The sequence below is a fragment of the Pseudomonas sp. SbOxS1 genome (assembly GCF_013416725.1).
GTDB lineage: Bacteria > Pseudomonadota > Gammaproteobacteria > Pseudomonadales > Pseudomonadaceae > Aquipseudomonas.
The window spans coordinates 1-57022 of record NZ_JAAVXC010000038.1 but is presented as its reverse complement, the minus strand read 5'-3'; the positions used below and the strand labels follow the sequence as shown (position 1 = coordinate 57022).

The 57022-nt window shown below is 61.0% G+C and carries 53 protein-coding genes (1 of these 53 cut by a window edge); 25 read left to right on the top strand and 28 right to left on the bottom strand.

Going from position 1 to position 57022, the window contains the following annotated elements; translation table 11 throughout:
• The 4 genes from mauD to HFK74_RS28095 form a co-directional block, all read left to right on the top strand.
• A protein-coding gene (gene mauD, locus HFK74_RS28110; protein ID WP_008062109.1) for a methylamine dehydrogenase accessory protein MauD crosses the window boundary here: on the top strand, positions 1 to 566 show its 3' portion. 61 nt of this gene lie to the left of the window's left edge; 566 of the gene's 627 nt are visible here — the last part of the coding sequence; its start codon lies off the left edge, out of view; it ends in the stop codon at positions 564 to 566.
• Between the two features lie 18 nt (positions 567 to 584).
• Positions 585 to 1106, top strand: a complete 522-nt coding sequence (locus HFK74_RS28105) for a methylamine dehydrogenase light chain (protein WP_008062110.1) — start codon at positions 585 to 587, stop codon at positions 1104 to 1106.
• Between the two features lie 149 nt (positions 1107 to 1255).
• Complete coding sequence (locus tag HFK74_RS28100; protein ID WP_180206357.1) at positions 1256 to 1777, top strand: cytochrome C; 522 nt, start codon at positions 1256 to 1258, stop codon at positions 1775 to 1777.
• 329 nt (positions 1778 to 2106) lie between these two features.
• Positions 2107 to 3531, top strand: coding sequence for an undecaprenyl-phosphate glucose phosphotransferase (locus HFK74_RS28095; protein ID WP_180206356.1), 1425 nt, complete (start codon positions 2107 to 2109; stop codon positions 3529 to 3531).
• Positions 3532 to 3619: 88 nt separating this feature from the next.
• On the opposite strand, the gene HFK74_RS28090 is transcribed toward HFK74_RS28095, so the two are convergent.
• From HFK74_RS28090 to HFK74_RS28035, 12 genes are all read right to left on the bottom strand, one after another.
• Complete coding sequence (locus HFK74_RS28090; protein WP_180206355.1) at positions 3620 to 4732, bottom strand: glycosyltransferase 61 family protein; 1113 nt, start codon at positions 4730 to 4732, stop codon at positions 3620 to 3622.
• A gap of 72 nt (positions 4733 to 4804) precedes the next feature.
• A complete protein-coding gene (locus tag HFK74_RS28085; RefSeq protein ID WP_180206354.1) occupies positions 4805 to 5947 on the bottom strand; it encodes a hypothetical protein in 1143 nt (380 codons plus the stop codon).
• Positions 5948 to 6186: 239 nt separating this feature from the next.
• Positions 6187 to 6930, bottom strand: a complete 744-nt coding sequence (locus HFK74_RS28080) for a WecB/TagA/CpsF family glycosyltransferase (RefSeq protein WP_180206353.1) — start codon at positions 6928 to 6930, stop codon at positions 6187 to 6189.
• A complete protein-coding gene (locus tag HFK74_RS28075) occupies positions 6930 to 8117 on the bottom strand; it encodes a glycosyltransferase family 2 protein (protein ID WP_180206352.1) in 1188 nt (395 codons plus the stop codon). The genes HFK74_RS28080 and HFK74_RS28075 overlap by 1 nt, the downstream gene beginning before the upstream one ends.
• The gene (locus HFK74_RS28070; protein ID WP_180206351.1) at positions 8114 to 9316 is read right to left on the bottom strand and encodes a glycosyltransferase family 4 protein; all 1203 of its coding nucleotides are present in this window, start codon (positions 9314 to 9316) and stop codon (positions 8114 to 8116) included. The genes HFK74_RS28075 and HFK74_RS28070 overlap by 4 nt, the downstream gene beginning before the upstream one ends.
• 71 nt (positions 9317 to 9387) lie before the next feature.
• Positions 9388 to 10311 (bottom strand): DUF535 family protein, encoded by a 924-nt coding sequence (locus HFK74_RS28065; RefSeq protein WP_180206350.1) that lies wholly within the window; start codon positions 10309 to 10311, stop codon positions 9388 to 9390.
• Positions 10312 to 10318: 7 nt separating this feature from the next.
• Complete coding sequence (locus HFK74_RS28060; RefSeq protein ID WP_180206368.1) at positions 10319 to 11296, bottom strand: glycosyltransferase; 978 nt, start codon at positions 11294 to 11296, stop codon at positions 10319 to 10321.
• A gap of 5 nt (positions 11297 to 11301) precedes the next feature.
• Positions 11302 to 11826: a serine O-acetyltransferase gene (locus HFK74_RS28055; RefSeq protein WP_008062132.1), complete on the bottom strand. Its 525-nt coding sequence runs from the start codon at positions 11824 to 11826 to the stop codon at positions 11302 to 11304.
• 8 nt (positions 11827 to 11834) lie between these two features.
• Positions 11835 to 12791 (bottom strand): glycosyltransferase family 2 protein, encoded by a 957-nt coding sequence (locus HFK74_RS28050; RefSeq protein WP_180206349.1) that lies wholly within the window; start codon positions 12789 to 12791, stop codon positions 11835 to 11837.
• Positions 12784 to 13401: an acyltransferase gene (locus HFK74_RS28045; protein ID WP_180206348.1), complete on the bottom strand. Its 618-nt coding sequence runs from the start codon at positions 13399 to 13401 to the stop codon at positions 12784 to 12786. The genes HFK74_RS28050 and HFK74_RS28045 overlap by 8 nt, the downstream gene beginning before the upstream one ends.
• A gap of 111 nt (positions 13402 to 13512) precedes the next feature.
• The gene (locus HFK74_RS28040; protein WP_180206347.1) at positions 13513 to 14979 is read right to left on the bottom strand and encodes a GMC oxidoreductase; all 1467 of its coding nucleotides are present in this window, start codon (positions 14977 to 14979) and stop codon (positions 13513 to 13515) included.
• Between the two features lie 261 nt (positions 14980 to 15240).
• Entirely contained in the window at positions 15241 to 16632 is a 1392-nt protein-coding gene (locus HFK74_RS28035) for an oligosaccharide flippase family protein (RefSeq protein ID WP_180206346.1), read from the bottom strand.
• A 103-nt stretch (positions 16633 to 16735) separates the two neighbouring features.
• Here HFK74_RS28035 and HFK74_RS28030 point away from each other — a divergent pair, with 103 nt between their 5' ends.
• From HFK74_RS28030 to galE, 3 genes are all read left to right on the top strand, one after another.
• Positions 16736 to 18262 carry an O-antigen ligase gene (locus HFK74_RS28030; protein WP_180206345.1) on the top strand — a complete coding sequence of 509 codons (1527 nt, stop codon included), beginning with the start codon at positions 16736 to 16738 and terminating at the stop codon, positions 18260 to 18262.
• 5 nt (positions 18263 to 18267) lie between these two features.
• Complete coding sequence (locus HFK74_RS28025) at positions 18268 to 20889, top strand: cellulase family glycosylhydrolase (RefSeq protein WP_180206344.1); 2622 nt, start codon at positions 18268 to 18270, stop codon at positions 20887 to 20889.
• A gap of 93 nt (positions 20890 to 20982) precedes the next feature.
• On the top strand, positions 20983 to 21960 hold the full coding sequence (galE, locus tag HFK74_RS28020) for a UDP-glucose 4-epimerase GalE (protein WP_180206343.1): 978 nt from the start codon (positions 20983 to 20985) through the stop codon (positions 21958 to 21960).
• Between the two features lie 172 nt (positions 21961 to 22132).
• On the opposite strand, the gene HFK74_RS28015 is transcribed toward galE, so the two are convergent.
• Positions 22133 to 23539 (bottom strand): cytosine permease, encoded by a 1407-nt coding sequence (locus HFK74_RS28015; protein WP_180206342.1) that lies wholly within the window; start codon positions 23537 to 23539, stop codon positions 22133 to 22135.
• Positions 23540 to 23862: 323 nt separating this feature from the next.
• Between HFK74_RS28015 and HFK74_RS28010 the strand changes: the two genes are divergently transcribed.
• From HFK74_RS28010 to HFK74_RS27990, 5 genes are all read left to right on the top strand, one after another.
• Complete coding sequence (locus tag HFK74_RS28010) at positions 23863 to 24348, top strand: flavin reductase family protein (RefSeq protein ID WP_008061453.1); 486 nt, start codon at positions 23863 to 23865, stop codon at positions 24346 to 24348.
• Between the two features lie 107 nt (positions 24349 to 24455).
• Positions 24456 to 25499 carry an LLM class flavin-dependent oxidoreductase gene (locus HFK74_RS28005; protein WP_180206341.1) on the top strand — a complete coding sequence of 348 codons (1044 nt, stop codon included), beginning with the start codon at positions 24456 to 24458 and terminating at the stop codon, positions 25497 to 25499.
• A 225-nt stretch (positions 25500 to 25724) separates the two neighbouring features.
• On the top strand, positions 25725 to 25877 hold the full coding sequence (locus tag HFK74_RS28000) for a hypothetical protein (protein WP_180206340.1): 153 nt from the start codon (positions 25725 to 25727) through the stop codon (positions 25875 to 25877).
• Positions 25878 to 25969: 92 nt separating this feature from the next.
• Entirely contained in the window at positions 25970 to 26647 is a 678-nt protein-coding gene (locus HFK74_RS27995; protein ID WP_180206339.1) for an isochorismatase family cysteine hydrolase, read from the top strand.
• Positions 26648 to 26652: 5 nt separating this feature from the next.
• On the top strand, positions 26653 to 28014 hold the full coding sequence (locus tag HFK74_RS27990; RefSeq protein ID WP_180206338.1) for a cytosine permease: 1362 nt from the start codon (positions 26653 to 26655) through the stop codon (positions 28012 to 28014).
• A 67-nt stretch (positions 28015 to 28081) separates the two neighbouring features.
• Here HFK74_RS27990 and HFK74_RS27985 read toward each other — a convergent pair whose 3' ends face one another.
• Genes HFK74_RS27985 through HFK74_RS27975 form a run of 3 tightly spaced genes read right to left on the bottom strand, consistent with a single transcriptional unit; the run spans position 28082 to position 30584 of the window.
• Positions 28082 to 28798 carry a PAS domain-containing protein gene (locus tag HFK74_RS27985; RefSeq protein ID WP_180206337.1) on the bottom strand — a complete coding sequence of 239 codons (717 nt, stop codon included), beginning with the start codon at positions 28796 to 28798 and terminating at the stop codon, positions 28082 to 28084.
• Positions 28799 to 29470 (bottom strand): response regulator, encoded by a 672-nt coding sequence (locus tag HFK74_RS27980; protein ID WP_180206336.1) that lies wholly within the window; start codon positions 29468 to 29470, stop codon positions 28799 to 28801.
• On the bottom strand, positions 29439 to 30584 hold the full coding sequence (locus HFK74_RS27975) for an ATP-binding protein (RefSeq protein ID WP_180206335.1): 1146 nt from the start codon (positions 30582 to 30584) through the stop codon (positions 29439 to 29441). The genes HFK74_RS27980 and HFK74_RS27975 overlap by 32 nt, the downstream gene beginning before the upstream one ends.
• A 224-nt stretch (positions 30585 to 30808) precedes the next feature.
• Here HFK74_RS27975 and HFK74_RS27970 point away from each other — a divergent pair, with 224 nt between their 5' ends.
• The 9 genes from HFK74_RS27970 (at position 30809) to HFK74_RS27930 (ending at position 41937) form a co-directional block, all read left to right on the top strand.
• Entirely contained in the window at positions 30809 to 31321 is a 513-nt protein-coding gene (locus HFK74_RS27970) for a dimethylamine monooxygenase subunit DmmA family protein (RefSeq protein ID WP_180206334.1), read from the top strand.
• On the top strand, positions 31318 to 32235 hold the full coding sequence (locus HFK74_RS27965; RefSeq protein WP_180206333.1) for a PDR/VanB family oxidoreductase: 918 nt from the start codon (positions 31318 to 31320) through the stop codon (positions 32233 to 32235). Before HFK74_RS27970 ends, HFK74_RS27965 begins: the two co-directional genes overlap by 4 nt.
• Positions 32236 to 32244: 9 nt before the next feature.
• Complete coding sequence (locus tag HFK74_RS27960) at positions 32245 to 33261, top strand: DUF3445 domain-containing protein (RefSeq protein ID WP_180206332.1); 1017 nt, start codon at positions 32245 to 32247, stop codon at positions 33259 to 33261.
• A 34-nt stretch (positions 33262 to 33295) separates the two neighbouring features.
• Complete coding sequence (locus HFK74_RS27955; protein WP_180206331.1) at positions 33296 to 34426, top strand: aminomethyltransferase family protein; 1131 nt, start codon at positions 33296 to 33298, stop codon at positions 34424 to 34426.
• 27 nt (positions 34427 to 34453) lie between these two features.
• Complete coding sequence (purU, locus tag HFK74_RS27950) at positions 34454 to 35320, top strand: formyltetrahydrofolate deformylase (protein WP_180206330.1); 867 nt, start codon at positions 34454 to 34456, stop codon at positions 35318 to 35320.
• Between the two features lie 44 nt (positions 35321 to 35364).
• Positions 35365 to 36732 (top strand): NAD(P)-binding domain-containing protein, encoded by a 1368-nt coding sequence (locus HFK74_RS27945; protein ID WP_180206329.1) that lies wholly within the window; start codon positions 35365 to 35367, stop codon positions 36730 to 36732.
• Positions 36733 to 36746: 14 nt separating this feature from the next.
• Positions 36747 to 39089 carry a DUF1989 domain-containing protein gene (locus tag HFK74_RS27940; RefSeq protein ID WP_180206328.1) on the top strand — a complete coding sequence of 781 codons (2343 nt, stop codon included), beginning with the start codon at positions 36747 to 36749 and terminating at the stop codon, positions 39087 to 39089.
• Between the two features lie 165 nt (positions 39090 to 39254).
• On the top strand, positions 39255 to 40934 hold the full coding sequence (locus tag HFK74_RS27935; protein ID WP_180206327.1) for an APC family permease: 1680 nt from the start codon (positions 39255 to 39257) through the stop codon (positions 40932 to 40934).
• A gap of 52 nt (positions 40935 to 40986) precedes the next feature.
• The gene (locus tag HFK74_RS27930; RefSeq protein WP_180206326.1) at positions 40987 to 41937 is read left to right on the top strand and encodes a bifunctional 5,10-methylenetetrahydrofolate dehydrogenase/5,10-methenyltetrahydrofolate cyclohydrolase; all 951 of its coding nucleotides are present in this window, start codon (positions 40987 to 40989) and stop codon (positions 41935 to 41937) included.
• 109 nt (positions 41938 to 42046) lie between these two features.
• Here the strand turns inward: HFK74_RS27930 and HFK74_RS27925 are convergent, their stop codons facing one another.
• From HFK74_RS27925 to glnT, 5 genes are all read right to left on the bottom strand, one after another.
• Positions 42047 to 43372, bottom strand: a complete 1326-nt coding sequence (locus HFK74_RS27925) for an ammonium transporter (RefSeq protein WP_180206325.1) — start codon at positions 43370 to 43372, stop codon at positions 42047 to 42049.
• A gap of 283 nt (positions 43373 to 43655) precedes the next feature.
• Positions 43656 to 44978 (bottom strand): FMN-binding glutamate synthase family protein, encoded by a 1323-nt coding sequence (locus tag HFK74_RS27920; protein ID WP_180206324.1) that lies wholly within the window; start codon positions 44976 to 44978, stop codon positions 43656 to 43658.
• 20 nt (positions 44979 to 44998) lie between these two features.
• Positions 44999 to 45682, bottom strand: coding sequence for a protein glxC (locus HFK74_RS27915; RefSeq protein ID WP_180206323.1), 684 nt, complete (start codon positions 45680 to 45682; stop codon positions 44999 to 45001).
• Between the two features lie 11 nt (positions 45683 to 45693).
• Positions 45694 to 46599, bottom strand: coding sequence for a glutamine amidotransferase family protein (locus HFK74_RS27910; protein WP_180206322.1), 906 nt, complete (start codon positions 46597 to 46599; stop codon positions 45694 to 45696).
• Between the two features lie 75 nt (positions 46600 to 46674).
• Positions 46675 to 48009, bottom strand: coding sequence for a type III glutamate--ammonia ligase (gene glnT / locus HFK74_RS27905; protein WP_180206321.1), 1335 nt, complete (start codon positions 48007 to 48009; stop codon positions 46675 to 46677).
• Positions 48010 to 48282: 273 nt separating this feature from the next.
• Between glnT and HFK74_RS27900 the strand changes: the two genes are divergently transcribed.
• A complete protein-coding gene (locus tag HFK74_RS27900; RefSeq protein ID WP_008061438.1) occupies positions 48283 to 48882 on the top strand; it encodes a helix-turn-helix domain-containing protein in 600 nt (199 codons plus the stop codon).
• A gap of 634 nt (positions 48883 to 49516) precedes the next feature.
• Here HFK74_RS27900 and HFK74_RS27895 read toward each other — a convergent pair.
• Positions 49517 to 50719 carry an NAD(P)/FAD-dependent oxidoreductase gene (locus HFK74_RS27895; protein WP_180206320.1) on the bottom strand — a complete coding sequence of 401 codons (1203 nt, stop codon included), beginning with the start codon at positions 50717 to 50719 and terminating at the stop codon, positions 49517 to 49519.
• 300 nt (positions 50720 to 51019) lie between these two features.
• Between HFK74_RS27895 and HFK74_RS27890 the strand changes: the two genes are divergently transcribed.
• Complete coding sequence (locus HFK74_RS27890; RefSeq protein ID WP_180206319.1) at positions 51020 to 51577, top strand: Rrf2 family transcriptional regulator; 558 nt, start codon at positions 51020 to 51022, stop codon at positions 51575 to 51577.
• A gap of 9 nt (positions 51578 to 51586) precedes the next feature.
• Here HFK74_RS27890 and HFK74_RS27885 read toward each other — a convergent pair whose 3' ends face one another.
• Complete coding sequence (locus tag HFK74_RS27885) at positions 51587 to 51925, bottom strand: hypothetical protein (protein ID WP_180206318.1); 339 nt, start codon at positions 51923 to 51925, stop codon at positions 51587 to 51589.
• Positions 51926 to 51998: 73 nt separating this feature from the next.
• On the bottom strand, positions 51999 to 52217 hold the full coding sequence (locus HFK74_RS27880; RefSeq protein ID WP_180206317.1) for a hypothetical protein: 219 nt from the start codon (positions 52215 to 52217) through the stop codon (positions 51999 to 52001).
• A 169-nt stretch (positions 52218 to 52386) separates the two neighbouring features.
• On the opposite strand from HFK74_RS27880, the gene HFK74_RS27875 reads away from it, so the two are divergent.
• Complete coding sequence (locus tag HFK74_RS27875; protein ID WP_180206316.1) at positions 52387 to 52626, top strand: hypothetical protein; 240 nt, start codon at positions 52387 to 52389, stop codon at positions 52624 to 52626.
• A gap of 13 nt (positions 52627 to 52639) precedes the next feature.
• Entirely contained in the window at positions 52640 to 52990 is a 351-nt protein-coding gene (gene osmE / locus HFK74_RS27870) for an osmotically-inducible lipoprotein OsmE (RefSeq protein WP_180206315.1), read from the top strand.
• Here osmE and HFK74_RS27865 read toward each other — a convergent pair.
• The 4 genes from HFK74_RS27865 to HFK74_RS27850 form a co-directional block, all read right to left on the bottom strand.
• Entirely contained in the window at positions 52984 to 54009 is a 1026-nt protein-coding gene (locus tag HFK74_RS27865) for an ABC transporter substrate-binding protein (protein ID WP_180206314.1), read from the bottom strand. The genes osmE and HFK74_RS27865 overlap by 7 nt on opposite strands.
• A complete protein-coding gene (locus tag HFK74_RS27860; protein WP_180206313.1) occupies positions 54006 to 54548 on the bottom strand; it encodes a sigma-70 family RNA polymerase sigma factor in 543 nt (180 codons plus the stop codon). The genes HFK74_RS27865 and HFK74_RS27860 overlap by 4 nt, the downstream gene beginning before the upstream one ends.
• Before the next feature lie 117 nt (positions 54549 to 54665).
• The gene (locus tag HFK74_RS27855; protein WP_180206312.1) at positions 54666 to 55457 is read right to left on the bottom strand and encodes a phosphate/phosphite/phosphonate ABC transporter substrate-binding protein; all 792 of its coding nucleotides are present in this window, start codon (positions 55455 to 55457) and stop codon (positions 54666 to 54668) included.
• A gap of 49 nt (positions 55458 to 55506) precedes the next feature.
• A complete protein-coding gene (locus HFK74_RS27850) occupies positions 55507 to 56448 on the bottom strand; it encodes a fatty acid desaturase (RefSeq protein WP_180206311.1) in 942 nt (313 codons plus the stop codon).
• Positions 56449 to 57022 lie beyond the last annotated feature (574 nt).

Below are 57022 nucleotides of genomic sequence, written 5' to 3'. Positions count from 1 at the left end.
TCGTCATGGGCCTGGTCCGTCAGATTGGCGTGCTGCACGGCCGTCTGGCCCCGGCCGGCGCGCTGATGATGGACAAAGGCGTGGCGGTCAACGAAGCCGCACCGCAAGTGACCGCTGCCGACCGTAATGGTCGCCCGGTGAACTTCGGTTATGCCGGCGAGAAATCGCAACTGCTGTTCTTCCTCTCGCCGACCTGCCCGATCTGCAAGTCGCTGCTGCCGGCGATCAAATCCATCGCCAAGGAACAGGCCAGCACGCTGGACGTGGTGTTCGTCAGCGACGGCGACATGGACGCCCAGCAAGCGCTGATCCGCGAACACAAACTGGAAGACGCCACCTACGTGGTCGGGCCGGAAGTGGGCATGACCTACCAGATCGGCAAGCTGCCGTACGCCGCGCTGATCGACAAGTCCGGCACCCTGCGCGCCAAGGGCCTGGTCAATTCCCGCGAGCACCTGGACAGCCTGTTCGAAGTCGAGCACCTCAAGCACGCCACGCTGCAGCAGTACCTCAATGCTCAGCCCCACGACCACGCTCACGATCATAGCCACGGCCATAGCCACTGATAAGGCAGGGAGACCTTCATGAAACTGCTGGATCTGTTGTTCGAGCGCTCCTCGCGCCGTGTTGCCGACACGACTTCGCGCCGCAAACTACTGGCCCGCATGGGCTCGCTGATCGTGGCCGGTGCCGCCCTGCCCGTGCTGCTGCCACTGGACCGTACCAGCAAGGCGCTGGCCGCCACTGACCCGAAAGCCGGTGACCCGGGTGATCCAAACAGCTGCGACTACTGGCGCTACTGCTCCATCGACGGCTTTCTGTGCAGCTGCTGCGGCGGTTCGGTGACGTCCTGCCCGCCAGGCACCGAGGCCTCGCAAGTGACCTGGATCGGCACCTGCCGCAATCCGGCCGACGGCAAGGACTACATCATTTCGTACAACGACTGCTGCGGTAAGCAAAGCTGCGCCCAGTGCGCCTGCACCCGTAACGACAGTGAAGAACCGGCCTACCGCCCGTTCAACAACAACGATGTGAACTGGTGCCTGGCCGCCAAATCGCACATCTATCACTGCACCGTTTCGATCATCCGTGGCGTGGCGGTCTGACACGCACCACCGCCGGTTGCCCTGGCACCGGCATTGGTCCCTTGTAGGAGCTGGCTTGCCAGCGAAGGCGTCCTTGAGCATTGCGTTGTTCTTTCGGGCGCCTTCGCTGGCAAGCCAGCTCCTACAGGTCCCCTTTAAGGAGACATCTCATGCGCAAGCTGCTGGTCCTCGGTCTCGTCTGCACCCTGAGCACCCCACTCGCCCATGCCCGGGCCATCCCGGACCCGACGCAGCGTCACGCGCCGGGCAACGAGGAACTGCAAAAGCCCATCGCCCAGGCTGGCTACAGCGTGGGCGTGAACTATCAGTTGCAATGCGCCGGTTGCCATCTGGGCAACGGCATGGGCTCGGCGGCCAATGACACGCCGCGAATGACCGGGTTTGTCGGTAACTTCCTGAAAGTCCCGGGCGGTCGCGAATTCCTGGTGCGCGTGCCGGGCATGTCGCAATCGGCGTTGAACAACGCGCAACTGGCTGACCTGCTCAACTGGCTGATGCGCGAGGACGGCATGGCCGGCAAAAGCCGACCCGCCGATTACCAGCCCTACAGCGCAGACGAAGTGGCGGCACTGCGTGCCAAAACCATGCTCAACCTGCCTGGTACCCGCGCCGAACTGATCGGCAAGATGCGCGCCCAAGGCATCGCCATCGAAGACGGGATGAATAACTGACAGCGCTGCCCATGCGCTGCTCGTCCGCTCTTCCCGCCCCAGCAATCCAAGTGCTACCGATGGTCGTCCAGTCCCCCCAAAAGCAGGCCGGCCGGCGCCTGCGTCCATGCTGCACACTAAACTTCGTCCATTGCGTGAATGAATCCACACTGCTGCTAAAGTGATAGCACGGGATGCCGCTTTTTCCCCTGCCTGCGAATTTCGGTGGACGGTGGATTTCTCGACTATAAGTAGCTTGCCGATGAGGCTAAAGCTCTGAAACGAAGGTGGTTTTGACCTGGATCGCGTTCGGGTTGGGCGCGAGGGGGCAGCAAAAATGGGATCTGATCATGATTTTTGAGCCGAGCAGTAGCCGTTCCGTACTCCAGCGAAGAAGCAGTACCAGTATCTTTATCCAGGCAGGCCTCGATAGCCTCGCTGTCACCGGTGTCGCGTGGTACCTGATTGTTTATCACGTCGGCTTCATCACGCAGGCTTATGTGATCATGGTCCTGCTGTTGCTGGGGGCATTGGCCGTCGTCTACGACCACTACGCCATTTATCGAAGCAATGTCGGCTTTGCCGTCAAGGCCTTCAAACTGTTCAAGGCATGGACCGCCGCTTTTTGTTTTCTCGTCGCCATGGCCTTTCTTACGAAACAGAGCGAACAGTACTCACGCTTGCTGGTCGGTGAGTTGTTCGTCATCGGTTATTTCGCCCAGTTGCTTTTGCACCTCGCGACCCGTGAACTGCAAAAGAAATTCCTGGCTCACCCCACCCAGCGGGACAACGCACTGATCATCGGTTCGGGAGAGCTGGCGGACTTCCTGCACCAGAAAATCAGCAACAATCCCTGGCTGGGTGAGCGGGTGGTCGGCTCCGTGTTGATCGGGGCGGCCGATGACCAGGGCAAGGATGGCTCGGAGAACCCCAACCGCCTGGCGATCCTGGGGCATATTTCCGATCTTGACGACCTGGTCGCGCAGCATTCCATCCGCACCGTGTACTTCGTCACGCCACTGGACGGCTCACAGGTGATCAAGGATGTGTACTTGAAGCTGTTCGACAAGCACATCTCGGTCAACTGGGTACCGGACATCTTTTCCCTGCGCTTGATCAATCACAGTGTTCGCGAGATTGCCGGCATTCCCGTGCTGACCTTGTCCGAAACCCCACTGATGGGCATGCGCCTGCTGCTCAAGAACCTTGAAGACCGCGTGCTGGCGTTTCTGCTGTTGCTGTTTGCAGCGCCGGTACTGGCCATCGTCGCCATTGCGATCAAGCTCGACAGCCCCGGGCCGGTGTTCTTTCGCCAGCAACGGATGGGCTGGAGCGGCGGGCCTTTTCGCATCTGGAAGTTCAGGAGCATGGTCGTCCATCAGCCCGAAGACGGTGTGGTCAAGCAAGCACAGAAGAATGATCCGCGCATGACCCGGGTCGGCGCCTTCATTCGACGCACCAGCCTGGATGAGCTGCCGCAGCTGTTCAACGTGCTGATGGGCGAAATGTCCCTGGTCGGGCCGCGTCCCCATGCCATCCAGCACGATGCGCAGTATTCGCCCGACATCGCCGATTACTTTGCGCGCCACAACATCAAGCCAGGCATCACTGGCCTGGCCCAGGTACGTGGCTATCGCGGTGAAACCAAGGATATCGAACAGATGATTCGGCGGGTGGATTCGGACATCGAATACATCAACAACTGGTCGCTGTGGCTCGACTTCGTCATCCTTGCCCGAACGGTGACGGCCTTCTCCGGCAAGCATGCCTACTAGTCGTGTATTGCACGATATCCAACACCCGGTAGCGCTGACGATCAGCGTTACCGGGTTATCAACAAGAAAGGAAAACCCTCAAGAAGCATCAGGCCGGAAACAGGTCGAGCGTGCGCTCGACCTCATCGGGGTCGATCCTGAAACCTTCGCCGTCCGGCGTGCCCACTACAAAACCGAAGTTCTGCCGGTCGCGATCCGTCAGGTACTTGAAGAAGCAGACGAAACGATCAGGCGGTTGCAGGATCAGCAGCGAACCGCCGGGTGCAAGGACATTGACGCCGTGTATGAGTTGGCTGCCTTCGATGCCGATCACGGTCCTGGCCCCGGCACAGGCGGCGACGATGCTCGCCACATCCATTTTCGACGGGTCGATGATGCGAAAGCCCCGGCGCTCACGCAGACGCTCAGCCAGCTCCAGTTCATTGCGCAACAAGCGCAACTCGCCCTTGTTGCCCCGCAGCACGAATACCCCGGGATGCGGGCTGACATCGACATGCGACAGCAACTTTTCAGACATGGCGCGAAAGCGCAGGTGCTTGTGGCGGTTCTGAGGGATGTCGTCAAAGATCACCAGCTCACGAAAAAATGCGTTGCGCAAACGCAGCGGATTCATGCCCAGCCACTTTTCATAGCCGGGGGCGTGAAGTATCCCGTGCCTGGTGGCGCTGACCTCAGTTTCAGCGAGCGCCGTGGTCACCGGCACGCCCTCCTCGCAAGCCATTGGATAGGTGATGCAATCATCCACCATCCACGAGCCAAACCAGGTGTTGCCACCCACGGTGCAATACATCGCCCCGCGGTCGATTTCGTTTTCTATGCGAATCTTCGGCAACCAATGGGCCCTGGGCGATAACCAGGTTTTGGCATCACCTTTGTAAAGCGCGCCGTCGATCAACCAGGCGTCCTTGAGCAGAAAGGCGCGAGTCGGACCGTGCTGGACGGGACCGTTGCCCTCCATGGTGCGACGGGGATGTTCGAAGGGATAAAACTGCCACCCGGTCACGCGTTCAAGCTGGTTGGGCAGGTAAAAAGCAGGCGGAGCAATCGATACATCCGCGGGAGCCACTTCCCAGGTTTTCACCGCGACACTTTGCAGGTTCAGCGGCGGTTTCCTGGCAAGTTTCTCCTTGAAAATGTGTTTGTACGCAGCAAAACTCCATTTCGCCCCAGCGCCGCTCACCAACATATTCGATTGCGACATAAGGATTACCACTCTGATACGTTTAAATACAAATTGCGCTAGTCGTCCCTGTGCGCAAAATCAAAACTCCAATCAGTTGCAAATAATGGTTTCCAGAACAGGGGGCGACTTCAGATGAGCATATCGACCGCATAAAGTCTCAAGTAGTTGTACTTGTGGCTCTTTGGCGCAATGAAGATAGACCTTGCCGAGCCCACCAAATCCCATTTCGCGATAGCGCTCGGCGACTTCTTCATCGCTTTGCCCGTCCGGCAAACCCAGATGCAGGGTCAGTTTTCTACCCTCTACGGCAAACAAGGGGGTTTCCCAGAGAAATTGCGCGACGCCCACCTTGGGCAGCCGGACAAACAGATAACCGTGGTTATTCAGCGTATCGACATCGCCACCGCGCCGTCTTTTCCACTCCAGCAAACCATCGTCCGGGCGCGCCAGGCAGGTGCCGATATCGTAATAGTCGAAGCCGTTTTCCAGTGCCCATTCCAGCGCCATGAAGGTGGTGATCGAGTTGATTTCCCGTAGCTTTTTCGCATCCGAATAGACTGTTTCGGGGTAGCCGAAACGGATCGTGCTCCAGTAACGCTTGCCCGCGCGGGTAATCACGCAGCCAAGGTGACAGGCGACCACTTCGTCTTCCAGCAACACCAGGTCCAGTCGGCCGGCGGTTTTCGCCACCCTTCGCACTTCCTGCTGCTCGATTTGCGAAGCAGACGTGCCATGCCTTGCACTGGCATAGGGCTGCAGCATGCCCTGGTCGGCACTTTCGATTTCGTCGTCGTTCAACGCCTGTTTAAGGCGATAGCGCAAGCGGTTTTTGCGAAGATTGCGGCGCAACTCGGAGTTGTATCTTGCAGTGATGTCCTCGATCGATCTGCCCAGGGGAACGACAGCGCTAAGATACTGGGGCACGCAGAGTGCGCCCGGCGTCGGTATTTCACTGACAAACACCGTCCGGCCTGATTTATCCGCCTTGACTTGCTGATTGGCTACCTGAGGTTCAGCCCCCATGAGAACTTTCACAAATTCGCGCTGTGCCTTGCGGCCCATATAGAGAATGTCGTAAGCGCTGTCTTCGCGCAGCTTGAACCTGACAAATTCCCAGCGCCAGAAACAGGCCCGAGCGGCAATATCGCGCAGCCAGGCGTGGGCTTTCCTCAGTTCAAAGCGTACCGACGGCGTAATCAACTGACGCAACAGTGCCTTTACATATTCTTTCATTTGGTATTAACACTAAATGATTAAGGAAAGATTATTCGAAAGTTCGAATCAAGGAATAACAGGCTGATAACCAGGCTTCGATATGAGAGCGGATGGCGTCAAACTTTCGTCGCCATTCGCACTAAAGGCGAAACAAATCAATACCGCGCCAGCAAGTCGTCGCTTATATGAGCAGTAAAGATGCTACGCCGGAGTTTTGCAAGATATTACAGCGCCAAGCCTGTTCATCCGCCCCAACCTCACCCGCCAGTCGGCGCTGTGCAGGCAAGCGTTCTCAATATGAACATCGGGTTACCGACCACGTAACGACTGAACAGCCGCTTGGGCTCACTGACCAGCCTGAACACCCATTCGCAACCCAGGCCCCGCATCCATTGCGGAGCGCGGTTTACCTTGCCACCGAGAAAGTCCAGGATCGCCCCCCCACACACGATCAAGCAGGGCACGCCGCTGGCCGCCAGCCGGGCAGCAACGACTTCCTGCCTGGGCATGCCCATGCCCAACACCACCAACTCCGGCTGATGTTGCCGGGCGAGTTCCAGGTAGGTCTCGACGTCGGCGAAACCATGGTGGACAGACACGACATCGACCGCCAATGCAGCCTCGCAATGCTTTGCCGCGTTGACCAAAAAAGGTTCCTGCGTGCCCCACAAAGCCACGCGTCGTCCTTTGTAGGCCGACAGTAGCTTGGGTATGAAATCCGTGCCATTCATGTTCAGCCCCGGCTCCCTGCCCATTCGGCGAAACAGGATCGACATGCCGGAGCCATCGCGCAGCAACACGTCGGCGGCCGACAGTGCCTGGTAGTAGGCGTTGTCCTTGGCAACGAGGTTCATGGCATGGGCATTGACGAATCCAAGCACCGTCGCCCGTTGCGGCCTGGACAACGCCTCGATCAGGCGCTGCTCCTGATCGGCATCGGCGACGACCTTGAGTGCCTGGATGATCGTTTGCCAATGGTGCTGCCAGGCCAATGCGCGCATCAGGAGTCATCCCGCTTGGAACGCACCCATTCAACCTGGCGTTTAACCAGGAAGCCCAGGTACAGGGGGATTTTCTTCAGTGCGTAGAACGGTGCATACAGCAAGGCGGAAAAGGCGATGATGGCGCGACCGAACTGGCTCCACGCCAGCAGGATGGTCACCATCAACAGGGTCACCCCGACCGAGGCGATCAAGGCCGGCAGCCACGCGCCGAACAACCAGAACACCAACCAGGACAGGATAAACGCCGCACCCAACAACAACGTCAGCAAGGCCAGTGGCGGCACCAGCAGATCCAGGGTCATGGCCAGCAGGTTGAAGTTGCGTCGGGCCAGCGACTCCACCAGCAACTTTGGCGCGTCCCCCAGGATCACGCCGAGGTGACCATGCTCCCAACGTGTACGCTGGGTGGTGAGGCCTTCCTCACTGCGCGGGAAATAACTGGTCACCAGGGCATCGGGGCAAAACAACGGCGGTTTGCCGCTGCGACAGAAATCCAGGCCCATTTTCAGGTCTTCGACGATGTGGCCACTGGCAAGCGTGATCAAGGGCAGGTCGCGCCAGACGAACGCCATGCCCGTGCCCATCAGCTGACAGGGCAACCCCAGCCGGGCCCAGCCTTGTGGTCGCACCCGGTTCTTCACGCACCAGGCAAACTCGGCGATCTGCACCTTCAGCCCGGAACCCGCCGGGGCACGCATCAGGTCAAGCGCCTGGGTCGGCCGCCCCGAGTCGATGCAAGTAATGGCCAGGCGCTCGATGAAGCCCTCGTTCACCTGGCAATCGGCATCGACGATGATCAGCACGTCCGGAGCATCGCCGGCCAGGTGACGCGCGCCAAAATCCAGTGCATAGCCCTTGCCACGCTGCTGGGCATTGCTGCGCTCCACCACCTCGGCACCGGTCGCACGGGCCATCGCGGCGGTGTCGTCCGAACAGTTGTCGGCGACCACCAACAGGCGGTCGCCCTCGCGCAGTTGCGGGCGCAGGGAATTCAAGGTGGCCTGGATAATCGAGGATTCATTGTGGGCCGGCACCAGCACCGCGACCCGAGGTCGCGGGCGTTGCGCGAGCGCTTGATCGCGCACTGGCAAGCGCGCCAGCAGCACCTGCACGAACAGCACCAACACTGGCAGGAGGATGATTGCCAGCGGTACACCGAGTAGCCAATTGAGGAATGTGATCATGCTTGCGCCTTGAACAGATGAGCCAATTTGGTCGCTTCGGTATCGATATCGTGGCGCTCCAGCACCCGCTGATAAGCCGCCTCACCCATGCGCTGCAACTGCTCGACAGGTTGCGCCAGGCAGTCCTCCAGCGCCGCCGCCAACTCCTCCACCGCTCCGGCGGGAAACAGCCAGCCGTTCTCGCCCTGGCGCACCAGTTCGGGGATGCCCGCCACATAAGTCGTCAGCACCGGCCGGCGCAATGCCATGGCTTCCATGATGACCACCGGCAAGCCTTCGGCGAAGCTAGGCAAGACCAGGGCCCGCGCAGCAAGAATTTCCGTGCGCACCTGCTCGCTGCTGATCCAGCCGGTGATTCGCACACGCGATTGCAGGCCATGCCGGGCGATCAGTTCTTCGATTTGCGGGCGCATTTCGCCGTCGCCGGCCAGGACTATCTCGAACGCCACGCCCTGTTCGGCCAAGCGGCGCGCGGCCTCGAGCAACAGCAATTGACCCTTCTGCTCACACAAGCGCCCCACGCAGACCAGCCGCGGCGCGGACGGCACCGCCACTGCCGGCACATCATGAAAGGCCCGTTCCAAGCCACAATGCACGACCTTGACCCGCGCCCAGTGCGCATGTTCGACCCAGCGATACAGCTGGCTGCGCCCATAGGCGCTGATGGCCGCGACAAACGCCGAACGTCGCACTTTCTCGCCCAGGTGGATGAACTGCGCCTTGTCGAACTCTTCCGGGCCATGCACGGTGAAACTGTAGGTCGGCCCGCCGAGGGCGTTGACCAGCATCACCACTTCGGTCGAGTTGGTGCCGAAATGGGCATGCACGTGCCGGGCGCCGAACGCCTGTACCCAGGACAGCACGCGACATGCCTCGAGCAAATAGACCAGATGGTACGGCCACGACCGATCGGCGCGCCGGCCCATGCGCAACGCCAGCCACAGCGTCGAAAAAAACCGCCGCGGCTGGGCGCGCAGCACCTGCAGCGCAGGTCGCAACAGCGCCTTGACGCCACCCTCCAGCACATAGCGGGTCTTGCTGCGTTCGGACTCGTCCTCGGCGTCCACCAACTCGCCGTCCCAGCCTCGCAGTGCGATGCGTTGCACCTCAAAGCCCTGGCGCTCCAGCGCCAGGATCTCGCGACGAATGAAGCTATGGCTGACCTTCGGGTATTGATTGATGAAATAAGCGATACGCATGGGCACCCGGCTTGAATGTCGTCGAAGTTGTCACTGCAGGTACCCCCACAGTAGTCCAGTAACCGGTCACGTCAATTCACTGCGTAGCTGGCGCTCAACACCTTGTCGATATTGGCAAAGGTATCGTCCAGCAGCTCATAGCGCCGGCGATACATGGCGCGTTTTTTTGAAGCAATCGTGTCCAGCGGCTTTCTGGACGACGCCATGGGAATCTCAAAAAAGTCTTCGCGCTCGGAGGGTGTCGCCCCGTGTTCAAGCCAGATCGAATCATAATTGGCGGCCAGCTCCTGGGCTTTGTGCGCACCAAAATACGGGTGACGATGATGCCGATAGACATCCCCGACCGCGTAGATTTTCCCGACACCGATATTGCCGGCGATGTACTTGATCACTTCAATCAGGAAGCTCCTGGGCCGCAGGCCTTCGAAGTCCTTGGTGACATCCCTGTAGATGGCCAGCGACCGGTCGCTCTCGATACCTTTGTGGATGCCCTGCACGGCACCGATAAAGATACAAAGCTCACCGTCCGTGCAGCACAAGGTGAAGGCGATCGAGGCAATGCGCAAATCGCCCTGGAACAGGTTCAGCACCAACTCGCCTTCACGCATGAACCAGAACGGGCGGTCCAGCACCAAGGTACAACCGGTGGACCACGCCGTCAGGTCGCTCAGGAGCAGACTGTCGTCGCGCCCGAACAGCAGCAGCTGCGGGCAACTTTTCGTGACCACCTCGTAATGCGAGGCCATGACGCCCAGTTTGTCCTGGGAGTTCCAGCTTTTGCTGATGTAGGGCCAGTGGATGACGCCCAGGCAATCACCGCCGAGTTTCTCGATACCGGTATCGCCCAAGGCGTTGGACATGCGCCCGAAAAACAGATTCAGCTCGGTCCAGTTCTTGACCACCAACAGCGCAAACTTGAGTTTGTTCTTCAAGGCCCTCAGGGAATAGCCAGCGTGCAGGGAGAAGACGCTTTTGACGATTATCCAATAGTCCATCGAAGTCTCACTTGTATTCGATCAATGCGGATTTGCCGGCACCGAACCTGTTCAAAAGAAACTTGACCTGCCCGAACATCTCGGGAAATTTGCCCAGCACGAGGAAGAACGCCAGCAGCCAGTTTTGCCGCGCAGGGCCAGCGCCCCGCCGTGCCAGGCGCGCGACCTGCAAGGGATAAACCAGCAACACCAGCAACCCGGGCCAGCCCAGCATCAGCGTGGCAATGACCGTTGCCAGCGGCACGCCCAAGCCCCAGAACCAGGCCCGACGCGACTCCCGGCGCCAATGGCGCTCCGGTGCGGCCCCGTGTAAAAACGCGCCCTCGGCAAAGGCATAACCGCCGCGCAGAGTACGCCGCCACCATTGGCCGAAGCGGGTCATGCTTGCATCGTGCAAGGTCATTTCCTCGCCCAGGCGCCAGACTTTCCAGCCCTTGGCGCGCAGGCGCACACAGAGCTCCGGCTCTTCCCCGGCAATCAGGTCCGGCCGGTACCCGCCCGCGGTGACGAAGGCGTCCACGCGCATCAGTGCATCGCCACCACAGGCGCTGGTCGCACCGGTTGGTGTATCCCATTCGAGATCGCACATCAGGTTATAAATGGAACGTTGCGGAAAACGTTCGCGGCGCCGCCCGCAAACCACCGCCACCTCAGGGTGGGCTTCAAGAAAGGCCTGTGCATGGGGCAGCCAGCTGGCGACCACCTCGCAATCGCCGTCGACGAACTGCACATGACGCATCGACGGCAACAGGCGTTGCAGCCGGGCAAACCCTTCATTGCGCGCACGTGCGGCCGTGAAGGCAATGCGCATGTCCAGTTCGACCACCTCGACGCCAAGCCTTCGGGCCAACTGTACCGAACCATCGGTGGAGCCAGAGTCGACATAGACGATCTGCTGCGCCGACCCGACCAGCGACGCCAGGCAGCGCTCCAGGCGCTGGCCTTCATTGCGACCGATGACCACGACGCCAACCCCCGTCGCCACCGTGCTCATGAGTATTGCTCGGCATCAGCGAGCTTGCGCTGCTTGATGGTCGCCGGCACCCCAACGGCCACCGAGTTGTCAGGCACATCGGTCAACACCACGGCATTGGCGCCGATCACCACATTGTTGCCGATGCGGATATTGCCCAGCACCTTGGCGCCGGTGCCGATATCGACGTTGTTGCCCATCACCGGGGCGATCGGCTCCTTCACGTTCTTGAGCCCCACGACCACACCATTGCGGATCCGGCAGTCATCGCCGAACTGCGCGTAACCACTGATCACGATGCCACCGAAATGATCGATGACGAAGTTGCGCCCGACCACCACCTCGCACGGCAGCTCGATCCCAGTCACGATCTGCACCAGCTTGAACAGCACTTTGTAGATAAACGAGAGCAACTTGCGTAACAGCGCCGGGCGCACGCCGTAGCGCCAACGCCCGAAGCGATACACCAGCATCACCCAGAAACCCTGGGCGCCCCAATCACCCTCGTATGCTCGCAAGTCCGCACGTATGTTTTCGAACATGGACTGACCTACCGTGTGGGTTGGCTACCGAGTTTGGTTTTACGCAGCAGTGCCCAGGTCACACGTGTGTGTTGCCAACACGCCTTGACGGCGGCCCGACCTCGACCTCTCAGCAAAGCCTTGAGCCCCAGGATCAGGTCACACAGGCCCACCAGCAGCATGTGCCAGGCCAACCCCGGCAAACCGTGATGCTTGCGGAAATACAACAGCTCGCTTTCGATTTGCAGCGTCTGCAGCTGTCGGCCATCCATGTTCAGCTTGTCGACCGACTTGGCACTCTCGCCACCGATATGCACCACCGACGTATGGGGGTAGTAGACCACCTTCCACCCCGCCTCCTTGACGCGCCGGCAGTGATCGACTTCCTCGTAGTAGAGGAAATAGCGCGGATCGAACAAGCCGACCTTGTCGATCACTTCACGGCGGATCAGGTAATAGCAGCCGGGTACCCAGTCACACTCGCGCACCGAGGCATGGTCCCAGGTCAGGTCATCGACCAGTTTCACCCAAGGGAAAAAGCGCTCAAGCCCGGCTGTCACGAGGAACACATTCAGCGGCGTCGGGAAATAGCGGCAGGAGGGTTGCATCTCGCCGTCCCGACCGACCAGGCGTACACCGAGGATCCCGCAATCGGGATGAGCCTCCATGTACTCCAGGGTCTTGGCCAGGGTGTCGTCTGACACAAACGCGTCGGTATTGAGCAGCAACGCGTACTTGCCCTGCAGGTGTTCAACCAGCTGATTATTGGCCCGACCAAAGCCGACATTGTCCTTATTGGCCAGCAACACGGCCTCCGGACAAATATCGCCCAGGCAATCCAGCGAATTGTCCGCCGAGGCGTTGTCCACGACCAGATAGCGCGCGGGGTCGGCACTCTTGGACTGGCGCAGCGCATTGAACATGGGCTGCAACAGGCCTGCCGTGTTGTAGTTGACGACGAGCACATCCAGGGGCGCGCTACTCATTGGCTTTCTCGCCAAAGAAGTACTGCGCTCTCATGGCCTTGAGCTTGGGCTCGTAATCCGGGTCGAAGTGGGTGCCGCGCTGGCGGATGAGTTCCATCCACGGATAGGCTTCGCAACGCTCTTCGATTTTCTTGATCAGGTCTTCAACGGTGCAGAGCACCTTCGCCGGGTTCCCCCCCACCACGACTCCGGGTGGAACATCCCTGGTGACGACGGCGCCGGCGGCGACGATTGAGTTCGGACCAATTTTGCGGCCCGGCATGATGATGGACTGATAACCGATAAAACAGTTGTCGAATATATCGACCGCACCCACGGAGTCGAGCTGTTTACCCGCGCTGATCTCGAATACGCCAATCAGCCCGTCATGCCCGAATATCGTGCAATCGGACAAGCCGACGTTGTTGCCGATGCGCAATAGCGAAGGGTCGGGGATGTTGCAGCCGGGATTGATCCATACGCCCTTGCCGACCGAATGAATGCCTCCCCAGCGCGCCAGGTAGTTTGCCCATTCATAGCCGGTGGGGTGGCAAAACTTCTTGAATAAACCCTTCCCCCGACCCGTTTTATTGACGTAGTAACGTATTGCACGCTTTGCTAGCCCAATCATCCTGTCAGCCTCACAAATGTCAGCGTTTCACATCGGTACCAAGACCAGATGCACCATGGTTGTTGTTTTAGTGGCACCCTGCTTTGGTTGCTCTCCCTAAGACTGTTTAATTCAAGAATACCTGCCTGCCGCAGGACCCATTTGATGGTTGAGGTAATCCGCCAATCGCAGCGTCAGCTGCAACAGCGGCATGGTCGGATTGCTCGCGCCGGCGGTTGCAAACACACTGCTGCCAGTCACGTACAGATTATTGGTGCCGAACACTTTGCAGTTCTCATCGACCACCCCGAATTCAGGTGACGCCGCCATCCGGGTCGTGCCCATATGGTGGGCATGGGGCACGACCTTCAGCGGCAAGGAAACTTCGTACACCGCTTCCTCCAACTTGACATAGCCAAGCCCCTCTTCGGCAAAACACTTTGCCACTTCAAGGCCGATGCTTTTTACGGTCTCCCTGTCTTCAGGGGCGAGCTCCCAGTGGATGTTGGCCATTCTCATCCCCAACTCATCGCGTTCTTCGGTCAATGAGATGCGACTCTTGCGGTTGGGAAACTGCTCGATCATCGTGCCCAGCTCTCCGTCGCCGGGGCAGTTGAACTTGGTAATGAACTCGATCTTGTGCGACATGCCAGCCTTGCAGGCCAGGTTCTCGAAAAAGCCCTTGATGGCCGCCATGCGCCCATAGGTTTCCACGGCCGACACCAGGGACGCGGTGACATTGCCTTTACCGGAATGATGCTCGATCACAAACGCATCCTTGGTATAGAACTGCCTGGATTCCCTGCTTTCGCCCTCGTTGAGGATGAAAGTACCGAGGGCGATGTTCAGGTGTTCCATGAAGCATCGACCGACCAGGCCATCCTCGGTGACCACGCCGGCAGCGGCCAATGACTTGCTGTTGAGCAACTGCCTGGCATTCTCGATCGCGCCAGCGGCCAGGATGAATTGCTTGGCCGAGATTCGCTCTTGATTGCGTTCGTAATCGGACACTACGACGGCGGTGATGCGGCCGGTGTTGCTGTCGAAGTCCAGGTCGACACAATTGCAATTGATGAAGACGTCCAGGCCCTCGGTTTCCTCGAGTTCCTTGGCATATTTTTGGGCAAATCGAGTCGGCGGACTGAGCAGGAAACGGTCAGCTTCGAATTCGTCGCTGTTGAACGCCGCGTTGACGGTCTTGAATCCCGAGTCCAGCGGCAGGTCCAGAATGGCCATGGCCGCTGGCAGATTGCGCTCTATTTCGGAAAACGGGATGGGCCAGCCGGGCAAATTCACCGGAGGGGCCAGGGCAAAGTCGGAAGGCACGAAGGGACGGCAACGACCGGCCCAGTGGTTGGAGGTGCCCCCCAGGTAGCGCAGGCGGGTTTCTTCAGCGAAGACATCCAGCCCCGTGGAAGGGCACTTGTAGAGGTTCTGCGAATACGGGGCATATTCGCGCCCCCCGCCCTCCAGAAGCACGACGCGCCAGCCATTGCCGGCCAAACGCAAGGCCAGCGTAATGCCGGCAGGGCCTGCACCAACGATGCAGAAATCATAGTGATCGCGCAGCTCTTTCTGCGTTTGGTAGTCTTTGATCATATTTGCAGTTACCGGAAATGCGCGGCAGGCAACACCCACCCGTTGATAACGACAAACTCCGATTTACCTGCAGGAGGCCGGGCCCCAACTCCGGTAAACTTCATTGCCAGCCCCCCCAGGCTTAACAGGGCAAATGCCCGAATGAGCCCTCTGCGACTGATGACAGAGGTATTCGACTCGCGTTCAATCATCACTCACGACTCCACTGGATCGAGGTTGCATCCGAGATTCAAAGGTTGCTTCAACGTCAAGAAAAACCGGTCAAGCGCTTAAACCGAAAAGCCAGCTGAAAGCGACCAGCACCAACTCCCCACACAAGGCCCCTACCACCAGCATAGGCAACACAATCAGCTCTCGCTTGATATCGAGGATACCCACGCGACGATTGACATACACAACCAGCACCAAGGTCGGCAACGTATGCAGGGCAACGCCCCAGATCGCCCAATCGACCCCCCCGACAACCAGCAACAGCGGCACCAGCACCCACAACGACACCACACGAATGATGTTGTCGATGGCCTGGTACTTGGTGAGCCCCAGGGCGATCCAGATCTGATTGGCCACGATGTAGCGCATCACGAAAAACGACGTCGAAAGCACGGCCATCATGTGGCCTGCCTGGGCGTAACGGTCGTCGTACAACACTTTGATGATGAGTGGACTGGTAACCCAGAGGAACCCGCATAGAAACAGCAGCGCAAGGTCGACCATCATCTTGAAGCGGTAATACAACCTGCGCAGCCGGTCGAGGTCATTGGTTCTTGCGGCCTCGCCGAAGGCTGGCAGGGCGACGGCCCCGACCACTTTCAGGACGCCGGTCTGCAAAGCCCCGAGGATCAGCACGGCAATCGAATACACGCCCATTTCGGTGACCGTCATGCTGCCGCCGAAAATGATCCGGTCACCCTGCATCGACAGCACGCCCACTGCCGAAGACAACAGGATCCAGCGCCCGAACACCATCAGTTCGTGGAGCGCAGCGGCTTCCCAGCGCAGACTGTTGGAGGGCCCCTCGAACCAGAAATGCCCAAGCAGCGTGCCGACCAGGGCCGTGGCCAGGCCGGCAGCCACCAGCGACCAGATGGAATGGGTGAAGTAACCGATGGCCAGCATTACCAGCAGGCCGACGACCTGGGAAACAAACTCGGCGATCACCACCTTCTTTTGCTGGAAAGCGCGAACCGCCAGGTCGACTTTCGTCGACTGGAATCCATAGATGATCGCGGTAACACCGGTCCAGGCCAACACCATCGGCAATTCGGGTGCGGCGTAGGTGGAGTTGTGCGACCAGAAATCGATGGCTTGCGAATACCAGGCAGCGGCTGCGAGCAGCAGCGTAAAGGCGAACAGCACGAAGCCGCGCACGATCTGCACGGTCCAGAGGGTATTGAGGAATTCCGGGTCGTCGCCGCGTGGACTTTGAAGGATGTTCTGGCGCAACCCCACATCGGAGAGCAGGTGCAGAACGAACAGGACGGTGGTGGCGATGGCGATGATGCCGAACATTTCCGGCATCAGCAGACGGGTCATTATCAGGTTGCCGCCCAAGCGGATCGCCTGCGAAGTGACCAGCGCCCCCAGGTTCCATGCCCCAGCAGATATCGCTCGACGACGCAGGCTGAATGTTGGCGATATGTTAACTGAAGGCATAACATCAATCCCCGTATTGGACGACTCGAAAGGTACTATAGTCGCTATTAGGTAAACCACTAGCCATTAGCCATCGCTCACCCATCAAATAAATCGGTAGCCCATGCCAGAGCACTTTCGCGCGTTAGTCGTCATCCTGGTCCTTGCCGGTATCGTCTTCGCTTTTGCACGGCGACCGGCGGCCGATCTGATCCCCCTGAGTGATTTCACCCGACGGCGCAACCTTTGGTTCGGCTTGACGCTGGTGGCCTTTTTTTCCCACAGCTTCTGGGTGTACGCCGGCGTTACCGCAATCATTCTGACGGTCACGCGGCAGCGCGAACGCAACCCAATGGCATTGTTTTTCATGCTGTTGTTTCTCATTCCACCCGCCAATGCGCAGGTCCCCGGCTTCGGCCTGGTCAACTATCTTTTCGACCTGAACCATGTACGACTTCTGGCGCTGTGCATTTTGTTCCCGGCTTTTCTCGCGTTGCGCAGGAAGCCCGATACGCTGCCCTTCGGGCGCCTCTTGCCGGACAAGCTGCTGCTCGCCTTTCTGCTCCTGACCGCCGCTCTTTCCCTGCGCCAAACCACGCCCACCGACACCTTGCGTCAATCGCTCTATCTGTTCATCGACGTTTTTTTGCCCTATTACGTTGCCAGCCGGTCCCTGAAGAACGTCAGCGACTTCAAGGATGCGCTGTTGGCCTTTTTACTCGCCGCCATGCTGCTGTCGCTGATCGGTCTCTTCGAATATACCCGCCGCTGGCTGCTGTACAACGGGCTGACCTACGCCTTGGGCGTGCAATGGGAAATTTCCACCTACCTCAGCCGTGGCGGCTCGCTGCGTGCCAGCGTCACCACGGGCCAGGCCATTGCGCTGGGCTATGTCATCGCCGTGGCCATCGGCTTTTACCTGTTCCTGCAGGAAGGCGTTCGCAGCAAAATGCAGCGACGACTCGGCGCCCTGCTGCTCGCCGGAGGACTGTTTGCGCCCCTGTCGCGCGGCCCGTGGATCGGTGCCGCCGTCATGATCGTGATGTTCATCGGTACCGGCCGTCATGCGGTCCGGCGCCTGATGCTGCTCGGGCTCGCCGCCGTCCTCTCTCTGCCGCTGCTGGCCATCTTGCCCGGCGGGCAAAAAATCATTGACCTGCTGCCCTTCATCGGCTCGGTGGAAGCCGAGAACATCACCTACCGCCAGCGCCTGATCGATAACTCGCTGATCGTCATCCAGCGCAATCTGTGGCTGGGTTCCTTCGATTACCGCAACACCCCTGAAATGCAGTCAATGATCCAGGGCCAGGGCATCATCGACATCGTCAACACCTACATCGCCGTCGCCCTGCAGATGGGCGTTATCGGGCTGACGCTGTTCGTGTCTTTCTTCGCCACCATTGCGCTTGGCATTCGCAAGGCGATGCGTTCGTTTCCCAAGCAAGAGGATGAGTCACGAAGGCTCGGACGTGCCTTGCTGGCGACACTGGCCGGAATATTGGTGACCATCATCACCGTCAGCAGCATTACGGTAATCCCCGTGGTGTATTGGTCGGTGGCCGGACTGGGTGTGTCCTATGCTCAGATGGCGCGCAGGCTCAAGCGCGCACAGACGGAAAGCAGCAAGAGTACCCTCCAACGGACCTGGTAACGCTCATGACGAGTTTTTTCTACCGCATGCCCTTGCTGTCAGTCTTGCTTGTGTTTCTTGTCATTTGGCCATTGAGCTCCCGGGCGGCGGAGTGGGTCGCCAGCGTCGATGAACGCAGCGGCCTGCCCCAGGTTACGCGTGGCGGCAGCCCTGCCGTCGCCTCGCAATTCGTCTTTTGGGGCGGCAATTGGGACTGGGCGGATTTTACCCCCTCGCTCAAGGTGATCTCGCCCTTTGTCTACGCCATGCAGGGCAAGAGCCAGATCCTGGACTTCGACGCGACCGGGCAGATTCGCAAGGAAAACGAGCAGACGCTGAGCATCAACCTGGTGCTGGATGCCCGCACCCTCAAGTCGAACGTGATGGGCGGGGGCATCGTCTTCAACTTCGACCCGGCCCTGGCCGAAGAAATGGGCGAACCGGTGTTGCTGCCTGGCAACCGTGGCTGGACCTGGGGCAAATCCCAGGGGCGGCGCATCGAAATGCGCTTCGAGCCCGCGCTGGAGAGGGTGTATTTCGAACCCGGTGATCGCTCCCAGGTGCGGGCGTTCCTCTACAAGGACCGGATCAAGCCCGGTCGCGAAAACTTCAAAGCCACCTTCAGTGTGTCGGGCGATGTGGTGCTGGGGCCGACCGCCGCCGAGCGTTACGGCATCGCGGACCCCAAGAGCTGGCCGAGCGACCGGCTGGACTGGAAAACCGCGCCGGTCGACCTGTCCTTTCTCAATGCCCAGGAAAAACCTGCGGGCAAGCGCGGTTTCATCAAGGCTGTCGGCGAGCAACTGCTGTTTGCCGACAACACCCCGGCACGCTTCTGGGGCACCAATCTGTCGGCTTATACGTTATTTCAAACACCCGACGATGCGATCAAGCTGCAAGCCAGGCGCCTCTCGGCCCTGGGTTTCAATCTGGTGCGACTGCACCACCATGATTCGTGGTGGGTCCTGCCCAACATCTTCGGTGACGGCAGGAACGTGCATGATACCCAGCACCTGAACGCAGAATCGCTGAAGAAACTCGACTTGTGGATCAAGTGCCTCAAGGACGAGGGCATCTATGTCTGGCTCGACATGCACGTCCAACGCGCCCTGTGGGCGAACGACAACATCTTCGCCTTCGATGAATTGCCGAAGAACCAGTATGGCGTCGCCGACCTCAAGGGCTACGCCTACGTAAACGTGTCGATCCAGCAGGCCATGAAACGCTTTGCCAGGGATTACCTGAGCCACGTCAACAGCTATACGGGCCTGGCCTACAAGGATGATCCGGCGATTGCCGCCGTGCTCATCACCAACGAAAACGACATCACCCAACACTATGGCAACGCCCTGCTGCCCGACAAGTCCGTGCCCAGGCACAACGAGCTGTACATGAAGGCGGCCAAGGCCTTTGCCAAACAGTACGACCTGGCGGAAAACCAGACCTGGCGGTCGTGGGAGCCTGGCCCCGCCAAGCTGTTCCTCAACGACCTGGAACGGCGCTTCAACGTAGACATGATCGCTTCCCTGCGTGAGACCGGCGTGAAAGTGCCGATTGCCACGACCAGCAGTTGGGGCGGCAACGGCCTGAGCGCCCTGCCGGCATTGACTGCCGGAGACGTGGTCGACGTGCATATCTACGGAGGCCCTGGAACCCTTGAGAAAAACCCGCAGACCAGCGCCAGCCTGGTGGACTGGATTGGCGCCGGCCAGGTCGTCGGCAAGCCCCTGACTGTCACGGAGTGGAACAACGAGCCCTTCCCGACAGCCGACCGCCACTCGCTGCCACTGTACATGGCCGGTACGGCCAGCCATCAGGGCTGGGATGCGCTGATGCAATATGCCTACAGTCAGGAACCATTCACCGAACAATCGCAATCCGCCGGCAACTGGCACGCCTACAACGACCCGGGCATGCTGGCCACCCTGCCCGCCGCTGCTTTGCTTTATCGTCGCGGCGACGTTCACGAAGCCAAGACCACCTATGTCTTCGCGCCGACGCCAGAGACCCTGTTCAACCAGAGCATTACGCCGGCCAACTCGGCCCTGCTGCGCACCGCCATGGAGAAAGGCAAGCTGCAGATCGCCATGCCAAAAACGCCGCAACTGCCCTGGTTGCAACCGGGCGTCATCGCCAGCAATGCACAGGTGTTCCATGACCCGGCACAATCGCTGCTGGACGCCACGGCCAGCGAATCCACCAGCGACACCGGTGAACTCAAGCGCAACTGGAAACAAGGCCTCTACACCATCGATACGCCGCGCACCCAGGCGGCCACTGGCTGGATCGGTGGCCAGTCGATCAAGCTGGGCAATATCCAGGTGCAACTCAAGACCGCCTACGCCAGCGTGGCGGTGCAAAGCCTGGACGACGCACCTGTCGGCAAATCCGCGGACCTGCTGATTTCCCTGGGCACCCGGGCCGTCCCCAAGGACAACGACCAAACCCCGTTCTACGTCGAGCCCCTCGAGGGCACGCTGACCGTCCAGGCCCCTCCGGGCTTGACCCTGTTCACCCAGGGCGGGCCCCTTGGGCAACCTGGAAAATTGCCTGCCACCTATCTGGATGGTCGCTACACGATCAAGTTCGACGGCCTGCAGGCGCACAATTGGCTGTTCCTGAGAAAAAAATCCAGCGCAAGTGAGTGACAGTCTCAAGTGACCTTGCTGGTCACTTGTCTCTTTTGAAGGACGGGTCAGGCGCCACGCGCCAGACACCGCAACAAGATCAAGGAGAGCTGCATGAAATTTCTGGTGATCGGCGGCGCAGGCTACATCGGTTCACACATGGTCAAGCAGCTGCTTGGCGCGGGGCACGAACTGGTGGTGGCGGACAACTTTTCCACGGGCTATCGCAGCGCGGTGCTGGGCGGGACACTGGTCGAGCTCGACATCGCCGACGCCCAGGCGCTGGACGCCCTGTTCGGCGCCCACCACTTCGACGCCGTGTTCCACTTCGCCTCGTTCATCCAGGTGGGCGAATCCGTTACCGAACCGGCCAAGTATTACCAGAACAACCTGGCCGCCACCCTGACGCTGCTCAAGGCCATGGTTCGCGCCGGGGTCAAACGCTTCATTTTCTCCTCGACCGCCGCGGTCTATGGCGACCCGGAGTATGTGCCCATCGATGAAGCGCACCCCAAGGCCGCGATCAACCCCTATGGCCGCACCAAGTGGATGGTGGAGCAGATGCTGGAAGATTTCGACCGTGCCTACGGGCTCAAGTCGGTGTGCCTGCGCTACTTCAACGCCGCTGGCGCGGACCCTGATGGGCAGTTGGGTGAACGCCATGAACCGGAAACCCACCTGTTGCCATTGGTCCTGCAAGCCGCCTCCGGACGGCGCAAAACCATCACCGTCTATGGCTTTGACTACGACACGCCGGACGGCACCTGCATTCGCGACTACGTACACGTTTGTGACCTGGTGGCTGCTCACGCCCTGGCCGTGGACTATTTATTAAAGGGGGGTAGCAGCACGGCCTTCAACCTCGGCAATGGCCAGGGCTTTTCGGTGCAGCAAGTGATCGACACGGCACGCCGCGTGACCGGCCGGGACATCTTCATCAGCGAAGCCTCACGCCGCGCCGGCGACCCGCCACGGCTGGTGGCGGACGCTTCCAGGGCCAACACCCTGCTGGGCTGGCGACCGCAATACGCCAGGCTGGAACAGATCGTGGCGCATGCCTGGGAGTGGGAGAAGAAGTATCCGTGGCATTGAAGGCGGGTGTATTCAGTCGACAGAATCCCGGTAGGCTTGGAGGCCGTCTTCGCCGGCAAGCCGGGCTCCTACAGGATTCTTACCGCAATAAGGTAAACCTGTTCACCCATCACCCGAACAAAAATGCCCGGCAAAAGCCGGGCATTCCAGACAAACACCAGCCATCAAGAAGTCAGTCGGTATAACTCAACCCCGAAGCCCTGCCCTCCTGAGTCCGCCCACGCGTAGCCAGGCAATAGTAAAGCGGACAAGTCACCACCAACCCCACCAGCCACGACAGGTCCGCACCCTCGACCAGGTTGGCATAAGGCCCCACATACAACGACGTATTGGCAAACGGCAGCTGCACGATGATCCCGATGAAATACGCCACGATCGCATGCAGGTTGAAACACCCATAGATCCCGCCATCCGCGCGGAAGATCGAGGCAATGTCATAACGCCCGCGCTTGATCACATAGAAGTCGATCAGGTTGATCGACGCCCATGGCACCAGCACCAGCAGCAATGCCAGGATCAGCCCGATGAACTGCGAGATGAAATCCGCCGAAGCGCCCAGCGCCACCACACAGCAACCCGCCAGCACCACGCTCGACAGCACCACGCGCACCTTGATGCTCGGCGTCCACTGGCTGGCGAAGGTCTGGATCGAGGTGATGATCGACAGCACCGCGCCATACAGGTTCAAGGCGTTGTGGCTGATGATGTTGAGCAGGAACAGCACCATCAGGATCGGCCCCAGCCAGCCGGTGGATTGCTTCACCGCGGCCATCGCTTCAGTGCCTTCCGGGGTCGCCAGTACAGCCACCGCGCCGAAGGTGAAGGACAGGATCGTGCCCAGGGTTGCTCCCAGGTAGGTGGCCCAGAACGGTTTGGCTATGCCGATATCAGCCGGCAGGTAGCGCGAATAGTCCGACACGTAGGGCGAAAAGCTGATCTGCCAGATGATCCCCAGGGACACGGTGGCCAGCCAGCCGGCCAGGTTGAAACCACCGCGGGTGAAGAAGTCCGCCGGCAGGTCATGGGCGAAGATGTAGAGGAACCCGGCGAGCAAGGCGCTGCCCATGACCCAGGTGCCGATGCGGTTGAGGGAATGGATGAAGCGGTAACCGATCACGCCGATCGCCGTGGCGCTCAGGGCACCGATCAGGATGCTCGCCGGTACCGGCACTGAGGGCGCGATGCCGACAATCGACTTGCCCGCCAGCACGATGTTGGAAATGAAGAAGCCGACGTAGATCAGTGCGGCGAAGAACACGATCAGCAACGCGCCATAACGGCCGAACTGGCCACGGCTCTGGACCATTTGCGGAATGCCCATGCGCGGGCCCTGGGCCGACGCCAGGGCAATCACCAGCCCGCCGACCATGTGCCCGAGGGCAATCGCCAGCAGCCCCCACAACAGGTCGAGATGGAACACCTGGACCACCATGGCACCGGTGACGATGGGCAGCGGCGCAATATTGGTGCTGAACCACAGGGTGAAAAGATCGCGGGCCTTCCCGTGGCGCTCTGCGAGTGGAACGTAATCGACCGTGTGATTCTCGATCAACGGGTCTTGCCGGGACATCTGGGACATATGCATGAACTCGAGTTTGTCTGTTCTTATCTTTGTATGAAGCCAAACCGGGGGGACTCTCTGGCCGCCCCTCAGATGCGCACCATATTATGGTATTCCAACATTTCCACAAGACTGATTCGGTCTTTGCGAGTCCATCTGATCCGGCATCCTGCCGCAAACCCGCACCCGCTGCCTAGCTGAAAGCCCCGCAAACACTGAGTTCCAGACTAAAGGCGTACGTTTATCGGACGACCAAAAAAGCCCTTGCAAACGATGTATTACGGTATACCATCAGACCTACAAACTCATAAAAACCACGTTCCACTCCCGAGGACAGTCCAATGATCGATGCCGCCATCTACAAACAAGTCATGGGCTCGTTCCCGTCCGGCGTCTGCGTCATTACCACGCTCGATGACGACGGCCAGGTCGTCGGCCTGACCGCCAGCGCCTTCAGCTCGCTGTCCATGGACCCGGCCCTAGTGCTGTTCTGCCCCAACTACAGCTCAGACTCCTACCCGGTCCTGATCAGGAACAAGCGCTTTGCCATTCATGTGCTGTCCGGCGGGCAGCAGAGCGAAGCCTATGCCTTTGCACGCAAGGGCAAGGACAAGGCGCAAGGCATCGAGTGGACGTTGAGCGAGCTGGGCAACCCGATCCTGGCCAACGCCACGGCGGTCATCGAATGCGAACTGTGGCGCGAGTATGAAGGGGGCGACCACGCGATCATGGTCGGCGCGGTGAAGAACCTGATCGTGCCCCAGCACAATGCCGGGCCACTGGTGTATTGCCACGGCAAGATGGGTGCCCTGCCCGTGCTGGCCTGACACCTGCCGGCAATCGAAAAACTTTGCAGCATTTTTGTATTATGGTATACCAATATTCAACAGCCCCGCAGTCGACGGGTCGACCACAAGAGATTCGAGGTAGCGTCATGAAATTTTCCCTGTTCGTACACATGGAACGTTGGGACGAAAGCGTCAGCCACCGCCAGCTGTTCGAGGACCTGACCGAACTGACGCTGATGGCCGAGGCCGGTGGTTTCAGCACCGTATGGATCGGTGAACACCACGCCATGGAATACACCATTTCGCCAAGCCCGATGCCGCTGCTGGCGTACCTTGCCGGCAAGACCACCACCATTCACCTCGGCGCCGGCACCATCATCGCGCCGTTCTGGCACCCCATCCGGGTCGCCGGTGAATGCGCACTGCTCGATGTCATCAGCAACGGTCGCATGGAAGTGGGCCTGGCCCGTGGCGCCTATCAGGTTGAATTCGACCGCATGGCCGGCGGCATGCCAGCTTCTTCTGGCGGCCAGGCCTTGCGGGAAATGGTTCCGGTGGTTCGCGCCCTGTGGCAAGGCGACTACGCCCATGACGGCGACATCTGGAAATTCCCGACCTCCACCAGCGTCCCCAAGCCGATCCGCAAACCGAACCCGCCGATGTGGATCGCAGCCCGTGACCCGGACTCGCACAACTTCGCCGTCGCCAACGGCTGCAACGTGATGGTCACGCCGCTGATGAAAGGCGACGAAGAAGTTCTCGACCTGAAGAACAAATTCCAGGCCGCCCTGGACAACAACCCGGACGTGCCGCGCCCGCAATTGATGGTGCTGCGTCATACCCACGTGCACTCGGTCGACAATCCCGAAGGCTGGAAAGTCGGGGCCAAGGCGATCGCCAGGTTCTACCGCACCTTCGATGCCTGGTTCGGCAACAAGGAAACCCCGGTCAACGGCTTCCTGGCACCGAGTCCGGAAGAGAAATTCGCCGGCCGCCCGGAGTTCGAACTGGAGAGCCTGCACAAGACCGCCATGATCGGCACCCCGGAAGAAATCATCCCGCGCATCAAGTACTATCAGGAGCTGGGTGTCGACGAGTTCAGCTTCTGGTGCGACAACAGCCTGCCGCATGCCGAGAAGAAAAAGTCCTTGGAGCTGTTTATCAAGCACGTGGTGCCGGCGTTCCGCTGAGCCCACTTCCCCTCTGTGGGAGCGAGCCTTTGTGGTGAGGGGATTTAGCGAAACGTCGCACCGCCCCGCAGGGTCGCGCAGCGACCCCAAAACCTGCAACAGCGGAGTGTCGATACAACGCTTTCACTGGCTTTGCGACTGCTTCGCAGCCGAACGGGGATAAATCCCCTCACCACAAAGGCTCGCTCCCACAAGGATTGATGTCTGATGTGCAGGTCGATTTCCATGTTCAATGGTCGTCTCCAATCACTCTCCCCTCCCTCCGGCGCCGAGCAGGCTTACCTGCGCGGCGAATGGACCGCTTCGCATATCCATTTCAAGCGCCTGCGCGCCAGCGTTTCCGCCAAGCAGAACGGCTTCTGGCAACCCGTTTACTGAGCCTGACCGAATAGAAAGTCACGCACGTCATACCGCGTCATTGCGCGGTATGCACGGTGCATTGTGCTTCGGCTCATGATCAGGTTTGCCCCATGAACAATAAAAACGCTCTGTTGATCATCGACATGCAACAGGAGGACGGTTTCGTCCTCGAACACTTCGAATCGGTGCTGGCCAACACCGCCGCACTGCTCGACACCGCCCGCCAGCAGCGGGTCCCGATCTTCTATACCCGCCATATCAATCAAGCCGATGGCAGCGACCTGCCACGCGGCGAACCCCGCGCGTGCGACGGCGGTCCAAGTGGTTACCGCGCCGGCACCCGCCAGGTGGAGATCATCGACAGCCTGGCGCCGCAGCCCGGTGAAGCCATTGTCGATAAAGGCCGCTACAGCGCCTTCCACCGCACCGATCTGGATGCCCGGCTCAAGGCGCTGGACGTCGACACACTGATCATCTGCGGCGTGCTCACCGATGTCTGCGTGCTGACCACGGTGTTCGATGCCTTTGCCCTGGGTTATCACATTCGCCTGGTCAGCGACGCCTGCACCACGACCACCCAGGCCGGTCACTACTCGGCGCTGTTGATCATGGCCAACTGGGTCTACTCCCTGGAAATCCTCACCAGCGGCGAATGCCGGCGCGCCCTGCAGAACCTTGACTACCTGAGCCTCAATCCCGAGCACCCGGACCTGTTCGCCCACCAGCCCCATGAACTGCCAGGCACCATCGCCCGGCTGCACACCCACCTCGTACGGACTCAGGAGTAATCGCCATGCAAGTCGAAAAAAGAAGCATCGATTTCATCCCTGAAGCCGAGCGCCATGGCCGGCCGGGGTCGCTGTTTTTCATCTGGTTCGGCGCCAACATGAACATCACCACCATCGCCTCCGGGGTGCTGCCGGTGGTGATGGGGCTCAACCTGTTCTGGAGCGCCCTGGCAATCATCGTCGGCTCTTTGCTGGGCGCGATATTCATGGCCTCCCACTCCGCCCAGGGGCCGAAGCTGGGCATCCCGCAGATGATCCAGAGCCGCGCGCAGTTCGGCGTGCTCGGGGCGGTGTTGCCGCTGTTGTTCGTGATGCTGATCTACCTCGGGTTCTTCGTCAGCAACACCCTGCTGGCGGCCCAGGCGCTGGAGTCGGTGAGCCCGTTGCCGGCCAGCGGCAACATCTACCTGATCGGCGCCCTGTGCTTCGTGGTGGCGCTGTATGGCTACCGGCTGATTCACCGCTTGCAGAAGCTGCTGTCGATACTCTCGTTGCTGGTATTCGCCGCCGCCACGCTGTTGGCCTTGCAACTGCCGATCCCGGCGGAACAATGGCTGCCAACGGGCTTCTCGCTGTCGAAGTTCCTGGTGGCGGTGAGCATTGCCGTGACCTGGCAACTGTCCTACGCCCCCTACGTCGCCGACTATTCGCGCTACCTGCCGAGCAATACGTCGACCGCACAGGTGTTCTGGTACAGCTACGCCGGCACGGTCAGCGGCGGTGCATGGATGATGATTCTCGGGGCGATCCTGAGCGTCGGTATCGGCGACTTTTCCAGTAACGTCGGCGGCCATGTCGCCGGGCTGTTCGGCAGCGGCGCGATCCTGCTGTTCGCCTTCATCGTCTATGGCCAGGTGTCGATCAACGTGTTCAACCTGTACGGGGCGTTCATGTCGACCATCACCGTGATCGAGCCCTTCGCTCGATTGAAGGTGACGCCACGGGTACGCGGCCTGTTCATGCTGGTGATCAGCGTGGTAGCGACGGGCCTGTGCACCATCAGCCAGGACGACTTCATCACCTTCTTCCTCAACTTCATTTTCTTCATGAGCTACTTCCTGATCCCCTGGACGGCGATCAATCTGGTGGACTTCTATTGCCTGCGCAAAGGTGAATACCGGATCGACGACATCTTCGACCTCGACGGGATGTATGGGCGGGTCAACTGGATCGCCTGCGGCAGTTTCGTGCTGGCGATTGCCCTGGAGATTCCGTTCATGAACACCACGCTCTATGTCGGTCCGGTCGCCACGGCGCTCGATGGCGTGGACCTGGCCTGGCTGGTCGGCTTGCTGGTGCCGGCCTTGAGTTACTACTGGCTGATGAAACTCGGCAAGCGGGCCGAGCGAGTCGGCGAACTGTCCTGATCCATCCCTGAAGACCACAACGTCGGGCGCGGTGCCCGGCGTTGTGCCCAGCCCCACCTGACTTCGCTCAGCGCGCTGGATCGTGCCGGGTATTGCGCTCGAAAATAGCCCCCTCGATACCCAGCACCTCACGGGTATCGGCATAGATCCCGACACCCTTCTCCCAGACGTGCTTGATCGAATGATCGGCGCAGCGAATCCGGTAGTTGAGTTCGAACGGTTCTTGCCGTGACAAGGCGAACTGGACTTCGCGCCAGACATAATCGGCGTCTTGCTCCAGGATCAGGCTGTTGTAGGTAAACTCATGGTTGTCCACCAGCCGCTCCGCTGGATACCCGGTCAGTTGCAGGCACCCGGCGCTGACGAACTCCATGGTCCAGTCGCGGTTGTTGCGTCCGCGATAGATCAGCCCCGGCATGCTGTCGAGCAGGCTCATACAGCTGCGCTGGCTGGCCAGCAAGGCAATCTCGCGCCGCTTGTGCGCCGTGATGTCTCCCGCGACCAGATAGAAACCCTGATCACCCCGCTTGAGGCTGACCTCGAACCAGCGCAGTTCCCCTGACGGGTGCACAAAACGCAGCCGCTGGTTGAAGGAGGTCTCGGGCCGCCGACGCAACTCGTGCAGCGCCTGGCGCCACAACGAACGGTCTTCGTGGTGCACATGGTCGATAAGGTGGCGCCCGCCATCGGGTCGATCCATCAGCTCGACCCACGCCAGATTGAAGTGGGCGATCTGACCGTCATCCGTCAGCTCCAGCAGCGCCGCAGGAAAGTGATCCATCATCTAATGATGCTCCCCATGTCTCACCGATGCGCCGTTGTGCACCCAGGCCGCGAGTTCCAGGCGCGAGTGCAGGCAGAGCTTCTGCAAGAGATTCTTCACATAGATCTTGACCGTGCCATCGCTGATCCCCAGTTCCCGACCGATCTGTTTATTGCTCATGCCGGTGGCGATCAGGGCCAGCGTCTGGCCCTCGCGCTCGGTCAGGTTGCGGGTGTCGCATTGATCGACATCGTGCCCACGCCGATGCGCCAATTCTCCCTGATCGGCCAGCAGGGCAATCAGGGTCGAATCGAGGACAATCGCACCCCGGTTGCAATTGCGCATGTAGTCCAGCAATGCATCGGGCTCGGTTTCCTTCAGCACATAGCCGCTGGCCCCCAGGCGCAGGGCCATCAATAACTCGGCGCGATCCATCGAGGCGGTGAGCACCACCACCTGGCAGTCGAGGCGCAGCTGACGCAGCTCATCAAGGACCTGCAAGCCGCTCAAGCCTGGCATGTGCAGGTCAAGCAGGACCTGTTGCGGCGCCAGGCTCACGGCCAGATTGATGCCTTCGCGACCACTGGCGGCCTGCCCCACCACTGCAAAGTCGTCACTGGCATCGAACAGCTGGGCCAGGCCCTTGCGAAACAAGGGGTGATCATCGATCAGTAACAAGGTCGTGCAGTCCATCGAAACTCCCCTCTGAGAAATCCTGGTGACGGCAAAGGCCAAGGTGTACGCGTACCCCGTGCGGACGGATGGCCTCAATGGTCAGCCGCGCGCCAATGCTCGCGGCACGCTCGCGGATGATCGCCAGCCCGAAATGGTTTTCCTCCCCTGACGCCGGGCTCAAGCCGATGCCGTCATCTTCCACCGACACCGACGCCTCACCGTCCTGGTTTTGCCGCAACTCGATGCGCACATGGCGTGCATGGGAATGGCGTACCGCGTTGGCCAGCGCCTCGCGAATGATCTGCAATACCTGCAGTTCGGTTTCCGGGCCCAAGGCGTCGTCGGCCAGGCGGTTATCCAGTTCGAACACGATGATGCAACGTCGTGAGAACTCCGCGACGGAGTCGGCCAGGGCCTGGCGCAGGGAGCGCCCATCCATGGTCAGGCGGGCGCTGGTGATCAGTTCCCGTACCTGGCGCTGCAGCTGGCTCAAGCCGCCGCGCAACTCCTGCAGCACGGCAGCGGCCTGCGCGGGCTGGCCCATCTGCGACTGCAGCAAACTCGCCTGAAACGACAGGTAACCCAACTGCTGGGCCACCGAATCGTGCAGTTCACGGGCCAGTGCACCGTGCCGGGAAGTTGCGTGCCTGCGTTGCTGTTCGCGGGTGTGACAGAGCAGACGCACACTGACGCTGACGGCCTGCGCGGCCTCTTCCAGCAACCGGCGCCAGCTCGCGCTGGCCGCGCGTGGCGTATCAAGCATCAACCAGCCGCTGCCGGGTTCGTCGCTGTCGGGTAAGGCACACAGCAGGCGATGCACGCCCCTTTGCCGACAAGGGCCGCAAGCCTGAGCAGATTCGCTCGATGCCAGGGTTCGCCGTGGGCAGCGCTCCACGTCCTGACAACCCTCGATCAAACCGCGCCGAGCCGGTGTCGGCTCGGCACCGCCGAGGATCAGGTTCAGTTGGCAACCGGGCAGCAGTGCTTCGAAACGGTCCGCAAAAACCGCCAAGGCACCGTCAGCGTGCACCTGGCTCAAGGGCAACCCGACCAGCAGCTTGCGCACGCTGCGCACCTGTTCGGGACGGATACGCCCCCACCAGAGCGGCCACCACTGCACTCGTGTTCGCACTCTCGATCACTCCCCGTCCGCTTGTTCGGCTGTGAGCAACAACGAGCAACTTCCATGCCCCGAATGACCCTCGTGCACGGCCTACCCCCAAAGAGATAGCGCTTTTTCTGGATTGAGAGATTTTTCCCCGTAGGAAATTATCTTCCCCAACAGGAAACAAAACGCCCTGTCCAACGCCACCTTTCTCGCCCCTCAAGCAGGTGCGGATCAACAGGAAAGCCAGCATGACGGATAGACACAGCGCCGCCCCGGATCGACTTCACAGCCTCCCGCGCTATCGCCAGCCGCATCCTCGTGAAGCGGCCACCCGCCATATCGTGGTCCTGCAATCGGCGGCCGCCTGCGCGTCCTTTGTCGGCGAGTTGCAACAGCCCCTGGTGCTGAACCAGGAGAACAGCGACTTCAGTGCCCGCCTGCTTGAGGTGCTGGGCAGCGCCACCGTGGGCAGTCATGTCTACATCATGGGTGACGAGGCGTTCGTGTGGCGCATTCACGCTCAAGCACGCGCCGCAGGGCTGGAAGATGACGAGATCGACATCACCCACTCCATTGTCGGCCAGCGCTCGGTGTATTGCGTGCATTGTGGCCTGACCCAGTCCTCTGGACCCGCGCCGTTGCTGACCTGTGTGCGCTGTAACGTCGGGCTGGAGGTGCGCGAACACTTTTCCAGGCGCCTGGGGGCTTACCTCGGCGTCTGCACCAACCCCGACCAGCCTTTCGCCGGGGCCCGGCCATGAACGGCGCGCTGAAGGTTCGGGTGAGCGCGACGAAAATGCTCACCCCGGTGGTGCGCGAATTCACCCTGGAACCCTGCGCCGGCTCCCTGCCGGGGTTCTCTGCCGGCAGTCATATACAGGTGCACCTACCGGGCAATGTTCGCAATGCCTACTCGTTGACCAGCGACCCGTCGGACGGCCACTACCGCATCGCCGTGCGCCTGCAGGAAGCCTCTCGCGGCGGCTCGCACTACCTGCACCTGCACGTAAAGGCAGGCGACACGCTGCAGATATCGCCCCCAGCCAACCTCTTCGCCCTGCACTCGACCGCCCGCCTGCACATCCTGATCGCTGGCGGTATCGGCATCACGCCGTTCATGTCGCACGTGGCGGAACTGGAACGACGCCAGGCCGATTTCGAACTGCATTACCTCTGTCGCCCAGGCCTGAGCGACGCCTATGTCGAGCCCTTGCAACAACGGCTGGGATCGCGACTGCACACCTACAGCTGCCGCCCGGACCTGAGCAGGATCCTGCGCGACCGCCCGCTGGGCAGCCACGTCTACACCTGCGGCCCGCAACCCTTGCTCGATGCGGTTCAGCAACAGGCCAAGGCCCTGGGCTGGCCGTTGGCGCGGGTGCACTGGGAAGCCTTCAAGGGCGCGACACCCGGGCAAGCCTTCGACCTGGAATTGCTGCGCAGCGGGCAGCGTCTGCGGGTCGGGGCCGAACAAAGCCTGCTCGAAGCGCTGGAGTCCGCCGGCCTGCAGATCCCCAACCTGTGTCGCGGCGGGGTCTGCGGCCAATGCGTGACCCGCCACGTGCGCGGCGAAATCGAGCACCGCGACAGCTTTCTGAGCCCCACCGAGCAGGCCGAATTTCTCATGCCCTGCGTCTCTCGCGGCCGCGGCCCTTGCGTTTCGCTAGACCTCTAGGAGTCGACCATGACCGTTCCATCAAGCCCCGTGCTGAGCTATAGAAACGACTTCAGCTTTCGCAACAGCCCCGAAGCCATCCGCCGGTTTCCGTTTCCCTTTACCGAGGACAGCTACCTGTATTCGGTGAACATCGAACCGGCCACATCCCGGGACCCTGGTTCGATTTACCAGCATGGCTTCGACATCGATGAACACTACCGTTCGGAAATGGCCGAACGCGCGCTGGTACTGGACAAGGACCCGCGCCGTTACCTGGTGATGCCGCACATGCAAGTGGCGGCGTGGGATGCGCTGCAGATGCTCATGGAGCACCTCGCCGCCGACTATCCGCAGTGGTTCGTGCTGGAGCGTCAAGGCGACCACTGGCATTGGCGCAACCGGCTGTTGAACATCGATCAGCGCTTTGTTTTCGGCGATGCCGCAAGCCTGCCCTGCGAACCGCTGGAGTTCATCACCCGTCAGGTCCAGGGGGATTTCGCCCTGCTCGATCAGCGCGACGGTGACCTGTACATGGACGCCGGCATGGTCACAAGCCCGGCCGACTGGTCCCTGGCGTTCGACGCCGGCATGAGTTTCAAGCAGTGGCATTCACCGGTGCCCATGGCCCACCAGATGGGTGTGTTCGACCGCGCACTGAAGTACCTGCTGGCCCTGCAGGCCGGGCAGCCGGTACGACGCCTGAACTGGACGCTGACCATCAAGCCGCGTCTCGACTCCTCGCCCGAGACGTTCCATGAATGGGGCGCCGATCGCGGACGCATCACCGCCGAAAACGTCGGGCAACAGGTGCATCTGCGGGTCGAGCTGCAAGTGATGGCCCGCCTGCCCCGCAGCAACGCGGTGATGTTCAGCATCCGCACCTACCTGATCAGCATGGATGAGCTGGTGACCCAGCCCGGCTGGGGCTGCCGCCTGCACCGCGTGCTGCGCGACCTGCCCGAGCCGATCGCCGACTACAAGGGCATGAGCCGCTACCGACAGACCCTCGTCCAGTGGCTGAGCCGCTTCGACCCGCAAGCCTGACCCCCTACCACTTTCACCCGACAAGGATCCTCACATGGCTCACTCATGGCGTATTTCTGCACTGGCCGAACGGCACCGCGCACTCGGCTCGAACCTGGAAGACTGGAATGGCATGGGCACTGCCTGGACCTACAGCAGTGAACTGGCCGATCATCATCAGGCGATCCGCACCCGCGCCGGGTTGATGGATGTGTCCGGCCTGAAGAAAGTCCACTACGTCGGTCCCCACGCCGAAAGCCTGTTGCAGTGGGCCACCACCCGCGACATCGCCAAGCTCTACCCGGGCAAATCGGTGTACGCCTCGATGCTCGACGAGGATGGCAAGTTCGTCGATGACTGCATCGTCTACCGCACCGGACCCAACGCATTCATGGTGGTGCATGGCGCCGGCAGCGGTTACGAAATGCTGGTGCGCTCCTCCCAGGGCCGGCAAGTGGCGGTGCTGTTCGATGACGACTTGCACGACCTCTCGCTGCAAGGGCCATTGGCCGTGGACTTTCTCGCCGAGCACGTCCCCGGTATTCGTCATCTGCCCTATTTCCATCACCTGCAAACCCGCCTGTTCGACCGTCCGGTGATGATCTCCCGGACCGGCTACACCGGCGAGCGAGGCTACGAGATCTTCTGCAAGGCGGCCGATGCCCCTGCGCTGTGGGACTCGATTCTCGAACAGGGCGCGAGCCTGGACATCATCCCCTGCGCCTTCACCGCACTGGACTGGTTGCGAGTGGAAAGCTCGTTGATGTTCTTTCCCTACGACAACTCGCAGATGTACCCCTTCGCCGACCAGAAGGCGGGCGACACCCTGTGGGAAATGGGCCTGGATTTCACCGTGTCCCCGGACAAACGCGATTTCCGCGGCGCCGAGGAGCACTTTCGACTGCGCGGCCAGGAGCGTTTCAAGATCACCGGCGTCCTGCTCGAAGGTGTTCGCCCTGCCGAGGCCGGCGACACCCTCTGGCAAGGCGACAAGCAAGTCGGGGTGATCACCTGTGGCATGTATTCGCGCCTGAGCAAACGCTCCATGGCCCTCGCCCGCATGCACCTTGCCTGCTCCACGCCCGGGATTGCCCTGCAGGTTCGCGGCAGCCTGGAAAGCGCTGCTCTCACCCATGCCCTGCCCTTCGATGACCCGGAAAAAACCAAGCGCACGGCCAAGGGCTGATCCTCCATCCATTGCATCAAGGAGCCCATGATGGACACCTGCGAACATTACATTCTCAAGATCAACTGCCCGGCAGCCTCCGGCATCGTCGCCGCTATCACCACCTGCCTGGCAGCGCAACAGTGCTACATCAGCGAACTTGCACAATTCGATGACGAATTCACCGGGCAGTTTTTCATGCGCGCGGTGTTTCGTTTCAACGCCGGCATCACCGGCGATATCGGTACCCTGCGCGAGGGCCTGGGCGACCTGGCCGGCGGTTTCGACATGCAATGGCAGCTTTTCTGCACTAGCGAGCCGACCCGGGTGCTGCTGATGGTCAGCAAATTCGACCACTGCCTCACCGACCTGCTGTATCGCCACCGCAAAGGCGAAATGGACATGACCATCACGGCAGTGGTGTCCAACCACCTGGATCTGCGGGCGATGGCCGAACGCGAAGGCATTCGCTTCATCTACCTGCCCATCACCAAGGACAACAAGGCCAGCCAGGAAGCCGAATTGATGCGCATCGTCGAGGACACCCGGACCGACCTGGTGGTACTCGCCCGCTACATGCAGATCCTGTCCGACGGGCTGTGCCAACAGCTGTCCGGTCGCGCGATCAATATTCATCACTCGTTCCTGCCCGGTTTCAAGGGGGCCAAGCCGTATCACCAGGCCTACGACCGCGGCGTGAAACTGATCGGGGCCACGGCGCACTACGTCACCAGCGACCTCGACGAGGGGCCGATCATCGAGCAGGAAATCCAGCGGGTCGACCATACCCATCTGCCCGACTCCCTGGTCGCCATCGGCCGCGATACCGAAACGGTCGCCCTCTCCAAAGCCCTCAAGTACCACCTGGAACACCGGGTGTTCATCAACCAGGACAAGACAGTGATCTTTCGCTGAGCGCCCCTGTTTTTCTATTTCAAGAGCCAATACGAGGCACGACCATGACATTACGCGTGGCAATCATCGGCGCCGGACCTTGCGGCCTGGCGCAACTTCGAGCTTTCCAGTCGGCCCGCGACCAGGGCGCCGACATCCCCGAGCTGGTCTGCTTCGAGAAGCAGAGCGACTGGGGCGGCATGTGGAACTACACCTGGCGCACCGGCCTGGACGAGAACGGTGAACCGGTGCACGGCAGCATGTACCGCTACCTGTGGTCGAACGGACCGAAGGAATGCCTGGAGTTCGCCGACTACACCTTCGAAGAACATTTCGGCCGGCCCATCGGCTCCTACCCGCCACGTGAAGTGCTGTGGGACTACATCAAGGGGCGGGTCGAAAAGGCTGGCGTGCGTGACTACATCCGCTTCAACAACGTGGTGCGCCAGGTCACGTTCGACGAGCAAAGCCAGCGCTTCACCCTGCACGCCCACGACTACGACAGCGATACCCTGACCTGCGAACAATTCGACTACGTGATCAACGCCTGCGGCCATTTCTCCACCCCCAAGGTGCCGTACTTCGAAGGCTTCGAACAGTTCGCCGGGCGGATCCTGCACGCCCACGATTTCCGTGAGGCACTGGAGTTCAAGGGCAAGGACCTGCTGATCGTCGGCAGCAGCTATTCCGCCGAGGACATCGGTTCCCAGTGCTACAAGTACGGCGCCCGCAGCATCACCAGCTGCTACCGCACCGCACCCATGGGTTATGCCTGGCCGGACAACTGGGAAGAAAAGCCGCTGCTGCAACGCCTGGAAAACAACCGTGCTTACTTCATCGATGGCAGCAGCAAGCACATCGATGCGGTCATTCTCTGCACCGGTTACAAGCATCACTTCCCGTTCCTGCCGGACGAACTGAGCCTCAAGACCGACAACCGCCTGTGGCCGATGAACCTCTACAAAGGCGTGTTCTGGGAAGCAAACCCGCGGCTGATTTACCTCGGCATGCAGGATCAGTGGTACTCCTTCAACATGTTCGACGCCCAGGCTTGGTACGCCCGCGATGTGATTCTGGGGCGCATCGAACTGCCAGGCCAGGCCGAAATGATCGCCGACAGCCGCCAATGGCATGAACGGGAACAGACGCTGCAAACCAACCAGCAAATGTTCGAATACCAGGGCGCCTACATCCAGCACCTGGTGGACGCCACCGACTACCCCGACTTCGACATCGCCGCGGTCAACCAGACCTTCCTGCACTGGAAGCATGACAAGGCGGCCGACATCATGGGCTATCGGGACAAGTCCTATCGCTCGCTGATGACCGGCACCCAATCGCCGCCCCACCATACCCCGTGGTTGCAGGCCCTGGACGACTCCATGGCGGCGTACCTCGGTGAGCCGCCAACAGCCATCAAGTCGGTCGGCTGACCCTGGAGCCTGTCATGAACGCACCTCGCTTTTCGCGACCCCGGGAGCCCGGCCTTTATGCCCGCGCGCCGGACCTGGAGCGCTACCGGGTGGCTGCAGGTGGCCTGACCCTGGTCGCCTTGCAGCCCGGCGACAGCCTGCAAGTGATCGACCTTGAAGGCCAGCAGCCCTGCGAGTTGTTGGCGTTGGCAGGCAACGGCCACAGCGCGCTCGCCGATTGGGCGCTGAGCGGCTCATCAGCCTGTCGGTTCATCGCTTCGCGACTGGTCGATGGGACCGCGCAGGCACGGCGCGTGGCCCAGGCACTGGTGCGACGCGGTGTCGATCCGCAGCACCTGCCTGATGCCGCATCACTCTGGGACAACGACAGCCCCGCCGGCTACAGCCGGCAATTCGTGGCCTGCACAGAGTTGCTGGTGATCGTCGCGGCACCCGCCGGGCAGACCTCGGTCGAGCTGCAATACCGGCCCAGCGAACTCAGGTTGTGGGTGACCCGGGCCAATCCCTCGTCACTGTTGCTGCCTGCCCTCCCCGAACCCTTGGGTGAACTGCTCGACGAGTTCACCCTGAGCCCCGGCAGCGCCCGCAGCTACACCGTCGGCAAGGGCCAGTACGTGCAAGTACTGGATGTCGCCGGCCGCCAGTGCTCGGACTTCGTCGCCCTGGATCGGTGCGCATTGGATCGCGGCCTGGAGCTGGATCTGGACCAGACCGTCACCCGCACATTGAATGGCAGCGCTTACCCGGCGCCCGGGCTGTATTCGAAGTTTTTCGACCGGCAAATGCAGCCGATGCTCGAGGTCGTGCAAGACACCGTCGGCCGCCACGACGCCTTCGCCCTGGCCTGCGCCGCCCGCTACTACGAGAGCCACGGTTATTTCGGGCACGACAACTGCAGCGACAACCTCAACCGGGTGCTGGCACCGCACGGAGTCAAGGCCCGCAGCGGCTGGCCGGCGATCAATTTCTTCTACAACACCGCCATCGACGCGCACCAGCAGATGACCCTCGACGAACCCTGGTCGCGCCCCGGCGACTACGTGCTGTTGCGGGCCATGACCGATCTGCTGTGTGGCAGTACCTCGTGCCCGGATGACATCGACCCGGCCAACGGCTGGAACCCGACCGATATCCATGTCCGCATCTACAGCGAAAAGGAGCGTTTTTCCATCGCCATGAGCACTCGAACCACGGCCGATGCCGACCCGATCCTCACCCGTGAATCGGCGTTCCATTCACGTACCAGCACCCTGACTGGCAGCTTCGTCGACTACCGCAACTGGTGGCTGCCACTGCGCTATGACGGCTACGGCGCGATCGAGGAATACCTGGGTTGCCGCGAACGGGTGGCCGTGATGGACCTGACCGCCCTGCGCAAATTCGAAATCATCGGCCCTGACGCCGAGGCCTTGTTGCAGTACTGCCTGACCCGCGACGTGCGGCGCCTGGCAGTGGGGCAAGTGGTGTACTCGGCGATGTGCCACGAGCATGGCGGCATGCTCGACGACGGCACGTTGCTGCGCCTGGGCCCGGATAATTTCCGCTGGATCTGCGGCGAGGACTACGCCGGCACCTGGCTGCGCGAACAGGCACAAAAGCTCGGCATGAAGGTCTGGGTCAAATCCGCCAGCGAGCAGATTCACAACCTGGCGGTACAAGGCCCGATGAGCCGCGAACTGCTCAAGCAGATGGTCTGGACCGCGCCGACCCAACCGAGCCTGGAAACCCTGGGCTGGTTCCGTTTCCTGGTCGGCCGCCTGGACGGTCATGACGGCTGCCCGCTGATGATTTCGCGCACCGGCTACACCGGCGAACTGGGTTACGAAGTCTGGTGCCACCCAAGCGATGCCGAAAAGGTCTGGGACCGGATCTGGGCGCTCGGCCAACCTCTGGGCGTGGTGCCGCTGGGCCTGGAAGCGCTGGACATGCTGCGCATCGAAGCCGGGCTGGTGTTTGCCGGCTACGAGTTCAGCGACCAGACCGATCCATTCGAAGCGGGCATCGGTTTTTGCGTACCGCTCAAAAGCAAGACCGATGACTTCATCGGACGCGACGCCCTGCTGCGCCGCAGCGCCCATCCCGCGCACAAGCTGGTGGGCCTGCAACTCAACGGTAACGAAGCGGCTCACCACGGCGATCCGGTCTACCGCGGTCGGGCCCAGGTTGGCGTCATCACCAGTGCCTGCCGTTCGCCGTTGCTCGCCAGCAACATCGCGCTGTGCAGGGTCGATGTGGCCTGTAGCGAGGCGGGCACGGAACTGGAAATCGGCAAAGTCGATGGCCTTCAGAAGCGCATCAGCGCCACGGTCACCGCAGCGATTTTCTACGACCCGGACAAGAGCCGGGTCCGTAGCTGATCGACCTCTTTTTGACTGCCCATACACACCCTGCAGGAGCGAGCCTGCTCGCGAAAAACGTTCAGACAACGCGGTCATCCAGACAGCACGCGTTATCGTTGACGTCCATCGCGAGCAGGCTCGCTCCTATAGGGTCCCGCTCTACTCAGACATGGGAATACGAAGATGGAAGCGACTACGTTCGAGGCCGTACCGCAGGCCGCCAGTTCAGTGGGCAGCCTGCACCGCAAGATCGATTGGCGCGGGGCTTTCTGGGTCGCCAGTGGCGTGCCCGCCCTGGTGCTGTTTTCCATCGGCGCAATCGCCGCTACGGTGGGCAAACCGGCCTGGATCGTCTGGATCGTGTCGATTCTGTTCGGGTTCATCCAGGCCTTCACCTATGCCGAAATCGCCGGGCTGTTCCCGCACAAGTCCGGCGGCGCCTCGGTCTACGGCGCGGTTGCCTGGGTGCGCTACAGCAAGCTGATCGCCCCGGTGTCGGTGTGGTGCAACTGGCTGGCATGGTCGCCGGTGCTTTCGATCGGTTCGGGGCTGGCGGCCGGCTACATCCTCACCGCCCTGTTTCCGGCCGATGCATTGATCAATACCTGGCAACTGACCCTGCTCGACCTGGGCTGGATCAAGAGCGGCCTGTCGCTGCGGATCAACGCGACATTCGCCATTGGCCTGGTGATTCTGCTGACGGTCTTTGCCGTGCAACATGGCGGCATCCTGCGCTCGGCACGCCTCACGCTGGTGCTCGGTGTGACGTCGCTGATTCCATTGTTGCTGGTGGGTGTCGTGCCATTGTTCACCGGGGATGCGGCCCAGGCCAATTTCCTGCCGCTGTACCCCTTGGCGCATGATGCGGCCGGCCAGGTCATCGACGGGCCCTGGGATATGTCCGGGTGGTCGCTGATGGCCGGCGGGCTGTTCATGGCTGCGTGGTCGACCTACGGTTTCGAAACGGCGGTGTGTTACACACGCGAATTCAAGGACCCCAAGCGCGACACCTTCAAGGCGATCTTCTATGCGGGCCTGCTGTGCATCCTGGTGTTCACCCTCGTGCCCCTGGCATTTCAGGGCAGCCTGGGTCTTGGCCAGCTGGTGACCCCGGCCGTGCTCGATAGCAGCGGCGCAGTGCTCACACCGGCGGTCTATAGCGGACTGTTGTCGCCGGCGATCTACAGTGGCATGGGCGTTGGCCAGGTCATGGCGGACAGCATCGGCGGCGGCAAGGTGGTGGCCAACATCGTGTTGATCATGCTGGTCCTCGCCACCTTGCTGGCGATCATGACGTCCATGTCCGGGTCCTCGCGCACCCTGTACCAGGCGTCGGTGGATGGCTGGCTGCCGAAATACCTGGGTCGCACCAACGAACACGGCGCCCCTACCGCCGCCATGTGGACCGACCTGTCGTTCAACCTGCTGCTGTTGCTGATGTCCGATTATGTGTTCGTGCTCGCGGCGTCGAACGTCAGCTACATCATCTTCAACTTCCTCAACCTCAACGCCGGCTGGATCCATCGCCTGGATCGCCCTGACTGGGTCCGCCCGTACAAAGCGCCCACCGTGCTGCTGGCGGCCGGTGGTGTACTGAGTTTCGTCAACCTGGCCTGCATGGGCCTGGGCGCCGATATCTGGGGCGCCGGAACCCTGGTGACGGGCCTGCTGCTGGCGCTATTGATCCTGCCGGTGTTCTGCTACCGCCACTACGTGCAGGACCAGGGGCGCTTCCCGCAAGCGATGCTCAGTGAATTGCACGTTGAGGCCGATGCCGGCCAGAAACGCGCCGGCTGGTTGCCCTATGCCACGCTGATCGCCGGCGTGCTGGTGGTATATGGCTGCCATCAACTGGTAGCCTGAGCGTCCGTGCCCGCAGGTACCTGATCAATCATCGGGGCGCAACGGCGCCTCGATGATCGCCTCACCTCTCCACTCAATCCAGACAACGGTGACTATTTTGCTCAACGCCACCCCCGCACCTGCCCGCGACATCGACGGCAAAGCCATCTCGGCCCTGGTTCTCGACGAGGTTCGAGATGAGGTTCAGGTCCTGGCCCGACAACAAATCTACCCCGTCCTGGCCGTACTGCTTGTGGGCGCAGACCCGGCCAGCGAGGTGTATGTGCGCAACAAACTGCTGCGGGCCAAGGAGGTCGGCATCCGTTCACTGGAGTACCGCCTGGCGGAAAGTGCCAGCCAGGACGAGGTCCTGGAACTGATTGCACAACTGAACGCCGACGTCACGGTGAACGGGATCCTGGTGCAATTGCCGTTGCCGGTCCACATCGATGAAGCCGCGGTGATCCATGCCATTGACCCGATCAAGGACGTGGACGGTTTTCATCGGGAAAACGTCGGTGGGCTGGTCCAGGGCATCGAAGTGCTGACGCCCTGCACGCCTAGCGGCTGCATGCGCCTGCTGCACGAAACCTGCGGTGACCTGAGTGGCTTGCACGCGGTCGTCATCGGCCGTTCGAACATTGTCGGCAAACCCATGGCGACGCTGTTGCTACAGGCCAACTGTTCGGTCAGCGTGGTGCATTCGCGCAGCGTCGATGCGCCGGCATTGTGCAGGCTGGCGGACATCGTGGTGGCAGCGGTGGGTCGCCCGCAGCTGATCGATGCCAGCTGGCTCAAGCCTGGAGCGGTGGTGATTGATGTGGGGATTAATCGCATTACCAGCGAGTCGGGCAATCGATTGGTCGGCGATGTCGATTACGCCAGTGCTCGCACTGTCGCCAGCGCAATCACGCCCGTGCCCGGTGGTGTCGGGCCGATGACCATTGCCTATCTGCTGAAGAACACACTGATTGCCAGCCAGTTGCAGCGTGCGGCCCGGATTCGCCAACCGATGCCACTGTAGGAGCGAGCTTGCTCGCGAAGGTCGTTAACGATAACGCGTGTTTACGGGTAAAACACGGCGCTCTTCAGGCCTTCGCGAGCAAGCTCGCTCCTACAAAAGCTGCCCGTGATCAGTGGTTGTAGGCACGCTCATTGTGCTCGGCCAGATCCAGGCCCATCTCTTCCACCGACTCATCGGCACGCAGGCCGACCATGACATTCACCACCTTGAGGATGAGCCAGCTGATGACGAAGCAGTACACCGTCGTCAGCGCTACACCCTTGATCTGCGCCAGCACTTGACCGCCCATGCTCACGCCTTCCACCAGCCCGCCCAGGGACGGCACGCAAAACACACCGGTCAACACCGCGCCGATCATCCCGCCGATGCCGTGAAGGCCGAACACATCCAGGCTGTCGTCATAACCGAAGCGGCGCTTGAGCACCGTAACGCTCAAGTAGCAGAACACCCCGCACAACAACCCGATGGCCAGGGCGCCGCCCACGCCCACATAGGCGCACGCCGGCGTGATCCCCACCAGCCCTGCCAGGGCACCGCTGGCCAGGCCCAGCGCACTCGGCTTGCCGACCTTGAACCACTCGGTGAACATCCAGCCAAGAATCCCGGCGCACGCCCCCAGTTGGGTGTTGAGCATGACGATGCCGGACGTGCCACTGAGGCCGCCGCCGGAACCGATGTTGAAACCGAACCAGCCGACCCAGAGCATCGCTGCACCGACCATGGTCAGGCTCAGGTTGTGCGCCGGCATCGGCGTATTTTCATAGCCCTTGCGCTTGCCCAGGATCAGGCAGGCGGCCAGCGCGGCGACGCCGGCATTGATGTGCACGGCGGTGCCGCCGGCAAAATCGAGCACACCCCAGTTATGCATCAAGGCCCCCGCACCACCCCAGACCATGTGCGCCACCGGGGCGTACACCAGGGTGAACCACAGCGCCATGAACAGCAGCGCCGCCGAGAACTTCATGCGTTCGGCGAAGGCACCGGCGATCAGCGCCGGGGTGATGATGGCGAAGGTCATCTGGAAGGTCACGAATACCCCTTCCGGAATCTCGCCGACCAGGCTTTCAGGCGTCATCCCGGCCAGGAAGGCCCGGCTCATGCCGCCGACAAAGCTGTTGAAGGTCACCTCGCCCTCGACCATGCCCGTGGTGTCGACCACCATGCTGTAGCCATAGATCACCCACAGTACGCCCACCAATCCGGCGATGCCGAAACACTGGGTGAACAACGACAACATGTTTTTCGCCCGCACCAGGCCGCCATAAAACAGCGCAAGGCCCGGCAGGCACATGAACAACACCAGCACAGCCGCCATGACCATCCAGGCCGTGCTGCCGGTGTTCAATACGGGTGCATCGGCTGCCTGCGCCAAGGGCACCAGCGCACCGCTCGCCAGTAAGCCAACAAGGGATTTGCCGAGAAGACGATTGACCATGTTCAAAGCTCCTGCAATGGAAATCGGAAGTGTCGGGCAGCAAGCAAGTAGCAAATCAACGGACCTTGGCGGCCTCTTCGAATATCTGAACGCCTGGCTCCTGCCGGCGAAAACGATCTTCGGACGCCTCCGCCTGTAGGAGCCAGCGGTGCGGCGGTCCGACTTGCCGGCGAAGAACGATGACGCGTTGTATCTGGAACACCGCGTCGTCTTGTTCGCCGGCAAGCCTGGCTCCTACAGGCGGAGGCGTCCGACAGGGGACGACAACAGCGTCCGACAGGTGTCAGTAACCGGAACCCGGTATCCAGCTGGTTCCCGCCAGCGGCACCCGCGCCATGGCTGCTGATTCCACCGTCAACGCCACCAGATCCTCCGGATCCAGGTTGTGCAGGTGCGACTTGCCGCACGCCCGGGCCATGGTCTGTGCTTCCAGCACCAACACCCGCAGGTAGTTGGCCAGGCGGCGACCGCCTTCCACCGGGTCCAGGCGCTTGGACAGCTCCGGGTCCTGGGTGGTGATCCCGGCCGGGTCGCGGCCGTTCTGCCAGTCGTCATAAAAGCCTGCGGCTGAACCAATCTTGTGCAGTTCTTCATCCAGGCGCGGGTGGTTGTCGCCCAGCGCAATCAGGGCCGCCGTGCCAATGGCCACCGCGTCCGCGCCCAGCGCCATGGCCTTGGCCACGTCGGCACCGTTGCGAATCCCTCCCGAAACGATCAGTTGAACCTTGCGATGCATGCCCATCTCTTGCAAAGCCTGTACCGCTTGCGGGATGGCCGGCAAAATCGGAATCCCCACGTGTTCGATAAACACTTCCTGGGTCGCCGCCGTGCCCCCTTGCATGCCATCGAGCACGATCACGTCGGCCCCGGCCTTCACCGCCAGCTTGACGTCGTAGTACGGGCGGCTGGCGCCGATCTTCACGTAGATCGGCTTCTCCCAATCGGTGATTTCGCGGATCTCGGCGATCTTGATCGCCAGGTCATCCGGGCCGGTCCAGTCCGGGTGCCGGCAGGCGCTGCGCTGGTCGACACCGATCGGCAGCGTGCGCATGCCAGCGACTCGCTCGGTGACTTTCATGCCCAGCAACATGCCGCCGCCACCGGGTTTGGCGCCCTGCCCCAGGACGATTTCAATGGCGTCGGCCTTGCGCAGGTCATCCGGGTTCATGCCGTAGCGCGATGGCAGGTACTGATAGACCAGGTGCTGCGACTGCCCGCGCTCTTCCGGGGTCATGCCGCCGTCACCGGTGGTGGTGCTGGTACCGGCGATGGTCGCGCCACGGCCCAGGGCTTCCTTGGCATTGGCCGACAGCGCACCGAAGCTCATGCCGGCGATGGTCACCGGAATCTTCAGGTGGATCGGCTTCTTGGCGAAGCGGTTGCCGAGGATCACATCGGTGCCGCACTTTTCCCGGTAACCTTCGAGCGGGTAGCGCGACACGCTGGCGCCAAGTAGCAGCAAGTCGTCGAAGTGCGGGACCTTGCGCTTGGTGCCACCGCCGCGAATGTCATAGATGCCGGTCTCGGCGGCGCGCTGGATTTCCTGGATGGTCAGGCGGTCGAAGGTCGCGGACTCGCGCAGTACCGGAGGATTCTTCTCACTCATAGCTATTCTCCTTGCGTGGATCAATACGCGGACGCGTTATCGACTTTGAAGTTGTACAACTGACGGGCCGAGCCATAGCGCTTGAAGTCAGCGGCCTTGTGCTCGAATCCGGCGCGGTTGAGCAGCACTTGCAGTTCCTCCAGGTGTTCGGCGCGCATCTCTTTCTCGATGCAGTCCGACCCCAGCGACGCGACGCTGCCCTTCACGTAAATGTGCGTTTCGTACAGTGAATCGCCCAGCGCATCACCGGCATCGCCGCAGACGACCAAACGCCCAGCCTGGCCCATGAAGCAGCTCATGTGGCCGATGCTGCCGCCGACCACGATGTCGATGCCTTTCATGGAAATCCCGCAACGGGCCCCGGCATCCCCTTCGATCACCAGCAACCCGCCATGGGCGGTGGCGCCGGCAGCCTGGGACGCACTGCCCTTGATCCGCACGTAACCTGACATCATGTTTTCCGCGACACCCACACCGGCGTTGCCGTGCACGGTGATGCTCGCTTTCTGGTTCATGCCCGCGCAGTAGTAACCGGCGTGCCCCTGGATATCGATGGACACGGCCTGGTTCACCCCGACGGCGAGGTTGTGCTTGCCGTTGGAGTGGGTCACCACCCATTCGCGGTCTTCTACGTTGTGCACCTGGTCATGCAGCGCCTGATTGAGCTCGCGCACGCTGGCGATGGAAAGATCGATGGTTTTCATGTGTGCGCTCCTTAAGCTGACTCGCGTTCCCAGATGTACAAAGTGGCCGGTGCCGGCTCCCAGATCCTGGCGTTTTCAATGCCCGGCAGGCTCGACAGCGCCTGGTATTCCGAGGCCATGGCGACGTAATCGTCGGTCTCGGCGAGGATCGCCGGCTTGCAGGCGATCGGGTCGCGGATCACCGCAAAGCCGTTGCGGGTGCCGATGGCGAAAGTGAAGAAACCGTCGAGGTCCTCCAGCGCATGGTCCAGTGCGGCCTTGAGCGAGTCGCCCTGCTGCAGGCGCCAGGTCAGGTACCCGGCGGCCACCTCGGTGTCGTTGTCGGTTTCGAACTGGATGCCTTCGCGCTTGAGCTCCTGGCGCAGGCGGAAGTGGTTGGACAGTGAGCCGTTGTGCACCAGGCACAGGTCGGCACCGGTGGAAAACGGGTGGCTGCCTTCCATGGTCACCGCGCTTTCGGTGGCCATGCGGGTGTGGCCGATGATGTGGCTGCCCTGCATGCCGGCCAGGCCGAAGCGTTGGGAAATCTCCTGGGGCAAGCCCATGCCCTTGAGGATCTCGATGCTCTGCCCGGCGCTCATGATGCGTACGTTCGGCGCCAGTTCGGCAAGGGCCAGGCGTACCGGCGCCTCCTGCGCGTGGATCTTCAATACGGCGGCGCTGGCGTTCTGGAACCAATCCAGCGAGCAGCCCAGGCGACCTTCAAGTTCACCCATCAGGGCTGTCCAGTCGAAGCTTTCGGTGGTTGCCTGCAGGGTCAGCTTGACCCAGCCATCGGCCACTTCATCGCCATAGATGGCAAAGCCGGCACTGTCCGGGCCACGGTCGGTCATGGCCTGCAGCATCGGCTCGAACAGTTGACCCAGCCGGGATTCCAGCTGCGGGTTTTTCAGGTAAAGACCTACGATTCCACACATAAAACAGTCCTCACTACGTTCGGCAGCCGCCAGTTTCAGCGGCGAGATGGTTCGTTTGAGCGCGCCCGGTGGCGCTTAGAAAAACTCGGTGTAGCGCTGTATTTCCCAGTCGGAGACGTGGCGGCTGTACTCCACCCATTCCATGCGCTTGAGCTTGATGAATTCGCCGACGATCTGCGGGCCCAGCACTTCGGCGAACAGCGGATCGGCCTCCAGCGCGTCGCAGGCTTCCTTGAGCGATTGCGGCAGGGTCTTGATGCCGCGCGCGGCGATCTGTTCCAGGCTCAGGCTGTAGAGGTTTTCGTTGCAGACGTGGTCGATTTCCAGTTGGCGGTCGATACCGTCGAGACCCGCCGCAATGATCGCGGCGCTGACCAGATAGGGATTGCAACCGGCGTCCGGCAGTCGAAATTCGAGGCGGCCGTAAGGCACCCGGACCATCGCCGAACGGTTGTTGGCACCGAAGGCGATAAACGCCGGCGCCCAGGTCGCGCCGGACAACGAATTGCCCACCACCAGGCGCTTGTAGGAGTTGACCGTCGGCGCGGCGAAGGCACACAGCGCCGGGCCATGGGCCAGCAAACCGGCGGCGAAGTGATAGGCCATTTTCGACAGGCCCATGCCACTCGGGTCGCTGGCATCATGGAACAGGTTTTTGTTCTCTGAGCTGCTGATCGACAGGTGAAAGTGCATGCCGTTGCCGGCACGTTTCGGGTCGGGCTTGGGCATGAACGAACAGATCATGCCCAGGTCATTGGCGATCTCGCCGGCGGCCATGCGAAAGAAGGTGAAGCGGTCCGCCGAGGTCATGGCATCGCTGTAGGTGTAGTTGATCTCGAACTGGCCGTTGGCGTCCTCGTGATCGATTTGATAGACCTCGAAATCCACCGCCTGCAAGGCTTCGGTCAAGCGTTCGAGGAACACCCGGGAGCGCGACAGGCCCTTGTAGTCGTAGCAAGGCTTGTCGAGGTTGTCGCTGAGGTCGACCAGTTGCAACTTGCCCTGCTCGTCGCGACGCATCAGGTTGAATTCCGGTTCCAGGCCGGTATTGAGGGTCCAGCCCTTGTCCTCCAGGCGTCGGATCTGCTGCTGCAAGACATAACGGCTGTCATAGGGATGCGGCTTGCCATCGACATGACCGACGCACACCACCCGGCCATACCCCGGCTGCCAGGGCACGGGCGTCAGCGTGGCCAGGTCGCCGCGGGCCATGAAGTCCGGACCGTGGGGCTCCATGCCCATGCCACTGATCGCGAACCCGGCAAAACCGGCGCCCTCTTCGGCCACGGTCTTGAGCCCACAGATCGGCACCGATTTGGTCTTGGCCGCACCATGGATATCGACAAACTGCGCAAGCACGTACTTGATCCCGTGCTTGTCGATGATGCGCTGGGTTTCTGCTGGCAACATTGCTCGTCACTCCTCGCGAAAGGCAAATCAGTTGTGGGTTGGCCCTGACTTTCTTTTTATTCCTGAAAAGAAAGTTTGTTTCCCAATAGGAATGCAAGGCCCTTGCCAGCTTCGCGAGTGACGCGTGAAAAACACCAGTGGTGCTGTTTATATGGGAAAAATCTTTTCCCCATGGGAATATTGCCCGATGGACTCGCGCCCGACGCCGCGACTTGCACTTTCTCAGTGCGAAACTAATATTACTGAACGGAAAGTGTGCAGGATCCGATGACTATGCCGACCGAAACCGCCCCGCGCCTCAAGCTTGAGCAATACCTGGGTTTGCAGATCAAGCGCCAACGCCAGGCCCAGGACCTGAAACTGGCTGATGTGGCCAAGATCGCCGATATCAGCCAGGGCATGTTGAGCAAGATCGAAAACGCCCAGGTCTCCACCAGCCTCGACACCCTCAGCCGCCTGTGTGACGTGCTGGGCCTGCCGCTGTCGAAATTGTTCAGTGAATACGACCAGCAGGACGGTAGCGCACTACTGGTCAAGGCCGACCAGGGCATGGAGGTGGTGCGCCGGGGCACAGAGAAAGGCCATACCTATCATTTGCTCAATCACACCCGCGGGCCGAAGAAGAGTTTCGAGGCCTACATGGTCAGCATGGATGACGCCAGCGAAGAGTTCCCGACCTTCTCCCACCCCGGTACCGAGTTTTTGCATTTGCTTGAAGGCGAGCTGATTTACCGGCATGGCAATCAGCTGTATCGCATGGAGGCTGGGGACAGCCTGACCTTCGAAGGGGAAATCCCCCATGGGCCCGAGGAGTTGGTGCAGGTGCCGATCCGGTTGTTGTCGATCATGAATTACGGTAGCGACAAGGAATGATTTAGGTCACCTCCTTGTTGCTTTTGCTTTTGCTGTTGCTGTTGCTGTTGCTGTTGCTGTTGCTGTTGATCCACCCGCCCCTTCGGGAGGCTGAGTGGAGGTGTTCATCCGGGGATTGGCGCGCAGCGCCGTTCGACGCAGTCGAACACATCGCATGTAGGTGCCAGCGAAGCCAACCGGAGGGCGATGCCCCCGGATGAATGCCGGAGCGAAGGAACCCCGAGCCTTAGCGAGGGGCCGGACGCTGGGGCAAGACTTTTTGGTTCCTTTTGTGGCGTTTGACAAAAGGGACTCGCCGTAAGGGCGAAACCCTAAGTGGCCGTTACCGCAGCAATGGATATGTACACGGTCAACAAAACATAGGTCGGCTGTCAGGCCGCCTTCGCTGGCAAGCCAGCTCCTACAGTTTGATCGGGGGTACATCCGCGGGAGATTGGTCGGCTATAAGGCCGCCTTCGCTGGCAAGCCAACTCCTACAGTTTGATCGGGGGTACAGCCGCGAGAGATTGGTCGGCTGTCAGGCCGCCTTCGCCGGCAAGCCAGGCTCCTACAGTCTTAACATGTGCGTCTGCAAAAAAAATCCCGCCCGGATCTCTCCGGACGGGATTTTTTCAATCACACAACCTCACCCCATTCAGGCAATCGGAATCAAAGGATCCGCTGCCGCCCACGCGCTTTCACGATTCGCCGCCGGCGGGTAGATCCACACCGTGTTGATCTGGGTCTTCAGCGACTTGCCTTCCTGCCGGGTCAGCTTGACCTGGCGATCCCAACCTTCGGTGTAGACCGCACCCCAGGCCCCCAGGTCCAGGCAGGTCACGTATTTGGGCTGGCTGTACGGCGTCGGGTCCACACCGAGGATCTGCGCGGCAACGTTGTTACCGGCATGCCGGCCCAGCACGATGGCGTGCTGGCAGGTCATCAGTGCATGGTTGCCGATGTCATCGCTGGCCGCATAGGCCACGTCGCCGGTGGCGAAGATGTCCGGCTGGCCAATGACTTGCAGGTGCGCGTCGACGTGCAGCCGGCCCAGGTGGTCGCGCTCGCCAGGAATCTGCTCGGTCAGCGAGCTGGCACGCACGCCGGTGGTCCAGATGACGGTCTTGGCGTCGATGCGCTGGCCGTCGGACAAGCTGACGCCGTTTTCATCGACGGCGACAACCGAGGCGTTGAGGTGCCATGTGACGCCGGTTTCCTCACTGGCTTCGGCAATTTTCTCGGCGATTTGCGGGCCCATGGAGCCGCCTACCTCAGCGCCACGATCGACGATGATCACCTTGATGTCCGCACCCTCGCCGAGGATGGCGCGCAAACGGGTGGGCATTTCAGTGGCGGTTTCGATACCCGTGAAGCCACCACCGGCCACCACCACCGTGTTGCGCGCCTGGCTCTGCGGCTGGTTGGCCAGGGATTTGAGGTGGTTTTCCAGGCGTATGGCCTGTTCGATCTGATCGACGTCGAACGCATGTTCAGCCACACCCGGGGTGTCCGGCAGCGCGAGACCGCTGCCGGTGGCCAGAACGAGTTTGTCGTAGATGCAGACTTGTTTTTCGCCCGAGGCATCGAGGTACCCCACACGCTTTTGCTCGACGTCGATGGTCTCGGCAGCCCCCTTGATGAACTTGACGCCGACCGCATCGAACAGCTCGCCGATGGGCGCCGCCAGCTGGTGGGCGTTCGGCTCGTAGAAGCGTGGACGCACGCGCAGTTCGGCCTGGGGCGCCAGCACCGTGACGTCAACGTCATTGTGACCGTGGATATCGAACAGGCGGGTAGCACTCAAAGCGCTCCACATGCCACCGAAACCTGCGCCAATTACCAGGATGCGTTGTTTCATTTTTAACTCCAGGGGAAAAAAACCAGGCAGTGAATTGGGTTAATGGGTCAGGAGGTCGACGCTCGCTCTCTGCTGAAAGGGCCTTCCACTCCCGACCTGACAACTACGACTGTATTGATCGTAGTTAATTTGAGCAAGGTGTTTTTCTCAATGGTTCGAATCGATGCCATCGATAGACCGGCAAAACCCCACTGAATCCGCTGCCTGCAAGGCCTTTCCTGCGCATGGAGAAAAATCGAAATCGTTGCCTGGCTAAGGGTCAGCTGCTAATATTTACGACAACATTAGTCGGAGATCGATATGTCTCTTTACAGCGCGGGCGTCGAGTACGGCATTCACTGCCTGATTTTCCTGGTGGGCAATGGAGGCGAGACCCGCGAGGCGAGCGTGCGTGACCTGGCAGAGCTGCAAGGCGTGCCGCTGGACTATCTGGCAAAAATCTTCACCAAACTGGCCAAGGCAAAACTGGTGGTTGCCACCGAAGGCGTGCGTGGGGGTTTCAAGCTGGCGCGGCCGGCCGATGAGATCAGCCTGCTGGACATCGTCAATGCCATCGACGGGCGCAAGGCCATTTTCGAATGTCGGGAAATTCGTGGTCGCTGTGCGTTGTTCGAAGGCGAGGTGCCCGAGTGGGCGCTGGACGGCCATTGCTCGGTGCATGGCGCCATGCTGACTGCGCAGAAGCGCATGGAAGAAGCCCTGGCCCAGCAGACCATCCTGGACATCGCCAGAAAGGTCGGGCGCAAGGCGCCTGCGCAGTTCAATGCGCAGGTCGAGAGCTGGATGAGTGATCGCCGGGAAAAGAAAGGCACCGCCAGTGCCCAGGCCGATCAACTGATCCAGGTCACCGAGATCTAAGGCTGATCCCTACAGGCAGTCGCGTACGGCCTGGCGCATGGCCCCTGATTTGGCCCAAGGCGGCCCCTGGTACAGCGAAACCCGGCTGCCGTCCTTGTACTTGACGATATCCAGCACTTCATCGGCGGTGATGACACTCGGCGCGGTGATCCGATAGCCGTTGGAAATCGAAGTCTGGGTGGTCTTGGCGATCTCCTTTTGCCAGGCCGGCAATACACAGGCTGCTACTTCCTTGGGTAACTTGTCGCTCGGTTTGTTGTAGTTCGGCTCGCCCGGCACCAGGGACGCAGGCAAGGAACACCCCGCCAACAACGCCATCACCACTCCCCCCATCAACATTCGACTCATGAAGCATCCTTAAACCTGAAAAAATAAAATGTAGCCTGTTGCCACGCTGACAGCCATTTTGTTGCATCAAACCTCAGGGGCTGACGCTGTGATCGCCGCGGTCCGGGTAGGAACGCTCGTTCAGATAAGTCGTCCATCGCTCAAAGGCTTCGTGTTGCCATTGACTGACCCGCTCCCATTCCGGCCCGCTGAGTTGATGCTCGGAAACGAGTTTCATCATTTCGCTGGTGGCGGCATCCAGATCGGCGATCAGTTCCTGGGCATGCGCCCTGAAGTCATCGGTAGTGGTCATTTTGAACGCACCCTCCCCTGCTGAAATATCGGCACTTCACTACGACAGCAAATTTTGCGAAACGCGCAAATTTCCCGACCAATGGAAGCCCTTTGGCATCAGACGAACACAACGCCACATCACGCGAATGGGTCTAAAATTTCGTAGCACGAAGATTCGGGAGATCATCATGTGGCTTAACGAACATGAACAGACGCTTCGACGTGACCTGCAAGGGCTTGCATCGGACCTGCGATGGTCGGCTGTAGAGCTATTGCGCATAGCCGAACAATTGCGCCTGGCGGGGAATGATGTCGATGCAGAAGCCGTGAGGCGGCTGTGCGATCTGTTCCAGGGCGATGAACAACGGCTGGCGGGTTATGCCGAGGAAGTGAAGGCCAAGATCATCAGTCGAAACAAGCCTGAATAGCGGGAGTCACACCGTGAACAAGTCCCTCTACACGCTTGCCACCCTGATCACCGTGCTGGCGGGCTGCAGCACCGATTCACATATCTATCGGGATCAGCCACTGGTGGCGAAGGTCGAGACCGGGATGAGCAAGGAGCAAGTCGAGCAAATCGGCGGCCCCCCCCTGTCGATCTCCAACCGCACGATCGAGCCCGGCACCTGTTTCGACTACAACCTGACCCAACCCGGTCATCAGCAACGGTACAACGTCAGCTTCGATAGCCGGGGCAAGGTCGATCATAAAAGCTTCATGAGCTGTGCCGAATGGAGTAACGCACAGCAAAAGGCCAGGGAACCGACCCGCAGCGGCGGTGGAGGCTATTGAGCCGCTAACAATTGTGTGCTGACACGCTCAGCCACCTCCCCCGGCACCCAGCCTTTCCAGATCTGCGGCTGGTCACGCAGGAAAGCTTCTGCCACCTGGCGCGGTTGCAGGCGCTTTTCGCTCATCTGGCCGAGGGTATGGTTGAGCAGGTCGATCGGCAGGTCGACCTTCTCGAAGAACGCCACCAGGTCCGGGTACTGCGCCTTGAAAGGCGCGGACACTCCGATCGCCAGGCTGGCCGGCATCGACCGGGTACCCTTTGGATTCGGGTTGTTGGCGTCGGCCAGGGTCTTCCAGGCTTCGGCGTCGAACGCTGGTTCATCGAGCTTCACCAGTTTGAAACGCCCCAACAGCGGCGTCGGCGACCAGTAGTAGAACAGCACCGGCTTGCCACGACGGATCGAGGAAGCCACCTCGGCATCCAGTGCCGCACCCGATCCCGTGCGGAAGTTGACGAAGCTGTCGGTCAGCTCGTAAGCCTTGAGTTTCTGACTGTTGACGATCTCCGAGGTCCAGCCGGTCGGGCTGTTGAGGAAGCGTCCGCGGCTTGGGTCTTCCGGGTCGCGGAACACGTCCTTGTAGCGGGCCAGGTCGGCGACGGATTTCAGTTCCGGGGCCAGCGGCTTGATGCCTCGTTCAGGGTCGCCTTTGATCACGTATTCCGGCACCCACCAGCCTTCGGTGGCGCCCTTGACCGTGTCGCCCAGGCCAAACACTTTGCCTTCGGAAGCGGCCTTGACCCACGCCGGACTGCGCCCTGCCCATTCTTCGCCGATCACCTGGATATCGTTTTTGGCCAACGCTGCTTCGAGGCTGACGGTGCTGCCCGGCAAGGTGTCTGTCGGGTAGCCGTAACCTTTCTCGACAATCACCCGAAGGATTTCGGTGATGAGGCTGCCGCTTTCCCAGGTGATATCGCCGAAGTGGATCGGCGCGACTTTTTCTGCTGCGGGAACCTGCGCCGCCACTAGGCTCAGGGCCAGCAGCGAACTGCCGAGCAGGGTTTTCAACGATCTCATGCGGACCTCCGGGTCAGGGAATTCAAGGATTGGTTGGCGCTGTGCCGGGCACACAGGGCTTGGGAGCGAGTCATGTAATCGCTCACCGAACGTTGGGAAATGCCCAGTCGGGCGGCAATTTGCGGGTAGGTCAGGCCGTCGACCCGCGACAACAGGAACGTTGCCCGAACCTTGCCCGGCAAACGTTCGAGCGTGCGCGCCAGGCCATGCAACGCCTGGGTCTGTTGCACCTGTTCTTCGGGCGAGATCGCTTGATGCCGGTCAACGTGCTGCAACTGTTCGAGGTGCTGGCGCTCCAGGTCGCGACGGCGCCAGAGCTGATAAATCAACCGATGGGCAATGGTGGTGAGCAAGGCGCGAGGCTCGCGGATCGGGGTCAGCCCCGGCGATTCGAGCAACTGCACAAAGGTCTCGGCAGCGATGTCTTCGACGCAGGGGCTGGCCCCCAGATACCGGCGTAACCGTGTGCAGAGCCAGGGGTAATGCGCGCGGAATAATCCGCCCACGTCGTTGCGATGGGAAAGGTCGGGGCCGGACATAGAGGCTCCAAAGGTCAGGGGTCGCTGAATGTCCGGTGATCCGGTGACGCGATCCTAGCAAGGAGCCTTATTCATTAATAATACTTAAAAAGCATTTTTATATTCCAAATTGGATTATCAACGCAATCGTCCAAAGCCCAGGTCCTCAGCCTCTCGCTGGTAGTCGAGAATGCTTTGATAGTCGCTTTCGGTAGCCGGCAGGATCTCTTGCAAACCGAGGATTTCGGCGGCGTCCGGCAGTTCCTGCAACGTCTGATTCATCACCTGCCGAATGTGCCCGGCCTGATGTTCGGTGACGGCAGGCGCGGTGATGTAGGGCAAGGTCGGACTGAAGGCACTGCGACCGACGATCCGCAGATTAGCCACTTCGTCTTCGGCGTGTCGCGCCAGGTAGGCAAAGGTCACGCTGTCGATGGCCGCCAGGTCCGCTTTATCCTCACGCAGCCAGCGCAGGCTTTCGCGGTGGCTGCCGCTGATACCGACACTGGCAAAAAACCGCCCCTCCCGATGCATAGGCGCCAGGCGGTGACGCAGCAGGTTCATGCCGCTGTTGGAGTCTTCGCCATTGATCACTCCACGGCTGCCTCCGAAGGCCGGCAGGGTGCGCCGTGGATCATCGGCGCGACTCAGCAACAGGCTGCAATGGTTGCCGCCGCTGGCGTCCGGCAGTTCATAACGAGGACGACCGATGATCCGCACCCGCCCCCGCAATGCCGTCATCAGCGGATAGCCGCAAGTTTGCGTCAGCAGCAGGTGCGGGGACAGCCACAGGTCCATCAGCGAAAGCCCCCCGGCGTTGCGGCGCGTGGCCCCCAGGCGCTCGAGGATGCGGCTCAGCCAGCGCTCGTTGGCCTGGCGGACCGGTTCGGGGGCGACGTACATCAGTAATTCAGCGAGGTGCTGTGTCATCGAAACTTTCCCATGCAACGTAATTCCAATTGTGGGACCTCATTCGCAATCAGTGGAACGGATGCCGCGGGCTATCGATGGCCTTCACCCCGTGCCGGCGCCATAACTGGCCATAACCCTGCACCAGGAACCCGCCGCTGCGCGCGAGCCATTGCTCGCGACGCGCGCGGTAAACGCGGGGCAAGTCGTACCAGGGCAGCCCCGGCAAGTCGTGATGCACCAGGTGCAGGTTGAGGTTCAGGAACAGCCAGCGCCACGGCCAGGCGGCTTCATTGATGACCGTCCTTTGCTCGGGTTGGGCATGGGGACGGTGTTCATAGTAGGAGCGGATCATCGCAATCGATAGCGCCGGCACGCTGACCAGCAACAGGTAATGCCAGATCGGCAGCACACTGTAGCGGGCGATAAACAGCAACATCAGCAGGGTCAACGTGCCGTGGCTCAGCCACATCGACCAGGCCTGTCGCTCACCCGCTTTCAGGCGCTGCAACTCCTCCCGGGCCAGCGCCAGCAAGGCCAGCGGAGCGCCCAGGATGAAACGACCCAGCACGGTTTTGTTCAGCCAGTGCAGGCCTTGTTCGAACAGTGAACTGCCCTGCCATTGCTCGGCGCTCAGGTAACGGCTTTCCGGATCGCGACCCGGCAGGGTCAGGTCTTCATCGCGGTGATGCAGCAAATGGCTGTCGCGATACAGGGTGTAGGGATACCAGACGGCGAACGGCGCGTAGCCGAGGATCTTGTTCAGCGATACCCAGCGGGTGGGATGACCGTGAAGCAATTCGTGCTGCAGCGACAACCAGAGCACCACCAGCGGGATCAACAGCAATGTGCTCCACCACAGGCCCAACCTGTCACTGCCCAGCACGATGCCGAACCAGCCAGCGTACACGCCGACCAGCAGCAGCCAGGTCGGCCACTCGGTGCGAGCGGTCAGGCGTTGGCGCAAGGTTTCGATTTCTACACGGTGGGCGGTATCGAAGTAATGGGGCATGGCGTTGCTCGGATCGGGGACCAGTCCCCTTCTGTGCAACGGCGTTGGGTTTTCTTGCAGATTATTTTGTTTGGCGAACGGGCCGTAGGAGCGAGCATGCTCGCGATGGAGCTCAACGATGACGCGGGGAGCCTGACACCCCGCGGTGCTCTCAGGTTTTTCGTCGGAACGCCGCCCGGAGCATACTCGCTCCTACAGGGTCGCCGCGATGGGCCATCCATGGCCCAGCGCGGCTAAACCGGCGTCCTGCCGGTTTCCCCACTGCGCAATGCCTGCGTTCGGCCATCGTGGTTAACGGGGCACCCAGATCAAAATCAAAAGCGAGGCGGCCTTAAAGCCGACCTGATTTTTACGGCTGTACCTGATTCCCTGTAGGAGCCAGGCTTGCCGGCGAAGAACGATAACGCGGTACAACAGACACACCGCAGCGCCTGGTTCGCCGGCAAGCCTGGCTCCTACAGAGGGAATGCGTACGGCTTCCGATCAGGTCGGCTTTAAGGCCGCCTCGCTTTCGTGTTTGATCTTGATCTGGCTTTTGATTTTCTTGCCCCATCGAGAGGCCGAGTGGAGGTTC

Excerpts from the sequence above, each read along its gene's own strand:
- HFK74_RS28105 (WP_008062110.1), top strand. The coding sequence starts at position 585 with ATGAAACTGCTGGATCTGTTGTTCGAGCGCTCCTCGCGCCGTGTTGCC.
- HFK74_RS28100 (WP_180206357.1), top strand. The coding sequence starts at position 1,256 with ATGCGCAAGCTGCTGGTCCTCGGTCTCGTCTGCACCCTGAGCACCCCA.
- HFK74_RS28095 (WP_180206356.1), top strand. The coding sequence starts at position 2,107 with ATGATTTTTGAGCCGAGCAGTAGCCGTTCCGTACTCCAGCGAAGAAGC.
- HFK74_RS28090 (WP_180206355.1), bottom strand. The coding sequence starts at position 4,732 with ATGTCGCAATCGAATATGTTGGTGAGCGGCGCTGGGGCGAAATGGAGT.
- HFK74_RS28085 (WP_180206354.1), bottom strand. The coding sequence starts at position 5,947 with ATGAAAGAATATGTAAAGGCACTGTTGCGTCAGTTGATTACGCCGTCG.
- HFK74_RS28080 (WP_180206353.1), bottom strand. The coding sequence starts at position 6,930 with ATGCGCGCATTGGCCTGGCAGCACCATTGGCAAACGATCATCCAGGCA.
- HFK74_RS28075 (WP_180206352.1), bottom strand. The coding sequence starts at position 8,117 with ATGATCACATTCCTCAATTGGCTACTCGGTGTACCGCTGGCAATCATC.
- HFK74_RS28070 (WP_180206351.1), bottom strand. The coding sequence starts at position 9,316 with ATGCGTATCGCTTATTTCATCAATCAATACCCGAAGGTCAGCCATAGC.
- HFK74_RS28065 (WP_180206350.1), bottom strand. The coding sequence starts at position 10,311 with ATGGACTATTGGATAATCGTCAAAAGCGTCTTCTCCCTGCACGCTGGC.
- HFK74_RS28055 (WP_008062132.1), bottom strand. The coding sequence starts at position 11,826 with ATGTTCGAAAACATACGTGCGGACTTGCGAGCATACGAGGGTGATTGG.
- HFK74_RS28050 (WP_180206349.1), bottom strand. The coding sequence starts at position 12,791 with ATGAGTAGCGCGCCCCTGGATGTGCTCGTCGTCAACTACAACACGGCA.
- HFK74_RS28045 (WP_180206348.1), bottom strand. The coding sequence starts at position 13,401 with ATGATTGGGCTAGCAAAGCGTGCAATACGTTACTACGTCAATAAAACG.
- HFK74_RS28040 (WP_180206347.1), bottom strand. The coding sequence starts at position 14,979 with ATGATCAAAGACTACCAAACGCAGAAAGAGCTGCGCGATCACTATGAT.
- HFK74_RS28035 (WP_180206346.1), bottom strand. The coding sequence starts at position 16,632 with ATGCCTTCAGTTAACATATCGCCAACATTCAGCCTGCGTCGTCGAGCG.
- HFK74_RS28030 (WP_180206345.1), top strand. The coding sequence starts at position 16,736 with ATGCCAGAGCACTTTCGCGCGTTAGTCGTCATCCTGGTCCTTGCCGGT.
- HFK74_RS28025 (WP_180206344.1), top strand. The coding sequence starts at position 18,268 with ATGACGAGTTTTTTCTACCGCATGCCCTTGCTGTCAGTCTTGCTTGTG.
- galE (WP_180206343.1), top strand. The coding sequence starts at position 20,983 with ATGAAATTTCTGGTGATCGGCGGCGCAGGCTACATCGGTTCACACATG.
- HFK74_RS28015 (WP_180206342.1), bottom strand. The coding sequence starts at position 23,539 with ATGTCCCAGATGTCCCGGCAAGACCCGTTGATCGAGAATCACACGGTC.
- HFK74_RS28010 (WP_008061453.1), top strand. The coding sequence starts at position 23,863 with ATGATCGATGCCGCCATCTACAAACAAGTCATGGGCTCGTTCCCGTCC.
- HFK74_RS28005 (WP_180206341.1), top strand. The coding sequence starts at position 24,456 with ATGAAATTTTCCCTGTTCGTACACATGGAACGTTGGGACGAAAGCGTC.
- HFK74_RS28000 (WP_180206340.1), top strand. The coding sequence starts at position 25,725 with ATGTTCAATGGTCGTCTCCAATCACTCTCCCCTCCCTCCGGCGCCGAG.
- HFK74_RS27995 (WP_180206339.1), top strand. The coding sequence starts at position 25,970 with ATGAACAATAAAAACGCTCTGTTGATCATCGACATGCAACAGGAGGAC.
- HFK74_RS27990 (WP_180206338.1), top strand. The coding sequence starts at position 26,653 with ATGCAAGTCGAAAAAAGAAGCATCGATTTCATCCCTGAAGCCGAGCGC.
- HFK74_RS27985 (WP_180206337.1), bottom strand. The coding sequence starts at position 28,798 with ATGATGGATCACTTTCCTGCGGCGCTGCTGGAGCTGACGGATGACGGT.
- HFK74_RS27980 (WP_180206336.1), bottom strand. The coding sequence starts at position 29,470 with ATGGACTGCACGACCTTGTTACTGATCGATGATCACCCCTTGTTTCGC.
- HFK74_RS27970 (WP_180206334.1), top strand. The coding sequence starts at position 30,809 with ATGACGGATAGACACAGCGCCGCCCCGGATCGACTTCACAGCCTCCCG.
- HFK74_RS27965 (WP_180206333.1), top strand. The coding sequence starts at position 31,318 with ATGAACGGCGCGCTGAAGGTTCGGGTGAGCGCGACGAAAATGCTCACC.
- HFK74_RS27960 (WP_180206332.1), top strand. The coding sequence starts at position 32,245 with ATGACCGTTCCATCAAGCCCCGTGCTGAGCTATAGAAACGACTTCAGC.
- HFK74_RS27955 (WP_180206331.1), top strand. The coding sequence starts at position 33,296 with ATGGCTCACTCATGGCGTATTTCTGCACTGGCCGAACGGCACCGCGCA.
- purU (WP_180206330.1), top strand. The coding sequence starts at position 34,454 with ATGATGGACACCTGCGAACATTACATTCTCAAGATCAACTGCCCGGCA.
- HFK74_RS27945 (WP_180206329.1), top strand. The coding sequence starts at position 35,365 with ATGACATTACGCGTGGCAATCATCGGCGCCGGACCTTGCGGCCTGGCG.
- HFK74_RS27940 (WP_180206328.1), top strand. The coding sequence starts at position 36,747 with ATGAACGCACCTCGCTTTTCGCGACCCCGGGAGCCCGGCCTTTATGCC.
- HFK74_RS27935 (WP_180206327.1), top strand. The coding sequence starts at position 39,255 with ATGGAAGCGACTACGTTCGAGGCCGTACCGCAGGCCGCCAGTTCAGTG.
- HFK74_RS27930 (WP_180206326.1), top strand. The coding sequence starts at position 40,987 with ATGATCGCCTCACCTCTCCACTCAATCCAGACAACGGTGACTATTTTG.
- HFK74_RS27925 (WP_180206325.1), bottom strand. The coding sequence starts at position 43,372 with ATGGTCAATCGTCTTCTCGGCAAATCCCTTGTTGGCTTACTGGCGAGC.
- HFK74_RS27920 (WP_180206324.1), bottom strand. The coding sequence starts at position 44,978 with ATGAGTGAGAAGAATCCTCCGGTACTGCGCGAGTCCGCGACCTTCGAC.
- HFK74_RS27915 (WP_180206323.1), bottom strand. The coding sequence starts at position 45,682 with ATGAAAACCATCGATCTTTCCATCGCCAGCGTGCGCGAGCTCAATCAG.
- HFK74_RS27910 (WP_180206322.1), bottom strand. The coding sequence starts at position 46,599 with ATGTGTGGAATCGTAGGTCTTTACCTGAAAAACCCGCAGCTGGAATCC.
- glnT (WP_180206321.1), bottom strand. The coding sequence starts at position 48,009 with ATGTTGCCAGCAGAAACCCAGCGCATCATCGACAAGCACGGGATCAAG.
- HFK74_RS27900 (WP_008061438.1), top strand. The coding sequence starts at position 48,283 with ATGCCGACCGAAACCGCCCCGCGCCTCAAGCTTGAGCAATACCTGGGT.
- HFK74_RS27895 (WP_180206320.1), bottom strand. The coding sequence starts at position 50,719 with ATGAAACAACGCATCCTGGTAATTGGCGCAGGTTTCGGTGGCATGTGG.
- HFK74_RS27890 (WP_180206319.1), top strand. The coding sequence starts at position 51,020 with ATGTCTCTTTACAGCGCGGGCGTCGAGTACGGCATTCACTGCCTGATT.
- HFK74_RS27885 (WP_180206318.1), bottom strand. The coding sequence starts at position 51,925 with ATGAGTCGAATGTTGATGGGGGGAGTGGTGATGGCGTTGTTGGCGGGG.
- HFK74_RS27880 (WP_180206317.1), bottom strand. The coding sequence starts at position 52,217 with ATGACCACTACCGATGACTTCAGGGCGCATGCCCAGGAACTGATCGCC.
- HFK74_RS27875 (WP_180206316.1), top strand. The coding sequence starts at position 52,387 with ATGTGGCTTAACGAACATGAACAGACGCTTCGACGTGACCTGCAAGGG.
- HFK74_RS27865 (WP_180206314.1), bottom strand. The coding sequence starts at position 54,009 with ATGAGATCGTTGAAAACCCTGCTCGGCAGTTCGCTGCTGGCCCTGAGC.
- HFK74_RS27860 (WP_180206313.1), bottom strand. The coding sequence starts at position 54,548 with ATGTCCGGCCCCGACCTTTCCCATCGCAACGACGTGGGCGGATTATTC.
- HFK74_RS27855 (WP_180206312.1), bottom strand. The coding sequence starts at position 55,457 with ATGACACAGCACCTCGCTGAATTACTGATGTACGTCGCCCCCGAACCG.
- HFK74_RS27850 (WP_180206311.1), bottom strand. The coding sequence starts at position 56,448 with ATGCCCCATTACTTCGATACCGCCCACCGTGTAGAAATCGAAACCTTG.